Origin of the sequence: Agrobacterium tumefaciens (assembly GCF_009649785.1) — a bacterium.
Taxonomy (GTDB): Bacteria; Pseudomonadota; Alphaproteobacteria; order Rhizobiales; family Rhizobiaceae; genus Agrobacterium; species Agrobacterium tumefaciens.
The window spans coordinates 1-56,119 of sequence record NZ_WJOK01000023.1 but is presented as its reverse complement, the minus strand read 5'-3'; the positions used below and the strand labels follow the sequence as shown (position 1 = coordinate 56,119).

Annotated in this window: 55 protein-coding genes and 2 pseudogenes (1 of these 57 cut by a window edge); 23 read left to right on the top strand and 34 right to left on the bottom strand. The window is 58.3% G+C overall.

Features of this window, described 5'->3' with window-relative positions; translation table 11 throughout:
- The 3 genes in view from GH784_RS21365 to GH784_RS21355 are tightly spaced (at most 31 nt apart) and all read right to left on the bottom strand, a layout consistent with a single transcriptional unit that may run on beyond the window.
- Positions 1-250, bottom strand: partial view of an SDR family NAD(P)-dependent oxidoreductase gene (locus GH784_RS21365; RefSeq protein WP_194842984.1) — the 5' end (the start) only. Its footprint begins 452 nt before the window's first position; the window shows 250 of its 702 coding nt (coding positions 1-250); it begins with the start codon at positions 248-250; its stop codon lies beyond the left edge, outside the window.
- A 19-nt stretch (positions 251-269) separates the two neighbouring features.
- Positions 270-800 carry a lipocalin family protein gene (locus GH784_RS21360; protein ID WP_153793732.1) on the bottom strand — a complete coding sequence of 177 codons (531 nt, stop codon included), beginning with the start codon at positions 798-800 and terminating at the stop codon, positions 270-272.
- Between the two features lie 31 nt (positions 801-831).
- Entirely contained in the window at positions 832-1,395 is a 564-nt protein-coding gene (locus tag GH784_RS21355) for a hypothetical protein (protein WP_153793742.1), read from the bottom strand.
- Positions 1,396-1,640: 245 nt separating this feature from the next.
- On the opposite strand from GH784_RS21355, the gene GH784_RS21350 reads away from it, so the two are divergent.
- The 3 genes from GH784_RS21350 to GH784_RS21340 all read left to right on the top strand — a co-directional run bounded on the left by GH784_RS21350 (position 1,641) and on the right by GH784_RS21340 (position 3,124).
- Positions 1,641-2,078, top strand: coding sequence for a curlin (locus tag GH784_RS21350; protein WP_153793731.1), 438 nt, complete (start codon positions 1,641-1,643; stop codon positions 2,076-2,078).
- A 65-nt stretch (positions 2,079-2,143) separates the two neighbouring features.
- Entirely contained in the window at positions 2,144-2,542 is a 399-nt protein-coding gene (gene csgH, locus GH784_RS21345; protein ID WP_065661939.1) for a curli-like amyloid fiber formation chaperone CsgH, read from the top strand.
- A gap of 168 nt (positions 2,543-2,710) precedes the next feature.
- On the top strand, positions 2,711-3,124 hold the full coding sequence (locus tag GH784_RS21340) for a curlin (protein WP_162685982.1): 414 nt from the start codon (positions 2,711-2,713) through the stop codon (positions 3,122-3,124).
- A gap of 218 nt (positions 3,125-3,342) precedes the next feature.
- On the opposite strand, the gene phrB is transcribed toward GH784_RS21340, so the two are convergent.
- The 4 genes from phrB to GH784_RS21320 all read right to left on the bottom strand — a co-directional run bounded on the left by phrB (position 3,343) and on the right by GH784_RS21320 (position 8,045).
- Positions 3,343-4,866, bottom strand: coding sequence for a (6-4)DNA photolyase (gene phrB, locus GH784_RS21335; protein ID WP_323131486.1), 1,524 nt, complete (start codon positions 4,864-4,866; stop codon positions 3,343-3,345).
- Positions 4,867-4,910: 44 nt separating this feature from the next.
- On the bottom strand, positions 4,911-5,471 hold the full coding sequence (locus tag GH784_RS21330; protein WP_112682824.1) for a GNAT family N-acetyltransferase: 561 nt from the start codon (positions 5,469-5,471) through the stop codon (positions 4,911-4,913).
- 102 nt (positions 5,472-5,573) lie between these two features.
- A complete protein-coding gene (locus tag GH784_RS21325) occupies positions 5,574-6,569 on the bottom strand; it encodes a hypothetical protein (protein ID WP_153793729.1) in 996 nt (331 codons plus the stop codon).
- Positions 6,570-6,719: 150 nt separating this feature from the next.
- Positions 6,720-8,045, bottom strand: coding sequence for a putative bifunctional diguanylate cyclase/phosphodiesterase (locus GH784_RS21320; protein WP_149916255.1), 1,326 nt, complete (start codon positions 8,043-8,045; stop codon positions 6,720-6,722).
- A 148-nt stretch (positions 8,046-8,193) separates the two neighbouring features.
- On the opposite strand from GH784_RS21320, the gene GH784_RS27210 reads away from it, so the two are divergent.
- Positions 8,194-8,337, top strand: coding sequence for a hypothetical protein (locus tag GH784_RS27210; RefSeq protein ID WP_174061716.1), 144 nt, complete (start codon positions 8,194-8,196; stop codon positions 8,335-8,337).
- Here GH784_RS27210 and GH784_RS21315 read toward each other — a convergent pair.
- Both GH784_RS21315 and GH784_RS21310 read right to left on the bottom strand, forming a co-directional pair.
- Positions 8,334-9,359 (bottom strand): SAM-dependent methyltransferase, encoded by a 1,026-nt coding sequence (locus GH784_RS21315; RefSeq protein WP_153793728.1) that lies wholly within the window; start codon positions 9,357-9,359, stop codon positions 8,334-8,336. The two genes, GH784_RS27210 and GH784_RS21315, sit on opposite strands and share 4 nt — an antisense overlap.
- On the bottom strand, positions 9,356-10,144 hold the full coding sequence (locus tag GH784_RS21310) for a DUF1295 domain-containing protein (protein WP_153793727.1): 789 nt from the start codon (positions 10,142-10,144) through the stop codon (positions 9,356-9,358). Before GH784_RS21310 ends, GH784_RS21315 begins: the two co-directional genes overlap by 4 nt.
- Before the next feature lie 192 nt (positions 10,145-10,336).
- On the opposite strand from GH784_RS21310, the gene GH784_RS21305 reads away from it, so the two are divergent.
- The 7 genes from GH784_RS21305 to GH784_RS21275 all read left to right on the top strand — a co-directional run bounded on the left by GH784_RS21305 (position 10,337) and on the right by GH784_RS21275 (position 15,986).
- Positions 10,337-11,710: an NAD(P)/FAD-dependent oxidoreductase gene (locus GH784_RS21305; protein ID WP_153793726.1), complete on the top strand. Its 1,374-nt coding sequence runs from the start codon at positions 10,337-10,339 to the stop codon at positions 11,708-11,710.
- The gene (locus GH784_RS21300; RefSeq protein ID WP_013761037.1) at positions 11,707-12,525 is read left to right on the top strand and encodes a DUF1365 domain-containing protein; all 819 of its coding nucleotides are present in this window, start codon (positions 11,707-11,709) and stop codon (positions 12,523-12,525) included. The genes GH784_RS21305 and GH784_RS21300 overlap by 4 nt, the downstream gene beginning before the upstream one ends.
- Positions 12,512-13,744, top strand: coding sequence for an SAM-dependent methyltransferase (locus tag GH784_RS21295; RefSeq protein WP_065661930.1), 1,233 nt, complete (start codon positions 12,512-12,514; stop codon positions 13,742-13,744). The genes GH784_RS21300 and GH784_RS21295 overlap by 14 nt, the downstream gene beginning before the upstream one ends.
- 28 nt (positions 13,745-13,772) lie before the next feature.
- Entirely contained in the window at positions 13,773-14,150 is a 378-nt protein-coding gene (locus GH784_RS21290) for a DUF2147 domain-containing protein (protein ID WP_153793725.1), read from the top strand.
- 20 nt (positions 14,151-14,170) lie between these two features.
- Positions 14,171-14,602 (top strand): DUF2177 family protein, encoded by a 432-nt coding sequence (locus GH784_RS21285; protein WP_025594888.1) that lies wholly within the window; start codon positions 14,171-14,173, stop codon positions 14,600-14,602.
- A gap of 131 nt (positions 14,603-14,733) precedes the next feature.
- Positions 14,734-15,276, top strand: coding sequence for a sigma-70 family RNA polymerase sigma factor (locus GH784_RS21280; protein WP_004431393.1), 543 nt, complete (start codon positions 14,734-14,736; stop codon positions 15,274-15,276).
- A complete protein-coding gene (locus GH784_RS21275; protein ID WP_004431391.1) occupies positions 15,273-15,986 on the top strand; it encodes an anti-sigma factor in 714 nt (237 codons plus the stop codon). Before GH784_RS21280 ends, GH784_RS21275 begins: the two co-directional genes overlap by 4 nt.
- A gap of 45 nt (positions 15,987-16,031) precedes the next feature.
- Here GH784_RS21275 and GH784_RS21270 read toward each other — a convergent pair whose 3' ends face one another.
- The 3 genes from GH784_RS21270 to GH784_RS21260 form a co-directional block, all read right to left on the bottom strand.
- Positions 16,032-16,748: a DUF72 domain-containing protein gene (locus GH784_RS21270; RefSeq protein WP_173995278.1), complete on the bottom strand. Its 717-nt coding sequence runs from the start codon at positions 16,746-16,748 to the stop codon at positions 16,032-16,034.
- Positions 16,749-16,813: 65 nt separating this feature from the next.
- Positions 16,814-17,407 carry a general stress protein gene (locus GH784_RS21265; protein WP_013761044.1) on the bottom strand — a complete coding sequence of 198 codons (594 nt, stop codon included), beginning with the start codon at positions 17,405-17,407 and terminating at the stop codon, positions 16,814-16,816.
- 21 nt (positions 17,408-17,428) lie between these two features.
- A complete protein-coding gene (locus tag GH784_RS21260; protein WP_153793724.1) occupies positions 17,429-17,746 on the bottom strand; it encodes a PepSY domain-containing protein in 318 nt (105 codons plus the stop codon).
- Between the two features lie 289 nt (positions 17,747-18,035).
- Here GH784_RS21260 and GH784_RS21255 point away from each other — a divergent pair.
- The 3 genes and pseudogenes from GH784_RS21255 to GH784_RS21245 form a co-directional block, all read left to right on the top strand.
- Positions 18,036-18,137, top strand: a pseudogene (locus GH784_RS21255) (DUF892 family protein); the annotation flags it as partial.
- Positions 18,138-18,223: 86 nt separating this feature from the next.
- Positions 18,224-20,368, top strand: a complete 2,145-nt coding sequence (katE, locus tag GH784_RS21250; protein ID WP_153793723.1) for a catalase — start codon at positions 18,224-18,226, stop codon at positions 20,366-20,368.
- 117 nt (positions 20,369-20,485) lie between these two features.
- A complete protein-coding gene (locus GH784_RS21245; RefSeq protein WP_004431379.1) occupies positions 20,486-21,295 on the top strand; it encodes a transglutaminase-like domain-containing protein in 810 nt (269 codons plus the stop codon).
- Between the two features lie 37 nt (positions 21,296-21,332).
- On the opposite strand, the gene GH784_RS21240 is transcribed toward GH784_RS21245, so the two are convergent.
- From GH784_RS21240 to GH784_RS21220, 5 genes are all read right to left on the bottom strand, one after another.
- A complete protein-coding gene (locus tag GH784_RS21240) occupies positions 21,333-22,928 on the bottom strand; it encodes an EAL domain-containing protein (RefSeq protein WP_153793722.1) in 1,596 nt (531 codons plus the stop codon).
- A 208-nt stretch (positions 22,929-23,136) separates the two neighbouring features.
- On the bottom strand, positions 23,137-24,060 hold the full coding sequence (locus GH784_RS21235) for an SRPBCC family protein (protein ID WP_153793721.1): 924 nt from the start codon (positions 24,058-24,060) through the stop codon (positions 23,137-23,139).
- Positions 24,057-24,398, bottom strand: a complete 342-nt coding sequence (locus GH784_RS21230; RefSeq protein ID WP_025594895.1) for an ArsR/SmtB family transcription factor — start codon at positions 24,396-24,398, stop codon at positions 24,057-24,059. The genes GH784_RS21235 and GH784_RS21230 overlap by 4 nt, the downstream gene beginning before the upstream one ends.
- A 131-nt stretch (positions 24,399-24,529) precedes the next feature.
- A complete protein-coding gene (locus tag GH784_RS21225) occupies positions 24,530-26,320 on the bottom strand; it encodes an ABC transporter ATP-binding protein (protein ID WP_153793720.1) in 1,791 nt (596 codons plus the stop codon).
- Positions 26,321-26,771: 451 nt separating this feature from the next.
- Positions 26,772-27,761 carry a Bug family tripartite tricarboxylate transporter substrate binding protein gene (locus GH784_RS21220; RefSeq protein WP_025594897.1) on the bottom strand — a complete coding sequence of 330 codons (990 nt, stop codon included), beginning with the start codon at positions 27,759-27,761 and terminating at the stop codon, positions 26,772-26,774.
- 176 nt (positions 27,762-27,937) lie between these two features.
- On the opposite strand from GH784_RS21220, the gene GH784_RS21215 reads away from it, so the two are divergent.
- From GH784_RS21215 to GH784_RS21200, 4 genes are all read left to right on the top strand, one after another.
- Complete coding sequence (locus tag GH784_RS21215; RefSeq protein WP_153793719.1) at positions 27,938-29,416, top strand: PAS domain S-box protein; 1,479 nt, start codon at positions 27,938-27,940, stop codon at positions 29,414-29,416.
- 140 nt (positions 29,417-29,556) lie between these two features.
- On the top strand, positions 29,557-29,736 hold the full coding sequence (locus GH784_RS21210; RefSeq protein WP_004431371.1) for a CsbD family protein: 180 nt from the start codon (positions 29,557-29,559) through the stop codon (positions 29,734-29,736).
- Positions 29,737-29,743: 7 nt separating this feature from the next.
- Positions 29,744-30,091, top strand: a complete 348-nt coding sequence (locus GH784_RS21205) for a BON domain-containing protein (protein WP_019566731.1) — start codon at positions 29,744-29,746, stop codon at positions 30,089-30,091.
- Positions 30,088-30,594 carry a DUF992 domain-containing protein gene (locus GH784_RS21200; RefSeq protein WP_004431368.1) on the top strand — a complete coding sequence of 169 codons (507 nt, stop codon included), beginning with the start codon at positions 30,088-30,090 and terminating at the stop codon, positions 30,592-30,594. The genes GH784_RS21205 and GH784_RS21200 overlap by 4 nt, the downstream gene beginning before the upstream one ends.
- Before the next feature lie 82 nt (positions 30,595-30,676).
- On the opposite strand, the gene GH784_RS21195 is transcribed toward GH784_RS21200, so the two are convergent.
- Entirely contained in the window at positions 30,677-31,225 is a 549-nt protein-coding gene (locus GH784_RS21195; RefSeq protein WP_153793718.1) for a hypothetical protein, read from the bottom strand.
- Positions 31,226-31,360: 135 nt separating this feature from the next.
- Here GH784_RS21195 and GH784_RS21190 point away from each other — a divergent pair, with 135 nt between their 5' ends.
- The 3 genes from GH784_RS21190 (at position 31,361) to GH784_RS21180 (ending at position 34,001) form a co-directional block, all read left to right on the top strand.
- Positions 31,361-32,023: a response regulator transcription factor gene (locus tag GH784_RS21190; RefSeq protein ID WP_065705589.1), complete on the top strand. Its 663-nt coding sequence runs from the start codon at positions 31,361-31,363 to the stop codon at positions 32,021-32,023.
- Entirely contained in the window at positions 32,020-33,378 is a 1,359-nt protein-coding gene (locus GH784_RS21185) for a sensor histidine kinase (protein ID WP_153793717.1), read from the top strand. The genes GH784_RS21190 and GH784_RS21185 overlap by 4 nt, the downstream gene beginning before the upstream one ends.
- A gap of 170 nt (positions 33,379-33,548) precedes the next feature.
- Positions 33,549-34,001 (top strand): GNAT family N-acetyltransferase, encoded by a 453-nt coding sequence (locus GH784_RS21180; protein ID WP_153793716.1) that lies wholly within the window; start codon positions 33,549-33,551, stop codon positions 33,999-34,001.
- A 53-nt stretch (positions 34,002-34,054) separates the two neighbouring features.
- Here GH784_RS21180 and GH784_RS21175 read toward each other — a convergent pair whose 3' ends face one another.
- The 8 genes from GH784_RS21175 to GH784_RS21140 form a co-directional block, all read right to left on the bottom strand.
- Complete coding sequence (locus GH784_RS21175) at positions 34,055-35,707, bottom strand: OFA family MFS transporter (protein ID WP_153793715.1); 1,653 nt, start codon at positions 35,705-35,707, stop codon at positions 34,055-34,057.
- Between the two features lie 132 nt (positions 35,708-35,839).
- Positions 35,840-36,178 (bottom strand): formate dehydrogenase subunit delta, encoded by a 339-nt coding sequence (locus GH784_RS21170; RefSeq protein ID WP_004431362.1) that lies wholly within the window; start codon positions 36,176-36,178, stop codon positions 35,840-35,842.
- A 71-nt stretch (positions 36,179-36,249) separates the two neighbouring features.
- Complete coding sequence (fdhF, locus tag GH784_RS21165; protein ID WP_153793714.1) at positions 36,250-39,132, bottom strand: formate dehydrogenase subunit alpha; 2,883 nt, start codon at positions 39,130-39,132, stop codon at positions 36,250-36,252.
- Positions 39,133-39,136: 4 nt separating this feature from the next.
- Positions 39,137-40,693 (bottom strand): formate dehydrogenase beta subunit, encoded by a 1,557-nt coding sequence (locus tag GH784_RS21160; RefSeq protein ID WP_153793713.1) that lies wholly within the window; start codon positions 40,691-40,693, stop codon positions 39,137-39,139.
- Positions 40,690-41,169 carry a formate dehydrogenase subunit gamma gene (locus tag GH784_RS21155; RefSeq protein WP_065661920.1) on the bottom strand — a complete coding sequence of 160 codons (480 nt, stop codon included), beginning with the start codon at positions 41,167-41,169 and terminating at the stop codon, positions 40,690-40,692. The genes GH784_RS21160 and GH784_RS21155 overlap by 4 nt, the downstream gene beginning before the upstream one ends.
- Before the next feature lie 112 nt (positions 41,170-41,281).
- A complete protein-coding gene (locus GH784_RS21150) occupies positions 41,282-42,217 on the bottom strand; it encodes a LysR family transcriptional regulator (RefSeq protein ID WP_004431358.1) in 936 nt (311 codons plus the stop codon).
- Between the two features lie 115 nt (positions 42,218-42,332).
- Positions 42,333-43,049 carry an aspartate/glutamate racemase family protein gene (locus GH784_RS21145; protein WP_013761066.1) on the bottom strand — a complete coding sequence of 239 codons (717 nt, stop codon included), beginning with the start codon at positions 43,047-43,049 and terminating at the stop codon, positions 42,333-42,335.
- A 22-nt stretch (positions 43,050-43,071) separates the two neighbouring features.
- Positions 43,072-43,701 carry a flavin reductase family protein gene (locus GH784_RS21140; protein WP_013761067.1) on the bottom strand — a complete coding sequence of 210 codons (630 nt, stop codon included), beginning with the start codon at positions 43,699-43,701 and terminating at the stop codon, positions 43,072-43,074.
- Positions 43,702-43,830: 129 nt separating this feature from the next.
- Here GH784_RS21140 and GH784_RS21135 point away from each other — a divergent pair, with 129 nt between their 5' ends.
- Entirely contained in the window at positions 43,831-44,508 is a 678-nt protein-coding gene (locus tag GH784_RS21135; protein ID WP_004431355.1) for a GntR family transcriptional regulator, read from the top strand.
- 8 nt (positions 44,509-44,516) lie between these two features.
- On the opposite strand, the gene GH784_RS21130 is transcribed toward GH784_RS21135, so the two are convergent.
- From GH784_RS21130 to GH784_RS21100, 7 genes are all read right to left on the bottom strand, one after another.
- Complete coding sequence (locus GH784_RS21130) at positions 44,517-45,527, bottom strand: ABC transporter ATP-binding protein (protein ID WP_111803985.1); 1,011 nt, start codon at positions 45,525-45,527, stop codon at positions 44,517-44,519.
- Positions 45,524-46,507: an ABC transporter ATP-binding protein gene (locus GH784_RS21125; protein ID WP_004431353.1), complete on the bottom strand. Its 984-nt coding sequence runs from the start codon at positions 46,505-46,507 to the stop codon at positions 45,524-45,526. Before GH784_RS21125 ends, GH784_RS21130 begins: the two co-directional genes overlap by 4 nt.
- Positions 46,500-47,993, bottom strand: coding sequence for an amidohydrolase family protein (locus GH784_RS21120; protein ID WP_065660321.1), 1,494 nt, complete (start codon positions 47,991-47,993; stop codon positions 46,500-46,502). Before GH784_RS21120 ends, GH784_RS21125 begins: the two co-directional genes overlap by 8 nt.
- The gene (locus tag GH784_RS21115) at positions 47,993-49,186 is read right to left on the bottom strand and encodes an amidohydrolase family protein (RefSeq protein ID WP_065660320.1); all 1,194 of its coding nucleotides are present in this window, start codon (positions 49,184-49,186) and stop codon (positions 47,993-47,995) included. The genes GH784_RS21120 and GH784_RS21115 overlap by 1 nt, the downstream gene beginning before the upstream one ends.
- Positions 49,187-49,191: 5 nt before the next feature.
- The gene (locus GH784_RS21110) at positions 49,192-50,142 is read right to left on the bottom strand and encodes an ABC transporter permease (protein ID WP_025594911.1); all 951 of its coding nucleotides are present in this window, start codon (positions 50,140-50,142) and stop codon (positions 49,192-49,194) included.
- An 18-nt stretch (positions 50,143-50,160) separates the two neighbouring features.
- Positions 50,161-51,129 (bottom strand): ABC transporter permease, encoded by a 969-nt coding sequence (locus GH784_RS21105; protein WP_153793712.1) that lies wholly within the window; start codon positions 51,127-51,129, stop codon positions 50,161-50,163.
- 171 nt (positions 51,130-51,300) lie between these two features.
- Positions 51,301-52,866: an ABC transporter substrate-binding protein gene (locus GH784_RS21100; protein ID WP_153793711.1), complete on the bottom strand. Its 1,566-nt coding sequence runs from the start codon at positions 52,864-52,866 to the stop codon at positions 51,301-51,303.
- 168 nt (positions 52,867-53,034) lie between these two features.
- Here GH784_RS21100 and GH784_RS21095 point away from each other — a divergent pair, with 168 nt between their 5' ends.
- A complete protein-coding gene (locus tag GH784_RS21095) occupies positions 53,035-54,522 on the top strand; it encodes an amidohydrolase family protein (RefSeq protein ID WP_153793710.1) in 1,488 nt (495 codons plus the stop codon).
- 237 nt (positions 54,523-54,759) lie between these two features.
- Here GH784_RS21095 and GH784_RS21090 read toward each other — a convergent pair.
- Positions 54,760-55,914, bottom strand: a pseudogene (locus GH784_RS21090) (porin).
- Positions 55,915-56,119 lie beyond the last annotated feature (205 nt).

The following is a 56,119-nucleotide window of genomic DNA, read 5'->3' as shown; positions in this document are numbered from 1 at the left end:
CACCATCGACCGTCAAGGCACCGGTTGCATTGAATATCAGGTCGAAGGAGCCGCGCTGAGCCTCCAGACGGGCGGCAACTTCGCGCACTCTGGTTTCGTTCGTTATGTCGAGACCATCGACGCTTCGCGAGAGCGGCAAGGCGAACGCGCAACGAGGGTCGGCCTCGAAGTACGACAACAGGGCTCCACCAATGCCGCCGGATGCGCCCAAGACGATCGCCCTGTAGCCATTTTCAAGCGACTGCATCATCCATGCGCTCCATCAGCTGTTATTTCTGGACCGGAAACTCGAGCTTGCTGACGTCGTAGCCAAGCTCACGTGCTTTCATGATCATTTTATTGAGCTTCGTTTTGGACGGGATGTTGCGGGCGTAGATCCACACATCGCCGGTCGACGGGTTGGCGCTGATGAACCAGGACTTATCAGGCGATTTGTAGAAAACCCAATAATTGAATGTGATGAAAAGAGGGTAGCGAACGCGCATCTTCGCATTGGTTGATCCGAAATCCTCGATCTTGCCGACGCCGTTCACCGTCTTGAGGCGACCATTCGGATTTCCTGCTCGACAGCCATCTTCTATCAGCACTTCATCTGTCGATGCTCCCTGCCGATAGGTGGAATATCCTGCAACACATCCGTCTGTAAGCAACATGGGTGTACGGCCGATTTCAAGCCAGGTACCGCGGTAATGATCGAGACCCACGGCAACCGGTTTGGGGGCTGCGGAAACCGCAGAACCGGCAAACAGAAACAGCGAAAATGTCAGGGCGCCAATCACGCGGTTACATTGTCTAAGCATAAACTCCTCCTGTCGATGGCACGGCTCTTGTTCAGATTTCGGTTCGCCGTGAAATGCCGGCATATCTAAGGGCGATAAAGACCATGAGGCTGGCGGCAGAGAACGCATTCAGATTGAGAAGCGTTGCAAGATCATCTGCCGACCAGGATTGCAGCGGCGCGCCCAGAAACGTCCGCGAGAAAAAGAAAGCGATGAAGACGAGGATTGCCGTCGCATATTGCCAGAGCTTCTCGTCTGCGCGGAACGACATGGCTGCAAGCATGATGCAGGCTGCGAAGAAAAATTCGGTGCCAGAAGCATGGCCGAATATTTTGGTTTCAAACAGCGTGTCGATTGTTCCCACCAAAGGGAGAGCGAGGCGCGCGGCCAACGGGGATTTTTTCGCCAGGAATGGTATCGCGAGAAAGAATGGCACCGACAATAGGGTGACAAGCGATGCCATGGCTCCGTCATCGACCAGATACCACACGTAAAGCGGATAAAATGGCTTGTTGAGGATGATGACCCAGGCAACGGTTATGGTTGCTCGTGTCAGATCATCTCTTGCAGCAGACCCTGCATTTGCGGGCTGGCTAGCGCGGCTTTGAAGCTCCATCGGACCCAGATTCGTCTCCCTTTCCGCCTGAACATTGAAGGCGCAAGCCATGTACGAAAGGCGAGCCAATTTGGTTTCATCATGCCAAGAAAACTTTAGTCATCATGTTCGTCACCATTGTTGCGACGCTGGGACCATACCCCGCCAATGAACCACGACTGAATAATCTCTTCAGCTTCCGTTCCAACGGGACCGTCTACAACAAAGACGTTCAACCGCGGTCTTATCCGCCTGAGGAGACAGTCATGATCCGTACGTCTTTCGTTGCAATTGCACTCTCCGCTCTCGTTGGCTTCACCGCCACGGCCCCCGTCATGGCCAACGATGTGCGCATCGAACAATATGGCTGGTCGAACTCTGCCGGTGGTGCACAGGAAGGTTATGGCAACCGGATCCGCACCTACCAGAACGGCGGCTATAACCGGATCGTCGGCCATCAATATGGTCGTCACAACCTTTCGGCTGTCGGTCAGGAGGGGCATGACAATTACGGCTCCACCTATCAGAACGGCAGCCGCAACGTGGCGGGCATCGGCCAGTTCGGCTCCAACCACACCACCATCCTGACCCAGGACGGCAACGGCAACATCGCGGCTGGTGTTCAGGTTGGCCGTGGCTGCAGCGCCAATGTGAACCAGGGCGGTAATGACAATGTCGCGGCCTTCGTGCAGGCCTGCCCTTAAGCCGCCACAGGCCTTGACGTGCAACTGGTCGAGATCAAGTCAACAGATCATCAAGGAGACTAGCCATGCCCCATAGCGTCACACATCCACGCCGCCTGGCGGCTATCCTTGCCGTTGCACTGCTTCCCTTCGGCGCCATTGCAGCCATGTCGACCGCAAATGACCTGAGCGAAGGCAAGCTTTGCGAGATCAAGGCAACACCACAGGCGGGCATGGTCAGGCTGGAGGCCTTCGCAAAGGGCAACACCGGTGCTGGAGGTACCTATGCCTTTCACGTCGAAAATTCAGGAGGCAGCGGGAGTTCCGTCATCAACCAGGGCGGCGGCTTTGATGCCGCTGCCGGGCGTTCGCAACTTCTGAGTTCGGTAACGCTTGGCGCGAAGGGAGCGCAGTACAAGGCAGTGCTGGATCTCGAAATCGATGGCAGGCGCTTCAGCTGCACGAAGCAGGTTGGCGGCGACTAGGCTGACTTCAACTATACATTTCCACCAGAGAGGGCGCCAGTTGAGCGCCCTTTTCTTTGATCCTCGTGCAGCGACTGAACGACATGTGAATGGGCAATTCCGTTCGGGTTCAGTTGCAGGATGCGAGAGTGGATCATCGGCAAAGGCACTGACAGAATGGAGATCAGAATGACCCGCAACGTGTTGAAACTTCTCACCGTTACTCTGCTTGTCGGAGGCCTTGCGCCGCTCGGATTTACGGCTCCCGCCCATGCCGGTGGCCGCATTTCCTTTGACCTCGCGCCCGGCAATTCCGGGGATGGGGATCTGTTCTCAACCGGTCTGCGCGCCTACTCGCTTTATCGCGATCTGAAAGACGCAGACATCCGGCAATTGGGCCGGGGAAATGCGGCAGGCATCGCCCAGAACGGTCGCGGCAATCTCGGCTTTATCCGGCAGCGGGGCAACGGCCATTCCGCAACGCTGCAGCAAAACGGCAATAACAATGCCTATGGCATTTTCCAGTATGGGCGGAACACCGAAACCAACGTGGAGCAGAACGGAGACAACGGCAGCGGCCTGACATTCAGCTACGGCTGGTAACTGATAGTTTAAAGTAAGCTGAGAAACGCGGCAGGCTTCACGTCGTTTCCGATAGCTCGCCTTCGTCGCTCTTATCATTGGCACCATTGCGGCATGGATCGGCGGCGCTGTCGGCACCACGCGGAGCTGGGTTTACGAGCCGCGTCATGACTGAGACATTCGCAGGGACAGCTCTGATCGCGTATCCCGCCGTCGGCAAAAGCAGAGAAAGGGCCGCGTTAGCTCAGGCGGTTCAAAAACAGAGCCGCCTTTGCCCTGATATCATGGCGGACGTCTTCGCTCATCCGGTACCATGTGGCATAGGGCTGCGCCAGCCGATGGTTGGATTTCAGCCTTTCACGGTTGCGGGCCAGAAAATCCCAGTATAGCGCGTTGAATGGACAGGCCTTGTCACCGAGACGCTCCTTGGGATCATAGCGGCAACTACTGCAATAGTCCGACATGCGATTGATGTAGTTGCCACTTGCGGCATAGGGCTTTGTCCCGAGAAAGCCGCCATCGGCGAACTGGCTCATGCCGATCACATTCGGCAGCTCAACCCATTCATAGGCATCCGCATAGACCTCCAGATACCATTGATGAACGGCCTTCGGATCAATGCCGGCGAGAAGGGCAAAATTTCCCGTGATCATCAGGCGCTGGATATGGTGAGCATAGGCATTTTCGATGGTTTCCGTAATTACGGTCGCCATGCAGTTCATGTGGGTTTTGCCCGTCCAGTAAAAGCCCGGCAGCGGCCTGTCGTTTTGGAAGAAATTGCTGTCGACATAGTCCGGCCCCGCAAACCAGTAGATGCCACGCATATATTCCCGCCAGCCGATGATCTGGCGAATGAAACCCTCGACGGCATTGAGCGGTGCCGCGCCCTCGTAGTAGGCGCGCTCCGCCGCCCTGCAGACCTCCAGCGCGTCCAGCAGCCCGCAATTGATGTAAAAAGACAGAAGCGAGTGGTTGAGATACGGGTCATCCTGCAGCATGGCATCTTGCGTGGCGCCGAAATTCATCAGGAAATCGTTTATGAAGGCACTGAGCGCCCGCTCGGCATCGGCGCGGGTGACGGCGAAACCAAAGTTCTCAAGCTTGCCGAAATTGTCGGGAAACAGCCGCTCGACGGTGTCGATGACATCCCTTGTTATCCTGTCCGGTGCGAAGACAGGGTGTCTTGGCCTCAGCAGGTCCGGCTTGGCGGGGCTGCGGTTTTCCGAGTCAAAATTCCAGCGTCCACCGACCGGCTCTTCGCCATTCATCAACAGGCCAGTCTTGCGACGCATTTCCCGGTAGAAATATTCCATCGTCAGGCTTTTGCGCCCGGCCGCCCAGCGCTCGAACTCCTCGTGGGTGGCAAGAAAGCGCCGATCAGGGCGGATATCGACCTCGATGTTGAAGGCACTGGCGAAGCGCTCGATCTCTGACTTGACGCGCCATTCTCCAGCCTCGGTGACGCAAATCCTGGAAGGGGTCAGGTCGTTTAACGCCCGCTGCACCTCGCCGGAGAAGGAGCCCGCATTGTCGCGATCATCAATCCGCGTGTAGCGAACCCGGTATCCTTCGCCACGCAGTTCCTCGGCGAAGTGGCGCATGGCGGAAAAGATGAAGGCGATCTTCTTTTTGTGATGGCCGACATAGGTAGCCTCCGCCATTACCTCGCAAAGCAGGATCGTGTCGCGCGTCTTGTCGACACCATCCAGCGAAGATAGGGAGAAAGATAATTGATCGCCGAGGATCAAGACCAGTTGAGACACCGACAATTTCCTTCAAACCCGACATAATCATCACCTGCGCAAGATCATGGGCTAGACGCCCACTCCCTCTTCAGGGTGGCATAGATGAATTCATCCCCCCAGGTGCCGCCAAACCGGTCATTCTCGATCAAATGCGCTTCTTTCCGCAGGCCAAGGCGTTCAACAACACCGATCGATCCGTGGTTCAGGGCATCCAGCCGCGCGAAAATCCGGTGATATCCGAGCGTCTCGAAGCCGAGGCTTATCATGGCCCGGACGGCTTCCGTCGCATATCCCTTACCTGAGAAATCAGGATTGAAGACATAACCGACTTCCGCCTGCAAAGCTGCCTTGCTCGCAATTTTAAGCAGGACTTCGCCGATCAACGTGTCATCGTCACTGCGCGTAACGGCAAGTCGCAACGTATCGCCGTCCTCTTCGAACGGAGCCTCGAGCAGCGCTGCGAATTGCGTTTTCACCGCATCATCCGAAGGCGGTGCGGCATAGAGGAAACGGTAGACGTCATCGCGCGTGTGGTAATCGGCGTATGATGCGAGATCAGCGGCCTGGAATTTACGAAGGATCAGCCGGTCGGTCTTTATCGGTAGGTAGTTCTCAGGGTTCATTTATGCGCACTTTCAATAATGCGCGATATCTGGGGTCGCGGGCACCTGATCGCAAGAGAGACCTCCATCGAGGTCGTTCAGAGTATCTGGTCCACCAATGCGCTAGTCGGAAAGGGTGGCCAGAAGCTTTCCGCCTCTGTTCAGCACGCTTGACCGATGCGACACCGGTTCAGAACCGGTGGACGCAGGAGATGGTGTTATCAACCATGCACCGGGATAATCAGTCCGGAAGTGCCGGGGATTGAGGCGAATTCCACTGCCGGCTGCGAAGTGGAGCGCGCCCGCCGTTGCTTCCTTCGACAAAACCGCGCTTCGGATTTCATAGAGTTTTCTTTCGCCATCAAGGGCGAGCGTGACATCCTCAAGAGCGAAATCATCAATGCGGATAGCCTGGCCCGTGGGCGTGTCGAGAACCCACCTGTCGGAATCGATGAAACCGTCGGTATAGACATTGCCGGTGGAGGCACGCAGAAACGTGCCCTTCTGCAAGACAATGCCGTCGACGATATTCCCGTCGGCAAGGACACATCGGCTGAAAGCGGATACATCCCCGTCAGCCTTCAGGTCGAACTCAACCGGTTGTGCCGCATCGCAGCGCCAGCCGCTCTGCAGGGTCACGCCTGTGCCCGTCACCCGCATCGTCTCTGGAACAAAGCCGACGGTCTCATAATTTCCGTTGGTTTTTATCGCGATGTAGCGGGCGATCTCGACGGCATCGACATTCGCGACCCACACGGGATGGGGGAAGACCGCGCGGTTGAATGATTCCCTGGTATCGGCCACGGCCAGTTCAAGTTTCGTGCCTTTGGGCATGTCGATCTGGCCAAGGCGCACCGGCTCCCCAAGCTCCGGGCGATAGCTAGACGCCATTTCCCTGTCGTAGGCACGCATCTGGAGATAGAAATTACCGAACTGCCAAAGTGTAAAAATTGCAATGGCGGTCGCCAGACCATAGGGCAGCATCATCGGGCGCGCCCAGCGGCCTCCTGCGTATCGTGCAACCAACACCACTGTCCAGATACCCCAGACCAGTGTCGTGGCAAGAAGGAAGGCAAGCAAAAGCAGCGTTTCGACGGAGGGTAGTGCTACTGGGATCATGCGAACCAACGAAATGATGCGGATCGGTTGCGATCCTGACGGGCAAGATAGCTCTACCCGAAGAATGGTACATTGTTCAACGCCCGGATCTGCCGGCAGGCACGCCACTGAATTCGATCCGGATGCCTCAGCCTGTCGCAAAACGTCCGGTCAGGACGATGGACGGGCGGCATATTGCTCGAATTCGACGAGGCTCGTCGGCCTCGCAAAAAGATAGCCCTGAAACAATCGGCAGCCGTAGGACAGCATCATCCGCAGCTCCGCCTCGGTCTCCACGCCTTCGGCCAGAACTTCCAGCGAAAGGTCGTGCCCCATCTGGACGATGTTTCGCGTGATTGTCGCCATACGCCCGCTTTCGGTCACCCCCGTCACGAAGCTGCGATCAATCTTGATCTGTTTGAGCGGCAATTGCCGCAGGTAGCTTAGTGAAGAGTAGCCAGTGCCGAAATCGTCGAGTGAAATCGTGAAGCCGGAACGATCAAGGAGCTTCATTTTCGCGATCGCTGCTTCTATGTCGAATAGGAAAACGCTCTCGGTCAGCTCCAGCTTTAGAAGCTGTGGCTTGATGCCCTGAGACGAGGCGGCATCAAGAAGCTGCCCGGAAAATCCCGCGTCGACGAAATGATCGGCAGTGATGTTGATCGACAAGGTGAGATTCTGGGTTGCCGGGTTCTCCTGCCATCTCGCAAGTGTCTTGCAGGCTTCCGCAATGACCCAAGCGCCGATTGTCGGCATGAAACCGGTTTGCTGCGCAAGCGCGATGAAATCGGCTGGCGGGATGTATCCCCGTTTCGGGTGGTTCCACCGCAACAGCGCCTCTGCGCCAAGCAGCGTGCCATCCGCGCGAACCTGCGCTTGGTAGAAAAGTTCAAACTGGCCATTCGAAAGCGCGGAGCGAAGTTCCAGGGCTTTTTTCGTATGACTGCGAAACTGCGCCTGCATGGCGGCGACACCGCCACACAGCATCAACGCTGCGAAAACACTGTTGAACCAGGCGCTGATGCTGCGCACATCCTGCGGCATGGGAGTACTGAACGAAAACCGCGCGGCCGACGCGCAGAAATAAACAAAGGCCACGAGACTTGCCGCGATGACCAGAAACTGGGCGGCGGAACGCTGGCGTTGAAAATTCATGTAGCCGACGAAGATTATGACGAGCAGGTAGAGATGCGTCGTCCTCGGTACGGTATCGTCGGAGACATCGATAGCGACGGAATACCAGCAGACGAACAGGATACAGGCGCTCTGAGCCAGAATGAGTCCGAGGGAAAAGTGGCCCATCAGGCAAGTCAGCCAGCACGGCACGATCGCAACCCCTAGAATGAGTAGGCTGAGCGCAATGCCCCATCTTTCCGTGAGAATGAAAAACACGAACCAGCCAGTCGCCAGCGCCACGCCCATCCAGGCTGCAACTCGACACAGGAGAAGAAGATGCTGCGAATATTCCTCTCGGTCTTTTGTTTTCTGAAAAGGCATGCTGACCCTTGGCTTTGACTACGGGGCGAGCCCGCTCCTTGATGCAAAAGCCGAACGGAAGCTAGACGAGGTCGCCGAACTTCGCAGATTTCAAAAAACGGGGTTAAGCAAACAGGAATGAAATACACAAATTTTGCACGATCAAATCATGCACAATCAATCGCATATCCATTTTTCCCGCTTCGCCGGCCTCAGCGGCCTGCGCCAACCGACGACACACCTTCGCCGCATCGCGACGAAGGGCGAAGCGGCGCCGGATTGGGTTCGCATGCGCGTATTTGCAGCGATCTAGACGCGCGCCATGAGGTAGTGTCCAACGCCCCAGACCTTACCGTCTTCGTGCCCGAAAAGACCTGCCGTCGCGAGGAAGAACAGTCTCCAACGACGTTCCCACAAGCGCGCATCGTTGCCATAGACCCGCTGCAGAATCGGTCGGATACGGTCGATCTCCCGGTCGAAATTTCCAAGCCAGTCGAGGGCCGTTCGGCGATAATGCGATCCCGACCAGCGCCACTCCTGTTCCACGGTGAAAAGCGCCGGGAAACGGTGAGGAAGATCGAAGGCAGGCATGATGCCGCCGGTGAAGAAATGCTGCGCGATCCAGTCTGCCCGGTTGCCATGATCGAAACGATAGGATCGATCCCGGTGATTGAAGACGTGGAGGAAAAACTTGCCCTCGGGCGTCAGCCACGAGCGGACGCGCTCGAACAATGCCTGCCAGTTCGACATGTGCTCGAACATTTCCACCGATACGACACGGTCGAAACGCTCGTCAGTAGTGAAATCATTCATGTCGGCCGTCACCACCGAGAGGTTCGACAGCCCACGCTCATTTGCACGTTCGATTATATATTCGCGCTGCGAAGCCGAATTTGAAACGGACGTAATCCGCGCATTGGGAAACCGGCCGGCCATATAAAGGGAGAGCGAACCCCAGCCACAGCCGAGTTCGAGAATATTCATCCCGTCCTGCAATCGGGCATGGGAAACAGTCTCTTCCAGCGCCAATGTTTCAGCCTCATCCAGCGTTGTCTGAGCATTGGGATAAAAGCAGCAGGAATATTTTCTTTGCGCGCCAAGGGCGATTGCAAAGAATTCAGCCGGCACCTCGTAGTGCTGCCTGTTCGCCTCGTCGGTGTGTGTGGCGACGGGAAATTTCGCCATATCAGTCACAAAAGCGTTTTCTTCCGCCGCCGGAACGCCGGCAAGTCGCCGTTTAGTGCGTGCGCAGAGCATGTCGATGCCGGCAAGCGTCATATTGTCACTCAGCGGTGCGCGTTCGGCAGCATTGATGGCGAATGCGAGCATGTTCATGGCGTGTCCTCATTCTTGCGTGGCCCCGGAAAGAAGGCGTTGACGCGGTTTTGCAGGGCGCGGAATTTCTCTCCGCGTGATTTCAGCATGTGTTCTTCGAGCGGGGGAATGCCGGAGACGTGGACGAGGAGCCAGTACATCATGGCTGGCGCAGCAAGCGACAGCCATGACCACGGCTGCGCATGGATGGCCAACAACGGAAAGCCGCACCAGAAAAGCCACTCGAAAAAGTAGTTGGGATGACGCGAGTAACGCCACAGACCAGTCTCGCAGACGCCGGTTTTGGCCTCCGGGGTTTTTCTGAACTGTGAAAGCTGTGCATCGGAGGTCGCTTCTCCGACAAGCGCACCAGCCGCGATGATCAACGCTATCATATCGATAATGCTTGGAAATGGCAGAGGATTGCTGGCGGCAAGATAGACGGCGAGAACAAGCACAAAGGCGGCAACGGCCTGAATCTGGAGAAAGGCGAAAAGCCGCAACGAGGCATTGCTGCCCCATTCTTCTATAAGCTTCGCGTAACGTGGATCTTCGCCACCTCCCCTCGTCCGCATGCCGATGTGTCCCGCGAGCCGAAGCGACCACACCAGTACAAGAAATAGAACCGCTCCCCGGCGCCAGAGATCTCCATCGGAAAACAAGACGGCAACCACGCCGCCGAGCCCGACACTCGCAGACCAGACGGTGTCGATCCAGCCACTCGATCCTGTGTAACGCTGCAACGCCCAGGCTGCCGCCATCAGAAGCGACATCAGCACGGCAAGGGCCACCACAACAGACATCATCACCATTCCGCTCACTGTATTCGAAGGACTTCAGACCAAGTTTTCAGTGTCAACTACGGGCGAGACGGCAAAAGAGTTTCAAGCGCCTGACAAAATTCTGAAAAATTTGCGCGCCGCTGAAACTTATCGATCCGCTCCTTCGTATCTGTCGCAGGCCGTAAAACTGAATTGTGAATGCAATAGCGAGGAACCATGTTCGATACCGAAGCCAAAAGAAAAGACAGCCGGCGAAACATCGCCGTGATCGGAACAGGCATTTCCGGTCTGTCTGCGGCCTGGCTTTTGTCGAAACGGCATGATGTCACGGTTTTCGAGGCTGCGGACCGCGTCGGCGGCCACAGCAACACCGTGACGTTCAAAACTGAACAGGAGGCGGTGTCTGTCGATACGGGTTTCATCGTCTATAATGAGGTGACGTATCCCAATCTGACGGCACTTTTCAAAACGCTGGGAGTGACGACCGCAGCCTCCAACATGTCCTTTGCCGTTTCGCTGGATGATGGCGGTTTCGAATATTCCGGCGGCTCGGGCTTTGGCCTTTTGGCGCAGAAGAGAAATGCCGTCAGACCGCGCTTCTGGGCAATGCTTGCCGACCTCTTGCGCTTTTATCGCAATGCCCCACGCGATCTGCCGATGATGGGCGATATGTCGCTCGATGAGTATCTTTCGCAAAACAACTATGGCGACGCCTTTCGCAACGATCATCTTTACCCGATGGCAGCAGCCATATGGTCTACCCCGGCCATGGAAGTCGGCCGTTACCCGGCAGCTCATTTCGTGAAGTTCTGCAGCAATCATGGCCTGCTGTTGCTGCGCAACCGGCCCGTCTGGCGCACCGTTGTCGGCGGCAGTCGGGAGTATGTGAAACGCCTCACTGCGCCATTCGTCGATCGCATTCGGCTCTCGACACCCGTGACACGCATCCACCGCCTGGCGGACGGGGTCGAGATCGCCAACACTAACGGCGAATTCGAACGTTTCGACGATGTGGTGATTGCCACACACGCAGATCAGGCGCTGGAGATGCTGACGGACGCGACGCAAGCCGAACGGCGCATTCTCGGCGCGTTTGGCTATACGAAAAACAGGGCGGTACTGCACACGGACAGCAGTTTCATGCCCCGCAGGCGCGCCGCCTGGTCAAGCTGGAACTATGTGGCCGATACACGCATTGAAACGGGGCAGCCGAGCATCACCTACTGGATGAACAAGCTTCAGCCTCTGGGCGAAATCCCTGACACCTTCGTAACGCTGAACCCGACGCGCGAACCGGAAAAGGGAAAAATCATCACCGAGGAAACCTACCACCATCCTGTTTTCGATGCCGGCACCGAGCAGATGAGGCAGGAACTTTGGGCCTTGCAGGGTTTGAGAAACACCTGGTTCTGCGGCGCCTATTTTGGCTCGGGTTTTCATGAAGACGGCATTCAGGCAGGGCTTGCCGTCGCTGAGGATCTGGGCGGCCTGTCGAGGCCCTGGAAGGTTACCGATGATAGCGGCCGGATCGTCCGTCTGAATTTGGCTTCGCGGAAAAGAACGATCAAACTCGTTGAGGCGATCCCATGACGTCTCATTTCTCCTCCGCCCTTTTTCCCGGACATGTCATGCATGCGCGCTTCAAGCCGAAAGCGCACCGGCTCGCCTATCGCATTTACTCGCTGCTTCTCGACCTTGATGAACTTGATGCGCTTGACCGTAAGCTGCGGCTGTTCTCCGTGGATCGTTTCAACCTGTTTTCCTTTCACCGCCGGGACCGCGGCGACGGGAGCAAGATGGAATTGCGCAACCAGATCGAAAACGCCATGACGGCCGCAGGCATGACCGTCGATGGTGGTCCGATCCGTCTGCTCACCATGCCGCGCATCCTTGGCTGGGCCTTCAATCCACTCAGCGTGTTTTTCTGCCACGGCCGGAACGGGTCTCTCAAAGCCATTCTCTGGGAAGTCGACAACACGTTCGGCGAGCGGCATTCCTACCTTATCCCGGTGGAGACCGAAGGTGCGGCCGAGATCGTCCAGCGCTGCGACAAGGCCTTCTATGTCTCGCCCTTCATGGACATGGATCTCCGTTATGTATTCCGGGTCATTCCACCCGGCGACAAGCTGAAGATCGTTATCGATACATTTGACGACGAGGGGCCAGTCCTGACTGCAAGGCATCTGGCGCGGCGCGTCGAGCTGACCGATGGCGCGCTGCTGAAGGCGTTTGTCACCATCCCCTTTCTTACCCTCAAGGTTGTTGCCGGCATCCATTGGGAAGCACTTAAAATATGGCTCAAGGGTGTGCGGTTGAGAAAACGACCGCGTCCACCGTCTGCCCCTGTCTCCTTCATTCACCCATCACCATCGCAAATCGAGGCCAAACTTCATGACCCCGTTTGACAATCTCAACGAACTATCGCTGGAAAACACGCAGATGCGGCAACGCACCGGTCCCGAAGGCTGGCTCATGGCCAAGCTCTTGAACAACGTCTCCAAAGGCAGACTGCGCGTCATGCTTCCCGGTGGCGGCGTGATTGAGAAATCCGGGGAACATGAGGGCACCGAGGCGACGCTTGTTCTCCATCGCTGGCGCGCGCTACGTCGGCTCATCCTCAATGGCGACATCGGTTTTGCCGAGGGTTACATCGAAGACGACTGGTCCACACCGGATCTGACCGCCCTGATCCGTTTTGCGGCACAGAACAACGACGCTTTCGGGGGATCGACGCGCGGTAGCCTGCCCATGCGCCTCATCAATCGCCTTGGCCACCGGCTGAACGCCAATACAAAGCGCGGCAGCCGCCGTAACATCGAGGCCCATTACGATCTCGGCAACGAATTCTACCGGCAATGGCTCGATTCCTCGATGCTCTATTCGTCGGCGATTTTCGACGATACGACGCCAACGCTTGAGGCGGCCCAACTCAAAAAACTCAACCGCATCGTCGACAAACTGCAATTGAACGGCGGTGAGAGCGTATTGGAGATTGGCTGCGGCTGGGGCGCGCTTGCAATCCACCTCGCGACCCAGGCGGATGCCAACGTTACCGGCCTCACCCTTTCGCCATCTCAGTTGAATTGGGCAAAGGCGGCAGCGGAGAAAACCGACAAGGCTGAGCATATCGATCTCAGGCTCGAGGACTACCGCGATGTCGAAGGCAAGTTCGACCGCATCGTTTCCGTGGAGATGTTCGAAGCGGTCGGTGAGGCCTATTGGCCGAGCTATTTCGAAACACTGAAACGCTGCCTGAAACCCGGCGGGCGCGCGGTGCTGCAAATCATCTCCATTGAACCTGCCCGGTTCGATAATTACCGGCGAAACGCTGACTTCATCCAGAAATACATCTTTCCGGGCGGCTTCCTGCCATCTGACGAAGCCCTTGAAAGAGCAATCGGCAGAGCCGGCCTCAGCCTCACCGATACCGAGCTTTTCGGCCAATCCTATGCCCGCACGCTGGCGGAATGGCGGCAGCGTTTCCATGCGCGCTGGCAGACAATCTCGCTGCTGGGTTTCGATGACCGCTTCAGGCGGCTCTGGGATTATTACCTTTGCTACTGCGAAGCCGGCTTTACCGAGGGCACCATCAATGTTGGCTTCTACACGATCGAGCACAAATAAGGCGGGGCAACAACTGCGGAGAAAGACGATGAAAATCAATCCCTTGATAATCGCATCTGTCCTGGGTCCGATGCTTGCGGCCTCTGGTGCCGGAGCAGCCGACATCGACGGAAACTGGGCGCGCGGCGACGGCAACGCGAAAGTGCTGATCGCACCCTGCGGCGACAATATATGCGCCACCAATACCTGGATCAAACCGGGCACGCCCAAGGAAAAGACCGGTGACCGGCTGATCATGACCATAAAGCCAGATGAAACAGGCGTCTATTCGGGCACCGCCTTCGATCCGCAACGCGACAAATCCTACAAGATAACAGTCACGGTTGATGGCAACAGCATGACCACCAAGGGCTGCATCGTCGCTGGTCTCCTGTGCAAGGGCATTACCTGGGCCCGCATCAACTAGACTCTGGAAAGGACAAACCGATGAAGACCTATATCTCAGCCTACTTCTTCACCCTCATCGCCTTTCTGGTGATCGACTTCATCTGGCTAAGCACCATGGCGTCGCGGCTTTATCGCCCGGCGATCGGCGATCTTCTGGCTGAGAACTTCCGGCTGGCCCCGGCGATCATCTTTTATCTCATCTACGCGGCAGGACTGACCTTTCTTGCGGTTCGTCCGGCCCTCATATCAGGCCAGTGGACGACCGCGTTGGTTTATGGTGCAGCCGTCGGCTTCATGGCCTATGCCACATATGATCTCACCAATCAGGCAACGTTGAAAAGCTGGTCCACGACATTGACCATCGCAGATCTTCTGTGGGGCACTTTCGTGTCCGCAGCCGCTGCCATCATCGGTTACCTCGTCACCGTACGGCTGGTCGGTCCACTGCAAAATCCGGCAGGTGTGTTATGACAGCGACCATCCCTGCCGCCTGCTTCCACCCGGCCAATTTTTGGCCGGGAAGACGTGAACTTCATTTCGCGCATGCCTTGCCTTCCCACAAAGGACAACCCTATATAGGAGGCGCAAGAAGGGATGTTCGAATGCAGGGTACAGAGATAGCAACGCTCATAAACCGCGTCGGCATGGGCGATCGCTCGGCATTCGTTTCCCTCTATCAAGCCACCAGCCCGAAGCTTTATGCCATCTGCCTGAAAATCCTGCGTGACAGGACCGAAGCCGAAGAAGCGCTTCAGGAAGTCTATATCAAGATCTGGCAACGAGCCCTCACATTTGCAGCAAGCGCCGGCACACCGTCTACGTGGCTCGCCGCAATCGCCCGCAACCATGCGATCGATACGATCAGGGCGCGCAAACCCGTGGGCGACGACATTGACGAAGCCTATGACCTTGCCGATGACAGCATCCGCAATCCGGAGCAGCAGGTCGTTCTGGCCGATGAGGGTCGCAGGATCGACAATTGCATGCAGGAACTTGAAACCGTTCATGCCCAGGCGGTGCGTCGGGCCTATATCGAAGGGCTGAGCTATATCGAACTCGCCAAGGAATTGCGGGTGCCACTCAACACGGTCAGAACCTGGTTGCGGCGAAGCCTTCTCAAACTCAGAGAGTGCATGCAGCGATGACAACGAGCGAAAACAGCGAGGGCATGCATTCGCGCGACGAAATCCTCGCTGGCGAATATGTGCTCGGCGTGCTGCCGTTTGAAAAGCGTCGTGAGGTCGAGCGGCGCATGCAGGACGACAGGGTCTTCGCGCAGCTGGTCCACCGTTGGGAAAGCGAATTTTCAGACTTCAACGTGGATTACGAAGAACAGGCGCCGAGTGCGGCCATTCTCGCCCGCATTGAAGAACGCCTGTTCGGCAGCAAGACCAGCAACGCCAATGGCAGCCTGTGGAGTTCCGCATCCTTCTGGCGATGGATATCTGTCGCCACGAGCGCGGCTGCCGTGGCAGCGATCGTTTACGCCGCATTTCCCGAAAAATGGCAGGGCACAGCTCCGCTGGTAGCAGAACTTTCGACAACGGACAGTCAGGTCAACCTGCTTGCATCCTATGATGCAGAGACCGGCAGGATGCACATTATACCGGTTGCGACCGGCAAGGCCGATGAGAAATCACTGGAACTGTGGCTTGTGATGGATGGCGGCAAGACCCGCTCGCTCGGTGTCTTCCAGCCCGGAACGAATGGCGATCTCATTATCCCGGCGGATATGCGTAACAACATTTCGGAAGGCACGACCTTCGCGATCAGCGTCGAACCCTTCGGTGGATCACCAACTGGTCAGGCAACCGGCCCTGTTATCGCGATCGGCACCGCACGAAGGCAACTTTAAGGCGTCACGCCTTCATGCGCTTTTGCCAACTGCTGAAACATGATTTCAGTCTGCGCACCGTTTAGTGGTTGCGCAATCGTCGAGCATTGCCAGCGCGTTCTTTATTGCGGCACCGGAGGCGGTATTGTCGAAAACGCACCAGGATTCGGCGGAAAGGCTTTTTCTAAACGAGAGGATTTCGGCGGCGCTGTATTCGGAATAATAAATCCGGGGAGCGCCGTGCAGCCGGACATATTTGGGCGGCTCGGAGAAATCACTGGCCGGCCAGACCGGTGCAGGATCGGCCAGCACACGATCAATGGCATAGCGTTGCAAAACCTCTTGCGCTGAATGCGTAGCCCAACTTGTGTGACGCGGTTCGAGTACGAGCATGCCGGGAAAGGTCTGACGCATAGTATCAAACGCGGCCTCCGCGTCGGAGACATCAAATGCGAGATTGGGTGGCAACTGGCACAATAAGGGTCCAAGCTTGCCATCCAGCGCCGCAAGTTCTCCAACAAATGCCTTGAAGACTTGTCCGATTTCCCGCAACCGGCGCTCATGCGTAATCTCGCGCGGCAGCTTCACGGCGAAGCGGAAATTATCGGGCACCGAGTTTGTCCAACGCTCGAACGTCGTCGGCCGGTGGTGCCGATAAAAGGTGGAGTTGATCTCGACGCCGTTGAATACGGCAGCATATCGGCTAAGCCCACTTCCCGTTTCGGGAAAACGGTGCGCCACGGTCTTGGGGATCGACCATCCAGCTGTTGCAATGACCGGCACTTTCACCTGCCCCGAGGCTATCAAAGAGAAGGCCGGCACATGCCGACCTTCCCTGTTTCCAACGCTTAGCGTCTGTAACGCAGACGTTCCTGTTCGATTTCAGTGGGCTCATAAGGATCGAGCGTGTCGTCAAACCGTGACCAACCGTCTTCGGCATAGGCCGCGCGCCGCTTGTCCGGATCAACCCAGTTGGATTGGCGCAGGACTTCTTCGGCGTCCGTGTAAAGGCTGTCCTCGACCTTCGCGGTCACGAGCGTACCACCCCGGCGAACGCCTTCTGCGTAAACATGGGCGTGGTCTTCGGAAACGCCTGCGTCCGTCAGCGCGCCGATAAGGCCGCCGGCGGCACCGCCTGCAACGGCACCGGCAACAGCGCCTGCCGCCGTCGCGGCAAGCCAGCCTGCCGCAACCACCGGTCCGACGCCGGGAATTGCCATGATGCCAAGGCCTGTCAACAGGCCACCGACACCACCGACGGCAGCGCCGATGCCGGCACCCGTGCCTGCGCCTTCAGCAGCTTTTGTGTCATTGCCATGGCGTTCGTCTGCATTGTTGGAAACAATGCTGATATCTTTAGATGGCACGCCACGCTGTTCCAGCGCAGTAACGGCGGCGCTGGCATCGGAGTAGTCGTCGAAAAGTCCGGTAACGGTCTTCATAGGATTCTCCCAAAGATTGAATTAGTTGGCGACAATATTGCCCTGATAGTCGAGCGCCACGTTTACAGACTTGCCGTCCTTCGAGGCCTTGGCCTGCCACACGCCCTTGTCGTCGAGCGTAAGACCGGTCACTTCGGCATATCCGGCGTCCATAAGGCGTTTATTCACCTGTTCCTCGGTAAAGCTGTTTGCGCCTTCCACAGGCGCAGTCGCATTCTTGGTGTCTGGCGTAGCGACGGCAGGCTTGCTGCCATCGGTGGCTGGAGCGGTGGACGTCTGAGCGAAGGCGCCAAGGGTCGACGCGCCGAGAAGCGCGGCGGCTAAAAGAAGCTTTTTCATGATTTTTCCTCGTTGTAGCCTTCAGTGCAGGCTCGACAGGGAAACAACATGTCGGGCCTCATGGTTCCGCCAATCTGAAAATAGAATTTGCAGGCCTTGCCGTTCCATCATCGTCGAAACGCCACAGAACTATCTCTGCCGGATGAGGAACGTCCGCCTATTCAACCGGTTACTGGCATCGCTGTGATGCCACCGCGGACCGGAATGTGAATTCTTTTCCGGGAGCAGGAACATCGTCTCCACTCAGGGGTTGTCCAAGTACATCATTCAAAGTTGATCGGATTCCCACATGCCTGCGGAAACTACATTGCATGACCTGTTCCTCGATACGCTCAAGGACATCTGTCTCGCCGAACAACAAGTGCTGAAGGCTCTGCCAAAGACCGTGCGGGGACCCTTCCAAGCTCAGGCCGCCTTTTAGGGCGGCTTTTTCATTTCCGGGTCGAATAGGCCCCTTCAAATTTCAGGAGCCACACCATGGCCAAGACCACCTCCACATCACCAAGCGACAAGACCGAAACCGTAACGATCCATGACCAGAAGCTGGAGCGCGGTGCTGGCGGCGAGCTGCATCAGACGGCGGAAAACGACGCGCCGGTGCTGACGACCGCTCAAGGGGGGCCGGTCGCGGACGACCAGAATTCTCTAAGGGTCGGGCCGCGCGGTCCGCTCGTCGTTGATGATTTCCATTTCCGCGAAAAGATCTTCCATTTCGACCATGAGCGCATTCCCGAGCGCGTCGTGCATGCTCGCGGTTACGGCGCGCATGGCTTCTTCGAGACCTACGAGTCCTTCTCCGCATACACAAAGGCGGATTTCCTGCAGCGCGCCGGCGAAAAGACACCAGCCTTCGTCCGTTTCTCGACGGTTGCGGGCAACAAGGGCTCAGCCGACCTTGCGCGCGACGTGCGCGGTTTCGCAGTGAAGCTCTATACACAGGAAGGCAACTGGGATCTCGTCGGCAATAATATTCCTGTCTTCTTCATTCAGGACGCCATCAAGTTTCCCGACCTGATCCACGCCGCCAAGCAGGAACCTGACCGGGCTTTCCCGCAGGCGCAGACGGCCCATGACAATTTCTGGGACTTCATCAGCCTGACGCCGGAAAGCATGCACATGGTCATGTGGGCCATGTCGGATCGTACGATACCGCGGTCTTTCCGCTTCATGGAGGGTTTCGGCGTTCATACCTTCCGTCTTGTGAACGCAAAGGATCAATCGACCTTCGTCAAGTTCCACTGGAAGCCGAAGCTCGGGCTTCAATCGGTCGCCTGGAACGAGGCGGTCAAGATCAATGGCGCCGATCCCGATTTCCATCGCCGCGATCTGTGGCAAGCGATCCAGTCCGGCAATTTCCCGGAATGGGAATTGCAGGTGCAGCTCTTCGATCAGGAGTTTGCCGACAGCTTCGATTTCGACGTGCTCGATCCGACAAAGATCATCCCCGAGGAAATCCTGAAGCCGCAGCCGGTCGGACGACTGGTGCTCGACCGTATGCCTGACAACTTCTTTGCCGAGACCGAGCAGGTTGCGTTCATGACGCAGAACGTGCCGCCGGGTATCGACTTCAGCAATGATCCGCTGTTGCAGGGTCGCAACTTTTCCTATCTCGACACCCAGCTGAAACGCCTTGGCGGGCCAAACTTCACCCACCTGCCGATCAATGCACCGAAGTGTCCCTTCGCGCATTTCCAGCAGGATGGCCACATGGCCATGCGCAATCCTGTTGGCAGGGTGAATTACCAGCCGAACTCGTTCGGTGAAGGCCCGAGAGAGTCGCCGAGCCGGGGGTATCGTCATTTTCCGGCAGAAGAACAGGGGATCAAGGCGCGGCTGCGCCCCGAGAGCTTTGCCGACCACTACAGCCAGGCACGGCAATTCTACATCAGCCAGACCCCGCCAGAACAGCGTCACATCGCGGCAGCCCTGACATTTGAACTGAGCAAGGTGGAAACAGCCGTGATCCGCGAACGCATGGTGTCGCATCTCATGAACATCGACGAGACGCTGGCAAACACCGTCGCGCAGAAGCTAGGTTTCAAGTCCATGCCGAAGCCGGCGGATGCCGCCATGCCGACACGTCAGGATCTGGAACCCTCGCCGGCGCTCAGCATCGTCGAGCGTGGTCCGAAACGCTTCGAAGGCCGCAAGCTTGGTATACTCGTCACCGATGGTGTCGACGCCAAATTGCTGAACGGCCTGATGTCGGCGATTACCAAGGAAAAAGCCGTCTGCGAATTGATAGCCCCGAAGGTCGGTGGCGTCACCGCCTCAGACGGGAGCTGGATTGCGGCCCATCACATGATCGACGGCGGGCCATCGGTTCTCTTCGATGCGGTTGCACTGTTGACTTCTGCCGAGGGGATAGACGATCTGGTCAACGAGGCGACGGCGCGTGACTTCGTGGCCGATGCTTTCCAGCACTGCAAGTTCATAGGTTACGACCAGTCGGCGCTGCCATTGCTGGAAAAGGCCGGTATCGCAGGCGATCTTGACGAGGGCACGATTATCCTCCCAGGTGAGGAAGGCCTCGCTGGCTTCGTGTCGAACCTTGGCAATCTGCGTGTCTGGGGACGGGAACCTTCCGTAAAACTCGGCAAGGCTTCACCGCCAGTAAAGTGAAATCACAGGCGGGCGCGGCTACAATGCCGCGCCTTGATGACGCACGATCGCCCGCCCGAGGGCGTGAAAGCGTTTCAGCGTGAACAACATCAAGATGGCTCATAAAGGATGTACTGAATGAAGATTCGCGCCGGGTTCGATATTGCTTATGAATGCGAGAATGAGACGGCAATGCTGCTTGTTCTCAATCTCCACCCCAGCCGGCGCGCGGATCTGCTCACCGAACAGGTGCTGACCTTCGACAGGCCGATCGAGGCCTGGGGTTATATGGATATCTTCGGAAACGCCTGCAGCCGCATAACCGCACCGCCAGGCGTGACGACGATCTCGACGCGGTTTGACATATACGACGGCGGCCTGCCAGATCCGGTTCCTGAAAACGCTTTCCAGCACGATATCAAGGATTTACCAGACGATGTTCTAGTGTTCCTGCTAGGCAGCCGTTACTGCGATACCGACCGCCTGGCGGACTTCGCCTGGAAAAACTTCTCGGCAACACCGCTCGGCTGGCCCCGTGTGCAGGCGATCCTTGATTTTGTGCATTCCCATATTGTCTTCAACTACGAGAAAGCCGATCCGCTCAGGACCGCATATGGCGGCTTCATCGACCGGACCGGGGTTTGCCGCGATTTCGCACATCTTGCGATCACCCTCTGCCGTTGCATGAATATCCCCGCTCGCTATTGCACCGGCTATCTCGGTGATATCGGCGTGCCGAAGGACCCCAATCCGATGGATTTCAGCGCCTGGTTCGAAGTCTATCTCAGCGGCCGCTGGTATACGGTCGATGCCCGTCACAACAGGCCCCGCATCGGACGCATCTTGATGGCGACAGGACGAGATGCGACGGACGTCGCCCTGTCCACCGCCTTCGGGCCGGCTATCCTGAAGCGGTTCGAAGTCATTACGGAAGAACTGGCCGGATAGCGACGGGCAGCGTCAAGACGCTCAGGTCTCGCTCAACCTAGACCGACGCGACCTGAATGACCTCGGGAGCGGAGCCGTATGTCGACTTGTTCCGACGGTGAAAGGCGATGAATTCCTCGGCTGGAAGCGGCTTGGAAAACAGCCAGCCCTGACCAAAATCCACACCATGTTCCCGCAGATAGGCCGCCTGCTCCGGCCTCTCGATACCTTCCGCAACCGAAAACAGTCCAAGCTCACGCGCCATCTCGATAATATGGAGTGTCACGGTGCTGGTTGCCGTGTTCCTGCCGATCGTATCAACGAAGGACTTGTCGATTTTCAGGGCGTCCAACGGCAGTCCCTGCAAATACTGAAGGCTGGAATAGCCGGTTCCGAAATCGTCAATTGCCACGGAATGCCCGGCCTTGCGTGCTCTGTCCAGCGTCACGCGCGCCGCGTCAATGTCGATTAAACCGCGCTCGGTCGCTTCAAGCCATATCTGCTCCTTGCGTATATCCGCGCGGACAAGGCGTTGATCGATGAAGTCTAGTATCCGGCCTGATTTTACATCTTCGGCGCAGAGATTGATGGCGATATGTGCGCTGCGATCCCCAACGAGCATGGTACCAAGATCTGCAATAATGGCTTCAACGACCTGATCGGTGATGGGCTCTATCACCCCTGTTTCTTCCGCCAGCGGAATGAAGAGGTCTGGCCTCACCAGCGTGCCATCAGGCCGCCGCCAGCGGACAAGCGCTTCGGCGCCCACGCATATATTGGTCTTGAGTTCGATGATCGGTTGATAGTGGACGATGAATTCACGGTTCTGGACTGCGATTTCCAGTTCCGTTTCCGGCGACAACCGCTTGCGCGACATCCAGATGACGATGCCGACGATAAAGAGCGCAATGAATGCGCCGATGGGCAAAAGGATAGTCAACTCCCGCACCAGCCTTGTTCGCAACGCCGCCCTTGGCTCGAGAACCACCGCCGTCAGCGCGTTCTCCTTCACCACCGAATAAAGCCATGCGTCCGTCGTGCCCTGCCCCTCTTTTGTCGGCAACGTGGCCAGAACCCCTGTATCGGGAAGGTTCTGCGTGCTGATGACCGCAGCTTTATCGTTGAGGATCGCGAGAGACATCCCGTCCCGCAGCACAATATCAGCAAATCTCGAAGGTGCGACGAGCGCGTTGTGGTGGCCGAGATGCAGGCTCGTCATCTGGTCGCCGTGGCTGATGCCGGGTTGGATACGCAACGTCACTTCAAGACCGTCCGGTGTGACGTAGTCGACATGGGATTTGGCTACGTCGCCAGCGGCGCGGCCCCAGGAAGTGCATTTGATGAAGCCGTTTTCGAAATAGCCAATCTCCTCGATTGAGGGGACGTTGATCGTCACCATCCGCATTTGTGCAATATGCTGATCCGAACATGCGGGAGGGTGCGCGGTTTCAATTGCTTCCAATGCCCCTTGCGCTTGCCTGAATGTATTTCCGGCACGAACAAGCGATCTTTCGGCGACGAGGTCGAGAATGAAGAGTTCTTTTTGAATGGCGACACGCCAGGACGTCCAGGCCATGGCGGCAATGGGCAGCGCGGCGCCAACTATGGCCAGAAATATCCCCGCGGCTATCACACGCCAACGTCGTGACTGCATCATCACTCTCCAAAAGGTAGTCGAGACATCAGTGTCGCAATCTCCTTAATTTTTGCTGTGTGCGGAACGGTGAAAATCGGGTGATGCAAATTATGATTTCTGCCGTCAACGCAATCTGAAAATCACCGTGACGGCAGGAACGCGGGGCCGATAATCCAGTTACCCCGAGAGGGCATCACGCTCCTGTTGAAGTTCATTCCCGGTGCGATTACGATGCGAAAACAAGGCGTTCCAGTTTGCCGAGCGTCTGCTGACCCAGTTCGATAGCCCCAAAACCCTTCGCGTCCTGGAACTCGGCTTCCGTGCTGAACACCATGCCGAGCACGACCTTCGTCGCGCCGTCCTGATCCTCGAACGAAGCCCAGGCGTCGGCATGTTTCGGCCCGTTTTCGCCCCAGAGCAGCGTGTAGCCGATCCTCTCCTCAGGCCTGACCTCGATATATCGATGATGGTTCGGGAAGACAGTGCCGTCAGGTGCGATCATGTCGAACACCCACTCGCCGCCGGTTCGCAGATCGATCCTCTTCGTGCGACACGAAAACCCTTCCGGTCCCCACCATTGCGGCAGCGTCTCGGAATTCATCCAGGCCTTCCAGACGATGTTGCGCGGCGCCCTTATCGTTCGCTCCAGCACCATTGTTCGTCTGGCCACCTCGGTCAGATTGTTAAGACCGGCACCGAAGCCCTGCCGGTAACCCGCCTGCATATCCGCAGCCAATGAGGAAAGCTGCACGGTTACGACAACGCGACTGCCCTGCTCCGTCGCCGAAAAATCAGCGATCACCAGCGCCGCAGACTGCGTCACGTCGCCGGACGACACCACCTCGTAATTGACGCTGCGCAAGGCTGGCTGCAATTCCAGCCACCCGCATTCGCAGCGAATATCAGGCTGCCCATCGACCTTGCAGAGCGAAACTTCGCGTCCGCCAACTCTGGTATCGGCTTCCAGAAACTCCACGGTCACGGCGGGCGTGGGCGCTGCCCAGACAGCCCGCGCGGCAGGCGACGTCCACACTTGCCAGAGGACCGACAATGGAACAGCGACCACCCTTTCGAAGCTCAGTGTTGCAAAGCGGCCATCGCCAAGATGGGGTTCAGCACGGGTGCCGTCCTGATTGAGTTTCGACATCATTCCGTGCGCTCCTTCGCAGCCTGCATTGCAAATGCCTCCAACCGGTCGAGCCGGCTCTCCCAAATGGCCCGCTGTTCATCAAGCCATGTCCGCACCGGCTCCAGAGCCTCGGGCACGATAGCGCAGGTGCGCACCCGCCCATCCTTTGAGGTGCGGATAAGCCCCGCCTCCTCCAGTACCGACAGATGCCGCATCACGGTCGGCAAGCGCAGCCCCGTGGGAGCGGACAATTCCATGACGCGGGCAGGCCCTTGCGCGAGCTTCGTTAGAATAGACCTGCGTGTCGGATCGGCCAGAGCCTGAAAGATCAGCGATAGTTCGGGCGAATGCTTAGTCATATTGCTAACTATCATGTAGTACGGCTCTAACGCAAGGGAAACTTCGTCGATTAGCTAAGTGTTCGACCGTGAGCATTTGTTGGGAGGCCGCGTAAAAGAAAACGCCGGAGCATTGCCCCGGCGTTTCATTTTTAAGCCACCAGACCCTTGGTCAGTTCCAGCGCCTGCCGCTCGAACAGCCGGCGATAGATGCCGTCGTTCAGACGGATCAGCGCCTGGTGGTCGCCCTCTTCGACAATCTTGCCCTTGTCGAACACCAGCAGACGGTCAAGCGCCCGCACGGTGGAAAGCCGGTGCGCAATGACCAGCGTGGTGCGGCCATCCATCAGGCGCTCCATGGCCTCCTGGATCTGCACTTCGCTTTCGCTGTCGAGGCTCGATGTCGCCTCGTCCAGAATCAGCACCGGTGCATCCGCGAGGAAGGCACGGGCAATGGCGACACGCTGCCGCTCCCCGCCAGACAATTTAACGCCGCGCTCACCCACCATCGTCTCATAGCCCTTGGGAAGGGACATGATGAAGTCATGGGCGCTTGCCTGCCTCGCCGCCTGCTCGATCTCACGCCGCGAGGCGCTCGGCCGGCCATAGGCGATGTTTTCCGCCAGCGTGCGGTGGAACAGGATGGGTTCCTGCTGCACGATGGCGATCTGGCTGCGCAGGTCTGCCTGCTTTGCCTTGGCTATGTCCTGGCCGTCAATGCGGATCGAGCCGGAATTCACGTCGTAAAGCCGCTGGATAAGCTTGACGAATGTCGTCTTTCCCGACCCCGAATGCCCGACCAGCCCCACACGCTCACCCGACCTGATGGTGACTGAAAAGTCCTGATAGAGCGGGCTGGGATGCGCGCCGTATTGAAAAGTGACGTTGTCAAAAACGATTTCGCCCTTCTCTATCCTGATCGGCCTGGCATCCGGCCTGTCTTCGACACCCAAAGGCATCTTGTCGAGCAACACCAACTCTTCCATGTCGTTGACGGCACGTTGCAGATTACGGATGTGTTGACCGACATCACGCAGATAGCCCTGCAGGACGAAGAACATCGCCAGCACGAAGGTGATGTCGCCCGGCGTCGCCAGTCCCTGCTGCCACATGACAAGGCCTGTTCCCAGAATACCGGCCTGCATGGACACCATCATGAAGCCCTGGATCGTGCCGTTCAGCGTGCCGCGTTTCCATGTCCTTCGCGTACGGTTGCCCCATTTGGCCAGCACATGGCGCAACCGCGCCTCTTCGCGGGTCTCGGCGCCAAAAGCCTTGACCACCGAATTGCAGCTGACGGCATCTGCCAGCGCGCCACCAAGCTTGGTATCCCAGGCGTTTGCAAGTCTTGCCGCCGGCGATACGAAGCCCATGGAGAGCAACACGGTGACGCCGACATAGATCAGCGACCCCGTGCCCACGATCAAGCCCATGATCGGCCAGTAACTACCCAGCACGACGGTGGCGCCCACCAGCATGACGATGGAGGGCAACAGGGCGATAAGAAGCACGTCATTGAGTGAATCAAGCGCCCACATGCCACGCGTGATCTTGCGAACCGTGGAACCGGCAAAGCTGTTGGCGTGCCAGTCGGTTGAGAACCGCTGCACCCGGTAGAAACCGTTATTCGCCACATCCGCCATGGTTTTCAGCGTCAGCCTGATGATGCCGTTAAACACGAACCAGCGCAGGACTACGCTGGTCAAGCCCAGCGCCACGACGACGACAAAGGCGCGCAGCGCCCGGTCAGCCCCGTTGCCCCCGGCAATGGCATCGACGATCTGGCCGGAGAAAACCGGCACCATGACTTCGGCCAGCGTGCTGGCAATCACCAGCACAACAATAAAGCCCACCAATGCCCGCCGGTGGGTCCAATGGTGGAAAACAAAGCCGAGCACATGGCGATAGGCATCGGCGCGGAAATCGAGCTTCTTGCGAGACATTTTAACCAGCACGGCGCCATGCGTTCGGCAACCGGTCCTCAAAAACGGAAGTTGGATGGCACAGCCCGGGCGGAAAACAAAAAATGATCCCGTCAGATCAATCGGGCTATGAAGGAAAACAAAACCGCATGTGGGGCGCGCTCGGGGCGGGCCACGAATGGAAATGACCTAGTGTCGGTTCATTCCACGCGGGAGGAACTTGATGAATGATGATGTCATGCAACGCCTCCCTATGTTCGATCTGACGCGGTGAGAAATTTGTACCTGAGCTGTTCGCCGTTGCCAACCGGGTAATTGCAACCTTATGGCAAGTGATGCGAAAACGACACATCAGCTGGTGTGACGGAAACGAACGTGGCCGATGCCAATGAAAGCTTCGGCCACGTTTTTTTTTGCGTGGTGGCGCTTCCCGCCGCACCCAGGCTCCGGTGCGCGGCGAGAACATATCTGGTCAATCCATCTGGACGTTTGCGTTCTTGACGACCGGTTCCCATTTGGCGATTTCGGCCGCAACGTGGCTTTTCAGCTCATCGGGCGAAGAACCGACGATCTTGGCGCTGAATTCGGCCATGCGGGCCGCCACACCAGGATCGGCAAGCGCTTTCTTGGCCGCCGCATTCAGTGTGTCCACCACATCGGCCGGTGTGCCGGCAGGCGCAAACAGCGCGTTCCACGTGTAGGTTTCATAACCGGGTACGGTTTCGGCAATGGTCGGCAGATCCGGGAATGATGACGCCCGCTCGGCAGTCGTTACGCCAAGCGCCCGCAATGTGCCGGATTTGATGTGGCCGGACGACGACGGCAGATTGTCGAACATGATCGAAATCTGGTTGCCGAGAAGATCGTTGAGCGCGGGGCCGGCACCTTTATAGGGAACGTGCTGCATGCTCACACCGGTCATGCTCTTGAACAATTCCCCTGAAAGATGCAGCGGCGTGCCATTGCCGGAAGAGGCATAGGCATATTTGTCGGGTTCGGCTTTCAGAAGCGCGATCAATTCCGCGACGCTGTTGACGTTCAGCTTCGGATTGACAACAAGCACATTGGGAACCACGACCAGAAGCGAGACCGGGGCAAAATCCTTTTGCGGATCGTAAGGTTTTGTCTTGAGAATGAGCGGGTTCAAGGCATGGGTCGCAACGGTGCCCATGAGGATCGTGTAACCGTCAGGCTCTGCGCGTGCGACACGGTCGGCACCGAGATTACCGCCAGCACCGGCAACATTTTCAACGACGATCTGGTGACCAAGCTCATCACCCATTTTCTGTGCGATGACGCGCGCAACCACGTCGGTTGAGCCACCTGCCGCGAAGGGAACGACCAGCGTAATCGTTCGATCAGGAAAACCCTGCGCGCTCGCCGTCAGTCCCATCATGCAAAAAGAAGCAGCCGTAGCCGCAAGTTTCAACACCATACGCCGTTTCAAAGACCGGTAATTCATGAACCCTCCTGTAGAATGGCCTCCCCGCCATCAGCGCATAGTAGCTCAAATGGACCTGAGAGCAAGCAACCGGCATCGCAAACCATGCGCGAAGGCCATGCGACACGCCTGCCCTGCAACGCTTGGCGGAACCGCGCGTTATAGCGGGCACAAAGCATTGAAATACCGGGGGCAACATGGACGACAGCGTAAACATTCCCAAGATCAACCGGCTCGTGTTGCAAAACCTCATAGCTGGCCTCAGCGACGGGTTGATCCTGCTCGAAAACGACGGAACGATAGCCTGGGCCAACAAGGCCGCCCTTCAGATGCACCGTATAGAAGCGATGCCTGAGCTTGGGGAGGATGCCGCTGCCTATCGGCGAAATTTCACGCTTCGATACCGCAACAACCACCTGCTCGACGAGGGACAATATCCGCTTGAACGGCTTCTGGCGGGCGAGACCTTCGAAGATGTGACGGTAGAGATATCGCCAAGCGGCGATGAAGCGGAGTGCTGGGTCCACACGGTGCGTGGCCTCGTTCTTGAAGATGCTGGCGCAAAACCCGATGTTCTGGTCCTGATCATCCGGGACGAAACGCCGCGTTTTGAGGCGGAGGCGCGCTTCGAGAGCGCCTTCAATGCAAATCCGGCGCCGGGACTGATATGCCGGCTGGAGGACAAGCGTTTCATCCGCGTCAATCAGGGTTTCCTTGAGATGACCGGGTTCAGCCGTGAAGAGATCATCGGCATCAGTGTCGAGGAACTCGGACTGTTTTCCGAGTGCGATACAGGCGAGGACGCCCTGAAAAAGCTGGAGGATGGCCGGCTCATCCGTCAGCGCGAGGCGCTCATTCCCATCCCCGGCGGCGACAGGCTGGTCATCGTGGCCGGCGAAACGATCGCCGTTGCCGAAGAACCGTGCATGCTGTTCACCTTCGCCGATCTGGACGGCCGCCGCAAAGCCCAGAACGCTCTGCGACAGAGCGAGGAGCGCTTCTTCAAATCCTTTCGCCTGTCGCCTGTCCCGGCAGCGATTTCGAGGCTGAACGACTTCGTTCTGATGGAAGTCAATGACGCGTTTCTGGTCCTGTGCGGACGCAACGAGGCCGAAGTCGTGGGCAAGACGGCCAGCGAATTGCGGCTGTGGGAGGACGCGGGCGCGCGCCGCGATCTCGAAAGGCGGCTGAAGGACAACATTCCCATCCGCGATGAGAACATGCGCATGAATCTTTCCGGTGGCGGTTTGGCAGAATGCATCGTTTCCGCCGAACGCGCCGAGATCAACGATCAGCTCTGCGTCATCTGGGCGATACAGGACGTGACTGAGCGGCGTAGAACCGAGAACGAACTGATTGAAGCGATCGAAAGCGTCATGACCGATACATCCTGGTTCAGCCGGACGGTTGTCGAGCGGCTGGCGGGGCTGCGTCAGAACTCCCGCGGCACAACGTCTTCAGCCTCCCTCAAGGATCTCACAGAGCGCGAGGAGCAAATCCTGTCACTGATCTGCGATGGATGCAGCGACAAGGAAATGAGCGACAGGCTGAACCTGTCCAAGCATACGATCCGCAACCATATCGCCTCACTCTACGGCAAGATCGGCGTCAACCGCCGCACCGCCGCCGTGATCTGGGCACGCGAGCGCGGTTTTACCGGCCATAGGGAAAAATAACCGCAGCCGAACGCGAAAATAGGTCAGTTTGTACCAGTTCAACTAGTAGCTATTGCTCTGCAAACTGTGATTTTCCCGAACTACCTTACCATCATGCCGTTACCAACAGCGGCACCCTCTAACGATGGAAGGAGTTCGTCATGGACAATAACCGTATCGAAGGTATCGCCCGTCAAGCCAAGGGCACAATCAAGGAAGCAGCCGGCAAGATCACTGGCAACGACAAGCTTCAGGCAGAAGGCAAGGCCGAGAAACTGGCTGGCCAGGCGCAGGAGAAGCTCGGACAGGCAAAGGACGCCGTCAACAAAGTTCTCAAGTGAACCATCTATGTTCAAGGCAGGAGGTTTCACGATGATGCTCTCGTGCGATGCAAACCAGGTGTCAAGCTGCGATCCCCAGGAGATCAGCCTGTGCGCCGCGTTGCAAGCCGTGATCGCCTATGCGGACGGGCAGGAAAAAAGCTCGATCTCCGTCACCTCCGTGGAGGGCCGTATTGTGCTCTCCGGAGAGGTGGAAACACTCTCTGCCTTCGAACATGCGGTCATCATCGCAGAATGTTTCGCGTCGCGGCCCATCATCGCCGACCTGGCGATACGGCAGCGGCCTTGCACCTATCTGGAGACGCCGTCCCGGCGCATCCATCTAGCGAATAACAACAGGAGTGAAAAACAATGAAGACATTCGTTCTCGCAACCGCGATTGCAACCCTGGCCCTTGCCCCGATTGCTTCAGCCGAAACGAAGCACAATGCAAAGCGCCCCATGGAAACCGCGCAGAAGGAACGCGTCGGCACCCTGTCGTGCGAAATTGCCGGCGGCGTCGGCCTTGTGGTCGGCTCCAGCAAGAGCGTGGCCTGCGAGTTTCGCCAGCGCTCCGGCAAGACCGAGCGTTATACCGGCACGATCGGCAAGCTCGGTCTCGACATCGGCGTAACCGGCAAGACCTATATGAGCTGGATCGTGCTGAACACCGCAGCCAGCCGCGTGGGTGACGGTGCGTTGAGCGGCAACTATGTTGGTGCCTCCGCTGCCGCATCGGTCGGCGTGGGCTTGGGCGCCAATGCACTGATCGGCGGCAATGCCAAGAACTTCGCGCTTCAGCCGCTCAGCGCCGAAGTCGGCACCGGCGTTAACATCGCTGCGGGTGTCTCGCGTCTGCAGTTGAAGCGTGCGGGCTAAACCTTAAAAAAACCGGCGGCGCGGGCTCGGGACGGTTATCGTCTTCGAGCCCGCGCCGTCTGGCGCAGATCAGGCCCCAATATCAGGGTTTGGGGTGAGGCATCATCTCGCCCATCGGGCCGTCGCCTTTTGGCCCGCGCATCATATCCTCTTTAGGACCATGATGCGGCGGACGGCCTGCCGGTCCAAGTGCCTCGATAGTGCCATCCTGACGGACGACATAGCTTGCCCGCAGGACACCCCTGTCGAAACGGCCCTGAACGCTGACCGCTTCATCGACAGTCACGACCTTCCCATTATCGCCCTCGGGGCCGGTATCGATGAGTGCGCGGCCGCTATCATCCTGAACGATGAACTTGTTGCCGAAAATCTCGGCGACCTTGCCCTTCAGGGTCACGAGATTTCCTTCCTTGACGGTGGAAATGGCAACGGGTGTCATCGGCGCCATCTCGGGTGTCGGGCGTGTCAGCTTCACCGCACCGGCTCCGGCAGCGGCTCCAACGGCCAGCATGGCGACGGCCGCAAAGGCGAACGCGGCGGTTTTACGGCGATGTTTCCGGTGCGGCGGCACGGGAGTGTCAGAAGTGGCCTTCGGTGCTGCGATTTCGTTAATCTCTTCAGAGTGGGACATGATGGTCTCCTGTTTGATTGACAGGGCCTTTTTACCTGCCAGGCACCACCAGCAGCCTGAACCTTGTGGTTCAGGTTGAGTTAAGCCTTCCGGGCCTAGTTAAAACACCGCCCACGAAACCGAAACGGCAGGACCATGCGCATACTTCTCGTTGAAGACGATACCGATCTTTCCCGGCGCATCGCAGCCAGCCTGCGGGCGGAAAATTTTGTCGTCGACATCGCGCAGAATGGCGAGGATGCCGAACATGCCGGGCTTACCGAACTTTACGACGTGGCCGTTCTCGATCTGGGATTACCGAAAATCGATGGCGTATCGGTTCTGAAATCATGGCGGTCGGCGCAGCGGAACCTGCCCGTACTCGTTTTGACCGCGCGTGACGGATGGCCGGACAAGGTGGCGAGTTTCAAAGCTGGAGCAGACGATTTTCTCACCAAGCCGTTCAAGGTAGAAGAACTGGTGCTGCGGCTGCGTGCACTCGTTCGCCGCGCCACCGGCCACGCCGCCTCCGCCATCACCTGCGGTTCGCTCATCTTCGATGCGCAGCTCGGAACCTTCGAACAGGACGGCTTGCCGTTGAAGCTGACCGCGCTGGAGTGGCGGGTCCTCTCCTGCCTCATCCTGCGCAAGGAAGTGGTGGTCGACCGCCGCGAACTCATCGAACGGGTCTATGAGGGCGATGCGGAAGTGGATTCCAATTCCATCGAAGTGATCATTGCCCGCCTGCGGCGCAAGATCGGTGCCGGGCATATAGAGACCGTTCGCGGGCGCGGTTACATGCTGAAGGCAGAGCCATGAGGGAATTTTCGGCCATTCCGGGTTCGTCGATCTCGCGCCGCCTCACGGTTTTTTCCGTAGTTTTCGTCACCGCGACCGTGATCGTCGCCTCCATCATACTCTATCTCATCGTTGCCGCCGTGGTGCGTGAACAGATCGACCAACGGCTCGACACGCAGATAGAGGGATTGCGGAGCGCGCTCTCCGGCAGCGCAAGCGGCGGCGTGACACTTAACGCCGCGCTGGACGGCCCGCCATTCGACAGGCGCGGCTCCGGCTGGTACTGGCAGATCACCGGCGAGGGTGTAGCGATCGTCTCTCGGTCGCTCGCGGGGCAAACCATAACCAACCCGCCCTCCCCGTTCGAATGGCGCAAAATGATGGGCCACGGCCCTCGTCCCGGCGCGAATGCCGATTTTCACGGCGAGGAGATCTATCTCAGATCCATTCAAACCATGGTTGGACAGCGCCTCGTCGAAATCACTGTCACTGCGCCGCAATTCGCGCTGGTTGCACCCGCCCGCAGCGCGCTTCTGTGGTTGATACCTGCCATGACCCTCTTGGGCGCGAGCCTCGTCGGCGGTATTTTCCTGCAGGTCAGATATGGTCTGCGACCACTGCGGCAACTCACCGCCGATATTTCCTCGATTTCGGCAGGCACACTCGACAGGTTGCCGGAGGCGGATGTCGAGGAACTGCGTCCAGCCTCGGGCGAAATCAACCGTCTCGTGGAGCAGAATAGCGAGAGGCTTGCGGAAACACGTCTGCACTTTGCAAATCTCGCCCATGGTCTGAAAACCCCGGTGACAAGCCTCTACCTTGCCCTCAACGAAACCAACGACCCGGATCGCGAAATGCGTGCGCTTGTGGACAGGATCGACCAGCGCATCCGCCACCATCTGGCAAGAGCCCGCAAGACCGCAGCAGGCGGCACGGCCACGGTGACCGCGCTCAAACCGAGGATCAACGATATCGTTGATATCATGTCGCGTATTCATGCCGACCGGGGGATTGTCGCAACGGTCGATGTGGACCCCGAGTTGCTATTGCAGATCACACCTGAGGATCTGGACGAGATCGTTGGCAATATCATCGACAACGCATTCAAATGGGCAAAAAGCGCGGTTCGTATTTCCGCGAAAAAGACCGGACGCGACGTCTGGATCGTGATCTCGGACAATGGACCTGGCATCGAGGATGCCCGCATTTCCGAGGCTTTCCAGCCGGGCAGACGCATGGACGAGACCGTTCCGGGTGACGGCTTCGGTCTTACCATCGTCAAGGAACTTGTCGAGCTTCATGGCGGCAGCATCAGGCTGGAGCGCGGCGAAAATGGCGGACTTACCTGTTCGCTGACCCTGCCGGCAGGATCTTGAGGAAAGCCCGCCTTTCCCTTTGTTGACCCTGCTGCGCAGCAGCGGTAAATACAGGTTTCGAAGCAGGGAGATTTATGCACAGAGGTTGAAAATCTGACCGCCCATCGCGGTTTCAGCCGGCTCGGAAAACGGAGCTGACCCTTTGGCATGTCTAATTCTGCGGAATTTCCATGAATATCAAATCTATCGACATCCGGCCGTTTGACGCGGCAGCGGAAACGCAAATCCTGTCACGCATCTGGCTTGATGCCTCGCTGCTGGCACATCCCTTTATCGGCACGCAGCGTTTGCGCGAGCAGCAAAGACTGATCGAAGATACCTATCTGCCGCTATCGGAGACTTTCGTCGCGGCGCAGGCCGGTGACCCTGTCGGCTTCATCAGCCTGCTCGACAGTTTCATCGGAGGCCTGTTCGTCGCACCGGCACAACAGGGCAAGGGTATCGGGCGCAGGCTCATCGCCCACGCGCTTGATCTCAAGGGTGAATTGTCGCTTGAGGTCTATACCGCCAATGAGCAGGCGATGCGGTTTTACCGTTCGCTCGGCTTCCTTGAAGTCTCGCGCAGGTCGACTGACGATGACGGCCTGCCCTTCGAGAATGCCCGCCTGTCACTCAAGGCCTGAAAACAAATCCGGGCAGCCACAGGGCTGCCCGGACGATCTGATGCTTGTCGCAATCAGCCAAACAGCACAAGGCTGCTTTTGACCGTGACCCACACGCCCCAGAGAAGTGGTATGCCGACGGCTGCCCAGGCCAGTGCAGCCTTGGCGTCCAAACCACCCCTGCCGATACCGAAGGAACCGGTGGGCCCTGCATTGGCGGCGGCGGTCTTGGCCTGAAGTGTCGCAACCTCCGCATCCGACATGAACCATTTCTCCGGCAACGGCCGGACAAACGCGTTGGCGATGAGGCCGATCGCGAGCATCCCCGCCAGGATGTACATGGTGCTGGTATAGAGTGCGGGACCCGGCGCGACACCGGCCGCAATCTGCGCTTCGCGGATGTAGTTGACGACAACAGGCCCGGCGATACCGGCCGTTGCCCATGCCGTCAGCAGACGGCCATGGATCGCGCCGACGAACTGCGTGCCGAAGATGTCGGCAAGATAGGCGGGAATGGTTGCAAAGCCGCCGCCGTACATCGACAGGATGATGCCGAGGGCAAGAACGAAGAACGCCTTGGAACCCACCGTTGCCAGCGTCGGGGCCAGCGCATAAAGAATGATGCCAAGCACGAAGAAGCAGAAGTAAGTGTTCTTGCGGCCGATTTTGTCGGACATGGAAGCCCAGAAGAAGCGGCCACCGATGTTAAACAGCGACAGCAGGCCCGTGAACCCGGCCGCGATGGCGGCGATCGATGCTTTCTGCTCGATATTGAGGTCCGCAAAACCAACGCCGGGCAGACCGATCAACGAACCCGCGAAAATCTCCTGCAACATTGGCGATGCCATGCCGATCACGCCGATACCCGCTGACACGTTGAGGCACAGAACCGCCCAGATGAGCCAGAACTGCTTCGTCTTGTGCGCATCACGCAGATGAACGTGACGATTGGTGATCATGGCACTTTTGGCCGCCGGGGCCGTCCAGCCTTCCGGACGCCAGCCCGCCGGTGGAATGCGGTAACCGAAGGCACCCGCCATCATGAAGACGAAATAGATCAATGCCATGACGACGAACGTTTGCCAGACACCGACTGAAGTATCCGTCTTGAAGGTATTCATGAGCAGATTGGCAAGCGGTGCGCCGATCATAGCACCGCCGCCGAAGCCCATGATGGCCATGCCGGTTGCCATGCCGCGCCGGTCCGGAAACCATTTGATCAATGTCGAGACCGGCGAGATGTAACCGAGACCAAGACCAACGCCGCCGATGACACCTGCCCCGACCCACATCAGCCAGAGCTGGTGCGTCATCACGCCAAGCGCTGCAACCAGAATGCCGCCGCACCAGCAGCAGGCGGAAACGAAGCCGGCCTTGCGCGGCCCGACCCTTTCCAACCAACCGCCCCAGATCGCCGCCGAGCATCCGAGCAAGACGAAGAAGAGCGTATAGATCCAGCCAAGATCGGCCACACGCCAGTTGCACTCGGTGGTGAACAGCGCCCCGACAAGGGTGAGGCTGGAGCAACTGGGGTCCGTTGCCGGCAATGCCTTCGACAGCGGCAGCCAGAAGACGCTGAAGCCGTAGGCCATGCCGATACACAAGTGAATGGCCAGAGCCGCCGGCGGCACCAGCCAGCGGTTGAAGCCCGGTTTTGCTATGATCCGTTCGCGGTCTAGAACCCCGGCTTGCGCCGGCCCTCCCGCAGATACGCCTGCTACTGCCATCGACACTACCTCCCTCGTGAATGTCTGGACAACCATGATACGCCCGCATTGGCCGCATCGACCGGGCGTTACCGAGATCGCCGGATGTCCCCCATCCGGCAATACCTGTTTGCGGCGTGTTACCGCCTGGCTTTACGTGGTTTCGGGAATGCTCGGTTCGGACAAGGACTCGCCCGCAGCAACGCCCTTGCCCTCCGGCGTTCCCGTGGCATCGTTGCCAAGCCCGACCGCATCGGCGGCGGACACCCCGGGCCTCTTGATCTTGAGCGCTGCTGCGAGCACCAGCGGCAAAAACTCCCCGGCACCGGCATCAACAATCTCGAAAAACCGTTTGCGCATACGGGGTTCCCAGAATTTGTTAATGTGCGTGGCGACCCCCTCAACGCGGATATCCTCCGGCTGGGAAAGGAAAAAAGTCGCGATCTGGTTCGCCATTCTCACCAGTTTTTCGTCGGTGTGATTAAGCAACATGGCTGTTTTCCCCGCGCCGCCTGACGGACGACGTTCACGTTTTCAAAAGGCCGGGATTGCCCCGGCCCCGATTATTCGGCCGCCTCGAGCTTGCCTGCGATCCGCCGCGAACGGCGGCTGAGCGCGTCATATCCTTCCTGCCATTCGGTCGGCCCGTTCGAGGGCGAGACCTGAACCGCAGTGACCTTGTATTCCGGACAGTTCGTCGCCCAGTCGGAGTAGTCGGTGGTAATGACGTTTGCCTGCGTGCCCGGATGGTGGAAGGTGGTATAGACCACCCCCGGCGCAACGCGATCGGTGATTAGCGCCCGTAGCGTCGTATCGCCCGAACGGCTGGCAAGCTTGATCCAGTCACCATCCTTGACGCCACGCTGTTCGGCATCATGCGGATGGATTTCGAGACGATCCTCCTCATGCCAGACGACGTTTTCGGTGCGCCGTGTCTGCGCGCCGACATTGTACTGCGACAGGATACGGCCGGTGGTGAGCAGCAGCGGAAAGCGCGGGCCGGTACGCTCGTCCGTCGCCACATATTCGGTGCGGATGAACTTGCCCTTGCCGCGCACGAACCCGTCCACATGCATGATCGGCGAGCCTTCCGGGAATTTTTCGTTACACGGCCACTGCACCGAGCCTCTGCTCTCCAGATAGTCATAGGAAACGCCGGCAAAGCTCGGCGTCGTCGCCGCGATTTCATCCATGATCTGCGACGGGTGCGTATAGCTCCAGTTCAGCCCCATGGCCTGAGCCAGCTTCTGGGTGACCTCCCAATCCGAATAGCCGTTTTTCGGCGACATGACCTTGCGCACACGATTGATGCGGCGTTCGGCATTAGTGAACGTGCCATCCTTTTCGAGGAAGGTGGAACCCGGCAGAAAGACATGCGCGTAGTTCGCCGTCTCGTTCAGGAACAGGTCGTGCACGACAACACATTCCATCGCGGCAAGACCGGCTGAAACATGCTTGGTGTCCGGGTCCGACTGGAGGATGTCTTCGCCCTGAATGTAGATGCCCTTGAAACTGCCATCGACGGCTGCATCCAGCATGTTGGGGATGCGCAGCCCCGGCTCGTTGTTGAGGGTAACGCCCCAGAGCTTTTCGAATATTTCCCGGGTGGCATCGTCGGATATATGGCGATAGCCGGGGAGCTCATGCGGGAAGGAACCCATGTCGCAGGAACCCTGCACATTGTTCTGGCCACGCAACGGATTGACGCCGACACCAGGGCGACCAATGTTGCCGGTCGCCATGGCAAGATTGGCAATCGCCATGACGGTCGTGGAACCCTGGCTGTGTTCGGTAACGCCAAGCCCGTAATAGATTGCGCCATTGCCGCCCTTGGCAAACAGCCTGGCGGCACCGCGCAGCTCCTCGGCGGGAACGCCGGTAAAGCTTTCTGTTTCCTCCGGGCCATGCTGCGGTTCGGCCACGAACGCGGCCCAGTCCTCAAATTCCGACCAGTCGCAACGCTCGCGGATGAAGGCCTCGTCGAACAATCCTTCTGTAACGATGACATGGGCAAGGGCTGTCAGCACGGCGACGTTCGTTCCAGGCTTCAGCGGCAAATGGAACGACGCCTCCACATGCGGCGTGCGAACGAGATCGATGCGGCGCGGATCGATGACGATCAGCTTTGCGCCCTGGCGCAGCCGCTTCTTCAGGCGTGAGCCGAACACCGGGTGCCCGTCTGTCGGGTTGGCGCCGATGACGAGGACAACATCCGAATGTTCGACGGAATCGAAATTCTGCGTTCCGGCAGAGGTGCCGAACGCCTGCCCCAACCCGTACCCCGTCGGCGAATGACAGACGCGGGCGCAGGTATCGACATTGTTGTTGCCGAAACCGGCGCGGATGAGCTTCTGGACCAGAAAGGTCTCTTCATTGGTGCAGCGGGAAGAGGTGATGCCGCCGATGGATTCGCGGCCATAGGCTCCCTGAATGCGCTGGAATTCGGAGGCGACATGGGCAAATGCCTCGTCCCAGGTCACTTCGCGCCACGGGTCGCTGATCTTTTCACGGACCATCGGGTTGAGAATGCGGTCGCGGTGGCTGGCATACCCATAAGCAAAGCGACCCTTGACGCAGGAATGGCCACGGTTTGCCTGACCGTCCTTCCACGGCACCATGCGAACCAGCTCCTCTCCGCGCATCTCCGCCTTGAACGAACAGCCGACGCCGCAATAAGCGCAGGTGGTGACCAGCGAATGTTCCGGCTGGCCAATGGCGATCACCGATTTTTCAGTCAGCGTCGCCGTCGGACAGGCCTGCACGCAGGCGCCGCAGGAAACGCATTCGGAATCAAGAAATGCCTCGTGCGCGCCGGGCGAAACGCGGCTTTCGAAGCCGCGCCCTTCGATCGTCAACGCGAACGTTCCCTGCACTTCCTCACAGGCGCGCACGCAGCGGGAACAGACGATGCACTTCGACGGATCGTAGGTGAAATACGGGTTGCTCTCGTCCTTGGGCATCCAGTTGGCGTTGAGGTCGCCATCGCCGGCACGGGCCTTCACATGGTTGTCGCCATCATAGCCGTAACGCACGTCACGCAGGCCGACGGCGCCGGCCATATCCTGCAATTCACAGTCGCCATTTGCGGCGCAGGTGAGACAGTCGAGCGGGTGGTCGGAGATATAAAGCTCCATCACACCCTTGCGGATCTGCTTCAGGCGTTCCGTCTGGGTGTGGACGACAAGACCGGCCGCCACTGGCGTGGTGCAGGAGGCGGGGGTGCCATTGCGGCCCTCCACCTCGATGAGACAGAGGCGACAGGAACCGAAGGCATCGACCATATCGGTGGCGCAGAGTTTGGGAACATCGATGCCCGCTTCTCTCGAAGCACGCATGATTGACGTTCCCGCCGGCACGGTGATCTCGCGGCCGTCTATCGTTAGCGTGACCATCTCTGTCGAGGTGGATTTTGGTGTTCCGTAGTCGATTTCAGATATAAGGGCCATGGTCTTACTCCGCCGCTTCGACACGTGGGATGGGTGCAAAATCCTGCGGGAAGTGCCTGAGCGCGCTCATCACGGGATAAGGCGTGAAACCGCCTAGCGCGCAGAGCGAACCGAACTTCATGGTTTCGCAGAGATCCTCAAGCAGCGCCGTATTTCGCTCTGCTTCTATTCCAAGGGAAATCTTGTCCACCGTCTCGACACCGCGTGTCGAACCGATCCGGCATGGCGTACACTTTCCGCAACTTTCGACGGCACAGAATTCCAGGGCAAAACGCGCCTGGCGCAGCATATCGGCGGTGTCGTCAAAGACGACAATGCCGGCATGACCGATCAGGCCGCCAGCGGCGGTAAATGCCTCGTAGTCGAACAGCGTATCAAACAGCGACACCGGGAAATAAGCGCCCAATGGGCCGCCGACCTGAACCGCCTTGACCGGCCGGCCAGTAATGGTGCCGCCACCGATTTCGTTGACCAATTGCCCGAGCGGCAGACCGAAAGCGGTCTCGTAAAGTCCGCCATGTCTGATGTTTCCGGCAAGCTGGATCGGGATTGTGCCGTGCGAACGACCAATGCCGAAATCCCGGTAGAACGCCGCGCCGCGATCCATGATCACAGGGATCGAAGCGAGAGAAATGACATTGTTGACTACCGTCGGTTTGCCGAACAGCCCCTGCAGGGCGGGAAGCGGCGGCTTGGCGCGCACCGTGCCGCGCTTGCCTTCGAGACTGTTGAGCAGCGAGGTTTCCTCACCGCATACATAGGCTCCGGCGCCCATGCGCACCTCGAGATCGAACGCGCGACCCGAACCGAGCACAGACGCGCCGATCACCCCTTCTCGCCGGGCAATGTCGATGGCTTTTTCCATTGTCCTAACGGCATGGGGATATTCGGAGCGGGTGTAGATGTAGCCCTTCGTTGCACCAACCGCGAGGCCGGCAATGGCCATGCCCTCGATAAGGACAAAGGGATCGCCTTCCATGATCATGCGGTCGGCAAAGGTGCCGCTGTCGCCCTCATCCGCATTGCAGACGATGTATTTCTGATCGGCGGTGGCATCCGCCACGGTTTTCCACTTGATACCGGTCGGAAAGCCGGCGCCACCCCGTCCGCGAAGGCCGCTATCGGTGACCTGTTTGACGATCTCCGCGGGGGTGAGTGCGACGGCTCTCTCCAGCCCCTTCATGCCCTTGTTGGCACGGTAGTCTTCCAGCGAAAGCGGATCGGTCACGCCGCAGCGCGCAAACGTCAGGCGCGTCTGATTCTTCAGAAAAGGGATTTCTTCGGTCAGCCCAAGACAGAGCGCATGATCGCCGCCATGAAGAAAATCTGCATCGAACAGCCCGGAAACATCAGAAGCTTTGACCGGACCATAAGCAACGCGGCCATGATGGGTGTCGACCTCTACCAGCACTTCAAGCCAGAGCAGGCCGCGCGAACCGTTGCGGACAAGGCGAATGTCAAGATTGCGGGCCGCGGCCTCACCTTGGATTGCTTCGGCAACGCGGTCGGCACCAACGGCGAGTGCTGCGGAATCGCAAGGCACGAAAACGGTCACGCTCATCGACGCACCTCCGCCAGAATGTCGCCAAGACAGTGCTCATCCACTCTGGCATGAACCTCGCCATCCAGCATCAGCGCGGGTGCCTGGGCGCAGAGCCCGAGACAGAAGACCGGCTCGAGTGTGACCGAGCCATCCTTTGCCGTCTGGTGCCAGTCGAGACCAAGTCTCCCCTTGATGGTGTCGGCAAGAGACTCGCAGCCCATCGACTGGCAAGCCTCGGCCCGACAGAGCTTCAGCACATGGCGCCCGCCGGGATGGTCGCGGAAATCGGGATAGAAGCTCACAACACCATGCACTTCGGCACGCGATACGTTGAGGGCCAGGGCGATCACCTGTTTGACGCTATCAGGCACATAGCCGAATTCTTCCTGCACCCTGTGCAGGATGGGCAGCATTGGCCCTTCCATATGCAGACAGTCGTCAATGATAGCCTGCACACGCGTCGCCTCATCTGCGGCGACAGCACGAATATTCATGAGCCAGTCCTCCCAAACCGACAGGTGGCGGGCGTTTGAACCGGAGGACCTCCACATCCTTATCCGGCGCGCCGCGCTGCCTGATGGCGAAAGAATGGCGAGCGGAGCAAGATCAGGTCAATATCGTCTTTCCGTCAGTCGATAGGAAATTTCTATCAAAAGCGGAGGCCGCGACGCGCAATCGCGCCTCATGCAGCAGTGCGGAAACAAGTGGCGTATGGGGTTCACGATAGGTGGCGATGAGGCCGACAAGATGCTCGGCATCGGGCTCGACAATCGGGATCATTCGAATCTGTTTTGGAAAACCAAACGATTCCGCGATGTTACGCGGCATAATTGAAGCCCATTGTCCGGTTCGGATATGGGAAAACAGTACAATCATCGAATTGGACTCGAGCGTGGGTTTCGCTTCAACACCCGCTTCGGCCATGTGCTTGTTGATAATGCGGCGGTTTTGCATGTCGGAAGTCAATAGGCAAAGCCGAAGACCCGAAACCTGCTTCCAGGTCACGCTCTCTTGATCGGCAAGGGGCGTGCCTGCAGCCGCAATCAGGTGATATCGCTCCGAGTAAAGCGGAACCGTCGTCACCCGGCCCAGAGGTTCGTTGTCGAGATAGGTGATTCCCGCGTCGATTTCGAGATTTTCGATCTGGCTGAGAACCTGCAACGACGTGCGGGAGGTGACGGAAAACGTGACTGCCGGGTGACGCGCCTGAAAGGGTTCGGTGAGCCTGGGCACCATGGCGAGAGCGGTGGGGATGACGGCCAGCCGGATATGGCCGGCGAGACCTTTACGCGCAGCGCGCATTTCCTCCCGCATCGTGCGTGTATCGGCAACGATGCGCCTTGCCCATTCGAGCACCCGCTGTCCCTCCGGCGTCAGGCCCTGATATCGGGCCGCGCGCACTACGAGCACGACACCGAGCTGATCTTCCAGTTGCCGGATGGCCGCAGACAGCGTCGGCTGCGAGATGCCGCACTCCTCCGCGGCCCGCCCGAAATGCTCCGCGCGCGCAAGTGCAATGAAAAACTCCAGCTTGTCGATCATCCTGCCTCCCATCCCGCGCGACCATTCTGCGGACCGGCGCGAAAGCAGACACTAGAGCGAGGCGAGCTTTGTCGCAAACGCCGTGGAGGCGCTTTGCCGCACCCGCGTTTCCCGGTCAGGCGACGAGCTTGGTTTCCTTCACCCGCGGATAATCATAGGCATTGACCTTGGATGTCACGTAACCCGCGCCCACCAGGGCTTCGGCCAGCTTGACGGCGGCCGTGACACCATCGATGACAGGGACGCCGGTTGCCTCGCGCAGCCTGTCGCACAGTGCGGACATGCCGGCGCAACCGAGGATGATGGCTTCTGCCGCATCTTCTTTCTTGGCCGCTTCGATTTCGCGGATCAACATCGCCTCGGCTGCAAGCGGATCCTCTTCAAGACCCAGCACCGGCAGATTGATGGCACGAACCCTACGGCAATGCCGCTGTGCACCGTAGCTATCGACGAGATCTTCGATAATGGGGATGGAGCGCGGCAGCGTTGTGATGATGGAAAAGCGGCGGCTGATCGTCATCGCCACCTGAATGCCGGCCTGGCAGATGCCGATCACGGGACCACGCGCGACTTCGCGCGCCGCATGCAGGCCCGGATCATCAAAGCAGGCAATGACATAGGCATCGACGCCCAGCCGCTCGCCCTTGCGGATTTCCTCCAGCATGCCGGGAACAGCCAGCGCCTCATCGGCCCCGCCTTCGATACTGACCGGCGTATCGACAGGGTTTGCAGCGGAAATCTTCGTATCCGCCTGCCTGACGCGCAAGGCGCTCTCGAGCGCCTGCGCCGTCATCGAGGCGGTTGAGTTCGGGTTGATCAGACGAATATGCATTCAGGTCAGCCTTTCGGGACTGTCACTTGCCATCTGGCTTGATGAAGTCGGTAATGGGGGGCGCCTTCAAGACGAACTGGCGATCCGAGGTAATGTAATTGTCGGCATGGAGGCGTGCGATCGGCTGGTATCGGTCCGGATCGACATAATGCCCCTCCTTGTCGAGGCAGTCCCTGTGGACATGCATGTGCACGACCTCCCCCAGCACCAGCGTCCGCCGCGGATAATCGATCAGACGCTCCACCCGGCACTCGAAGGCGCAGGGCGATTCCGCTGCAAAGCTTGCATCGATCTTGTTGCAGGGCGCCGGCGTCAGCTGCGCCATGGAAAGTTCATCGACCTCGCTGTCGAAACCGAGGCCGCAGACAAGCATATGTTCGGATATAGTCATATCGACCATGTTGACGACAAACTCGCCGGTGCGGCGAATATTGGCCATCGTGTCCTTCTCCTCGCCATTCAGACGCGGCTGGATTCCGAGAACAACGATGGGCGGATCATGGGAAAAGACGTTGAAAAAGCTCATCGGCGCTGCATTGTTGTGGCCCGCTTCCGAGCGGGTCGTGACAAGCGCTATCGGCCGTGGACCAATAAAATTCGTCAGCAACCGATAGCGGCTCTGTGGCTCAAGCGTGGTGAAGTCGAATTCCATGACGTTGTCCCGTTTATAGTATACAATATTGTTTCATATTGTTGACAATTGTGCAACCAAAACCCTGTTGAAACAGTTGACTTTTTCGGCGGCATCACGCTTTTCTAACCCTAATGGAGAGCGAACAAAATGACCGAGCAGAACGGCCAGTCCACACAGCAAATTGTCGAGAAAGTCTGGCTATCCATCGCTGAGCGGCGGCTGCGTCCCGGCGTGCAGCTGAAGGAAGAACAACTGGCGACAATTTTCAGTGTCAGCCGTGCACGTATCCGTCAGGCCCTGTCCGTTCTGGAGCGCGACGGTCTCGTCACCATCGTTCCCAATCGCGGCGCCTTCGTTTCGAAACCATCGGTCGAAGAAGCCAGAGACGTGTTTTTCGTGCGTCGCACCGTGGAGCAATGTGTCGTTGAACGTCTGTGCAAATCGGCCACCAAGGCCGATCTGAAACGGCTTCGCGACCATGTCGCCAAGGAGCGCGTGGCCAATGCTCACAACATCACCACAGATATCATCAAGCTCTCCGGCGGGTTCCATCTGCTGCTTGCGGAAACGGCCGGTTCCGATTTCCTGTTCACCACCATGCGCGACCTCATTTCGCGTTCCTCTCTCATCACCGCCGTTTACCGCAACACCGACCGCTTCAATTGCGGACCGGACGAGCATGCGGAAATCGTCGATGCGATTGCCAATAACGACCCGGCGAAAGCCACGCATCTGATGACCCACCATCTGGAACACGTGGAAGCGGAACTCGATCTCAGCGAAATCCGCGACCTTTCCCACGATCTGCGCGCCGCACTCGCCTGACCCGACGGTCAGACGAGTTCTCTTTCCTTCACAACCAGCTCTTCTTCGTCCGACACCAGATGGCAGGCGACACGTGTGCCGCCGACAAGCGTGCGCACCTTTGGCACCTCCGCCGAACAGCGCGCCGTTGCAAGCGGGCAACGCGGATGAAACGTGCATCCCGATGGCGGTTTGAGCGGGCTTGGAACTTCACCGGCAACCAGTTCCCGGTCACGGCGCGGCGCGTCGATATTGGGAATGGTCTGCAGCAGAAGCTGGGTATAGGGGTGACGCGGGCGGGCGAACAGCTCCTCCGTGTCGCCCTCCTCCACGATGCGGCCAAGATACATGACCGCGATGCGATCCGACATGTGGCGAACCACGCTCATGTCATGACTGATGAACAGATAGGTCAGCCCCAACTCGTCCTGGAGGCGTCGCATCAGGTTCAGCACCTGCGCCTGCACCGATACATCGAGTGCCGATGTAGGCTCGTCACAGACCAGAAACTCGGGCTCACTTGCCAAAGCGCGGGCAATGGAGATGCGCTGACGCTGGCCGCCTGAAAATTCATGCGGAAACTTTTCGCCGTCCGAAGCAGACAGACCAACCGTCAGCAACAGTTCCTCCACCCGTTCCATGGTCTGGGCCCGGGTCGCACGAAGTTTCAGTTCGCGGATGGGTTCGGCAATGATATTCTTCACCCGCCAGCGCGGATTGAGCGAGGCATAGGGATCCTGAAAGATCATCTGCGCCGAAAGCGGTGTATCCTTGCGACCCTTGGCGAAGTGGAAATCACCCGCGCTTGGCCGGAACAGCCCGGTCACCAGACGGGCAACCGTGGACTTGCCGCAGCCGCTTTCCCCTACGATGCTGAGACAGCCGCCCGCCGGAACCGTAAAATCGATGTCGTTTACGGCCTGGACGAATTGCCGGGGCTTGCGCTCAATGATCCGGTTGAGCCATGGGGCAGAGACATCGAAGGTCTTGGTGAGGCCCTTGACCGTCAATGCGGGTGTTCTTTGAACCGGCGTGTTCATGCTGTACCTCCTGCATTCATCCAGCAAGCGCTGGCGCCATCACCCACCGCTTCCAGTTCCGGCCGCTCGCGAAGACAGCGCGGTCCTGAGAACCCGCAGCGCGGATTGAAGGCGCATCCGGGCGGGATGGCGTCGAGACGCGGCATGGCACCGTCGATCTGGTTGAGCCGTTCCACTCGCGCGCCGAGCGAAGGAATGGAGGCCATCAGGCCCTGCGTATAGGGGTGCCTCGGCGCATGGAGAACCTGTTCGACCGGCCCCACCTCTATCAACCTGCCAGCATAAAGCACGGCAACGCGATCGGCTGCCTCGGCGATGACGCCCATATCATGGGTGACCAGCATGACAGCCGTCTGCTTTTCCTTGCAGAGCTTGCGCAGCAGCGAGATGATCTGCGCCTGGATCGACACGTCAAGCGCCGTCGTCGGTTCATCGGCGATGATCAGTTTCGGCGACGCCGCAAGTGCGAGCGCTATGACGACGCGCTGGCGCATACCACCGGAGAATTGATGCGGATGGTGATCGACGCGCTCTTCCGGAGATGGAATACCGACATCACGCAAAAGCTGGACTGCGCGTGCCTTTGCATCCCTTTTCGAAAGCGGCAGATGTTGGCGGATTGTCTCCACAAGCTGCGCGCCAACCGTGAACAGCGGATTGAGCGAGGTGAGCGGATCCTGAAAAATCGCGCCGATTTCCCGGCCACGGATGCTTTCCATCGCCCTGTCATCGAGTTGATCGATACGACGCGACCCAAGCCATATTTCGCCATCCGCGATGCGACCCGGTTTTTCGAGCAGGCCCTGTATCGCAAGGCCGGTCATGGATTTTCCGGCACCGGACTCCCCGACCACACCGAGGATTTCGCCAGGGCGGATGGAAAGGCTGATATCCGAAAGTGCCGTCACCGTTCCCCGGCGGCCAGGGAACTCGACTTTCAAATTGCGGACATCGATAACCGACTGGTTCATGTCATCCATTGGTATTCACCTCCACCGGGTAGCTCGGGGGGAAGATTTCCGAAACGGGCGGATTGGCCCAGCTTCGCTCGGGATATTTCGCGATCAGCCCATCGAACTGTGCCTGCGCCTGAATGCGGGCGCTCGCCATGTCGATGTTCGCGACCTGTCTTTCCCGCATGGAGAGACGACCATCGACAAACACGGCGCGCGTGATTTTGCCTGAACCGCCGGTGACAATTGTTGTGATCGGATCGAGGCTCGGCGCCATGACCGTGTCATCCAGATCGAAGACCGCGATATCGGCGCGCGCACCCTTGGAAAGATGTCCGAGATCGGAGCGACCCAGCGCCCGAGCGCCGCCGAGTGTGGCGGCGTCGAACAGATCGGCTGAGCGGACCTTATCTGGAGCACCGTCATTGATGCGGCAGGTTATGAGACCGACAAGCAGGTTCATCAGCATGTCGGCGGGCGCCGTATCGGTGCCCATCGCAATGTTTATTCCAAGCTGGCGGCACGCGGAGAAGGACGACAGCGTACTGCCGCTTCTGGCCGACACCAGCGGACAGTGGACGATCGACACGCCGTTTTCCGCATAGAGCGCCAGATCTTCCTGCGTCGCATTGGTGGCATGCGGCGCGATAAGGCGGTCGCTCAGCAGGCCTGCTTTTGCGAGCCATACCGGCGCGGTTGAGCTATGCAGCTTGCGAACCGTGTCAACTTCCATGGTGCCCTGCGCCATATGCAGCCGGAATTTGCAGCCGAGATCACGGGCGGCCGCATCGGTTCTTTCCAGCAGGGTGAGCGTCGATGTTTCAACCCTATCAGGTGCCAGAAGGCCGCGGACGAGGTCGCCGTGTCTTCCGGTCTGCCGTTCGATGAACGACACTGCTTCCTTCAGCCCCTGAAGACCGCGCTCCTCATCGAACACGGGCACCATGCGTCCCGGCTCTTCCAGCACCATGCCGCCGGAGCGGAAGGCGGGGCTGAGATAGACCCGGAGACCAAGTTCGCCGGCAGCATCGGCCGCAGCCTCGAATTCAGCGACCGTTTCTCCCCATTCACGATAAAACAGCGAGGCAATGGGTGCCGCCGTGGTGATGCCGTTGAGGAGAAGCTGGCCAAAGGCGAAACGTTTCTGGAAGGCAAGCTCCTCCTCGGAATACATCTCGTAAGGACCGGCCTCGACATAAGAGCGCGGCCAGACACGGCCCTTCGCCCAGCCGGGATGATTGTCGATCCCCAAAATAGTCGTATCGAAATCGGAAAGCGCATCGAGGTCGATCAGGCCGGGGCTGATCAGGGCATTGCCGAAATCGACGCGGCGCGCGACCTCGCCTGGAAAGCCATGGCCGACAAAAAGGATTTCGCCGTTCTCGAAAACCACTTCGCCGTTTTTCAACAGCCGGTGAGACCCGTCCTTATGACCGACCACCCAGCTTGCGGTGAGCAGCGTGCGACCGGAGGGGCGTTCACCGAGAGCGATAGACTGTAGCGGATTGCTCATCATGGCGCCTCCACCACCGCCTTGCCGCCTCTGGCGGTCACGCGTCCGCCCTTTACGACCATGGGCCGCGGCGCGACATCGACAACGGCATGGGCCAATGTTTCGCCGGTCAGCAGCGTAAAATCGGCGGAGCAGCCAACCTCAAGACCGTAATCCTTGAGGCCCATGACATCGGCACCGCCCTGCGAGACGACATGCAGGACATGCGCAAGCTCGATATCCGAGCGCAAGCCGTTCTTCATGCCGATGATCTTGGCCCGGTCGAGCATATCCGGCTGGCCCCAAGGTCCCCAGGTATCGCGAATGCCATCACAACCGCCGCCAACGCGAACGCCGGCTTCCTTCAACCGCATGATCGACGGCACGGTTGCCGAGGGCGCGCCCGTCGTCAGGATCGCCACATCGAGCCGGGCGATTTCATCGATCAGCTTGCCGACCCTGATGTAATCATTCATGCCCAGCGCAAAGGCGTGGCTGATTGCGACCTTGCCTTCCATGCCATTGGCACGAATACGCTCGAAGATCAGCTCCATCGTGAAGGCGCCGAGATCGGCAGCCTCATGCAGATGAATGTCGATCGGCACGCCGTGCCTGACCGCGAGTTGAAAGAGGATATCGAGCTGGCCTTTGGGATCGCGATCGATGCCGCAGGGATCGATGCCGCCAAGGACTTCGCAACCCTGTTTCAAGGCCTCGTCCAGCAGCTCCACCGTGCCGGGCATGACCATGACGCCGGACTGCGGGAAGGCAACGACCTCTATGTCGATGATGCCTTTCAGCTTCTCACGTGTTTCCCATATGCCTTCAACAAGCTTCAGGCCGTGGGTCGGATCGATATCCACATGGCTGCGGATATGCGTGCCGCCGTTTGCAGCAAGGCCGATGGCGTGGCGCATGGACTGGCGGTGCGGATCGATACCGATCTGGGTGCGGTTCTCGCGCTCGAAATCGATCCGTCCGCGCAGGATGGCGGCACGGTTGTTCTCATGCCAGGGCATGCCCCATGTCGTCTTGTCGAGATGGGTGTGTGCATCGATGAGACCGGGCGCGACGATTGCGCCGTTGCCATCCTCGACCGCCATGCCGGGTTCGGCTTCGAATTTTCCAAAACCGGCAATCTTTCCCTGTCTTACCAGAATATCGCAGGTGTCGCCCGCCATGGGCCTGACGTTGCGGAGCAGAAGATCGTACATGGAACTCACCTCAGTTTCGGATTGAGCGCATCGCGCAGCCAGTCACCCAGAAGGTTGACGGTGACGACGAGCAGGCAGAGCTGGAAAACGGGAAACAACACGATCCACCAGGAACCGGAAAACAGGAACTGGTTGCCGATGCGGATCAGCGTTCCGAGCGACGGCTGGCTGGGTGGCATGCCGATGCCGAGGAAAGACAACGTCGCTTCGGTCAGGATCGCCATGCCGAAGTTCAGCGTGGCGGCAACCATGATCGGCGTCAGCGTATTGGGCAGAATATGGTTTGCCATGATGCGGCGCGCGGGAACGCCGATCAGCTTCGCCGCCTGCACATAGTCCTTGCCGGTTTCGACAATCGCCTGGGCACGCACGGTGCGCGCATATTGCACCCAGGCGGAAAGCGCGATGGCGAGAATGAGCACGGCAGACGCGCCGACCTCGCGAAGATTGTCCGGAAGCATCTGTCTGACGACCGTGGAGACGAGAATTGCCACCAGAATTGTCGGAATGGAGAGCGTGATATCGCCGATGCGCATCAGGAGATTATCGGCAAAACCGCCAAAATAACCGGCCACAAGCCCGGCAGTCATGCCGATGACCAGGGAAAGCGCCACCGAGGCGACACCAATGACGATCGATATGCGCGTGCCGTAGAGGATAGCGGAGAGCATATCGCGCCCTTGCGTATCCGTGCCGAGCAGAAAGGGCCATTCGCCGCCCTCCTGCCACACCGGCGGCAGTTCGGCCTTCCACATGTCGAGCGAAGCGCCGTCATAAGGGTTCTGCGGTGCGATCAGGGGCGCGAAAACGGCGGCGAGGATGAGGACTGCAAGGATCAGCGCGCTGATCTTGGCCGATCTGCTGTGGCTGAACGACCAGTAGAGATCGCTGTTGCGTATGCGCTTGATGAGCGACGGGCGGGCAGGTTTTGCCGTTTGCGGAAGGTCTGTGGCCATGAAACCGGCTCCCTTCGGTTAGCGCGCAGTGCGCAGACGCGGATCGATCACCGCATATGCAATGTCGACGAACGTGTTGAGGACAACAAAGATGAAGGAAATGATGCAGAGATAGGCCGCCATGACGGGGATATCGAGAAACGTCACCGCCTGTATGAACAGCATGCCCATGCCCGGCCACTGAAACACTGTCTCCGTGATGAGCGCAAAAGCGATGAGCGAACCGACGTTCATCGTCGTCAGCGTCACAACAGGCATAAGACAGTTGCGCAGCGCATGGCGGAAATAAATGCGCCAGCGGGGAATGCCGCGTGCACGGGCGAACTTCACGAAATCGGACCGCAGCACCTCCAGCATCTCGGCGCGGACCAGACGCATGACGAGCGTGATCTGGTAAAGCGAGAGCGCGATGGCAGGCAGAATGAGTGCGGCACGCCCCGATGAGGTGAGCAGGCCGGTGGACCACCAGCCGAGCTGCACGACATCACCGCGCCCAAAGGCCGGCGCCCAGCCGAGGCTGACCGAAAAGACGAGAATAAGCAGAATGCCGACAACGAAGCTTGGCAGCGAGACGCCGACAATCGACAGGAATTGCAGGCCCTCCGTATACCACTTTCCGCGCCTGATCGCCGTCAGCACCCCGAGCGGCAGGCCGACGACAAGTGATATGATCGTGGCCACCAGAACCAGTTCCAGCGTGGCTGGAAACCGCTCCGCGATCAGCGGCAGCACCTGCTGGCCGTTGCGATAGGAAACGCCGAAATTGCCCTTGGCGGCATCTTTGACAAACCGCAGATATTGCGTTGGCAGACTGTCGTTAAGACCAAGACGCTCACGCAACGCGGCGCGATCTTCCTGCGATGTCTGCTCCCCCACCATCAGCTCGACGGGGTCTCCGGCAAGCCTGAAAATGAGAAATGCAATAAGCGCGACGGAAAGCATGACCAGAATGGCATTTCCCATACGCTTGATGATGAAAACCAGCATTGTAACCTCTCGGATGCAAACCCGTGGCCAAAAGGCAGGCAGGTTTGCCCATTTTTGCAAGAGACGGGGTACGGGCCGCATGCGCCCGAAACATTGTCAACAATTGCACCGGCAGCGGAGCATTCAGGGAGGCGTTCAGCGAAATGCCCAATGCCTCCCTGATATTCCGGATTACTTGCCGACCTGCGTCAGCCAGTGGCGCGGCTTGTTGTCGGCGCGGAAATCAACGCTCTTGACCTTTCCGAGCATGGCCCAGGCGATGGGCTGCTGGTGCAGCGGAACAAGCATCGTCTCGTCCTTGGCGATTTTCAATGCAGCTTCTTCAAGCGCGAGACGCTTGGTATTGTCCTGCTCGTGTGCTGCCTGATCCACCAGCTTGTCGATCTCGGGGTTAGACCAGCCGCCATAGTTGGATACGCCCATCGCGCCCTTGCGGGTCGACAGGATCTGCGACAGGAACGAGAAGGCATCGAGCGTGGGCTCGTTCGCCCAGCTGAGGTTGAAGACATCGGCCTTGCCACCATTGCGCTTGGGAGACTGTACCGAACGCGGGGCGATGTCGACTGTCGGCTGGAACCCGCCGCGCTTGAGCATGTTGGCAACGCCGGAGCAGATGTCTTCCTCGTTGATGCTTTCGTCATTCATGCAGGTATAGGTGAATGCAAGGTTCTTCATACCTGCATCGGCAAGCAGCTTCTGCGCCTTTGCTGGATCGGCAGGCTGGTAGGTATCAAGCGACTTGGCGTAACCCGCAATCTCAGGCGCAATAAGCGAGCCGGACGGTCTTGCAAGATCGCGCATGACCTTCTTGTTGATGAGATCACGATCGATCGACGCCTCGAATGCCTGGCGAACGCGAAGATCGTTGAACGGGTTAGGCTTGCCGTCTTCCAGCTTTTCGCGGCGATTGAAGCCGATGAACAGCGTGCGCAGCTCGGTGCGCTTCTTCACCGTGATGTTGGGCGAGGATTCCAGACGCGGCAGATCTTGGATCGGCGCGGAATCGATCAGGTCGATTTCGCCGGAGAGCAAAGCTGCAACGCGGGTTGCGGCCGAGGCAATCGGCACGAATTCGATGCGATCGAGATTGTGTTTTTTCTGATCCCACCAGGCATCGTTGGCGACAAGAACCGTTTTGCTATCGGGAACGCGGCTCTCAAGCTTGAACGGGCCGGTGCCGTTGGTGTGCATCGTCGTGTAGCCATCGACCTTGGAAGCGAAGTCGGTCGGCTTTTCGCTGTTGTTATCTTTCAACCACCTGGCGTTGAAGATGAAGATATTGGTGATGTCGTTGAGGAAAAGCGAGGTGGGCGCGGTGACGTTCAGATCGACGGTGTAGTCATCGACCTTCTTCACGCCGGCGAAAACCGGAATATTGCCGCGCAATGGCGAGGTGGCATCCGAAGCGCGCGTGAAAGATGCAACGACATCGTCAGCGGTAAACTCAGCACCGTCGTGGAACTTCACACCTTTGCGCAGGGTGAAACGCCATGTTTTTTCATCAACAAGTTTCCACTCCGTCGCAAGCGCCGGCTCAATCTTGAAGTCCGGCCCGTAACGCACCAACCCTTCATAGATATGATTTAGGAAGGCAAGGTTGGAGGTGGAAGGCACCGAATACGGATCAAGCGAGTAAAGATCCGCGCGGCCGCCCCAACGCAAGGTTTCTGCGTTTGCGGGAACGGCAATGGCGGCGGCGGCCATGGCGGCCAGAACGAAACTTCTAATTCGGGACATTTGATCCCCCCTTTTTATAAATCATTGGATAGCCGGCAGACCTACCGGCCGGACAAGGCGGAGTATTGTTTCGCACAGGCGTATTGTCAATAATATTGTTGACAATTATCGTATCCAAAATCGCGAGGTTCTGGATACAAGCTGCACTTCAATGAGGGAGAGGACGAAATGGGGAATTTTCTGCTGCTGCACGGCACGATGGTGACGGTGGATCGTGAAAGACGCATCATCGAGGATTGTGGCCTTGCCATTCAGGGCGACCGTATTGTCGACATCGGTACAGCAGCGGAGCTGGCGCCACGTCACAGCGACAAGCAGATCATAGATTGCCGGGGAAAACTCATCATCCCCGGCCTCATTGACGCCCATGGCCATGCAGGGCACGCGCTGATCCGCAGCATTGCGGCCGACACCAACGCCATGTGGATGAAGGTCGTGACGCCGACCTACTATCACTACGTCACACGCGATTACTGGTATGCGGACGGCCTAGTCTCCGGCATCGAGCGGCTTCGCGCCGGCGTGACGACAGGTGCCAGCATCATCACCTCGATGCCACGCGCCGACGACCCCGTCTTTGCCATCAACCACGCCCGCGCTTATGACGAGATCGGGCTTCGTGAAATCATCTGCGTTGGACCTTCCGGCCTGCCCTGGCCGCACCCGGTGACCCGATGGGAAAGCGGTTCTCCGGAGCGCCGAAATGTAAGCTTCGAGGAAATGATCGAAGGCAGCGAAGCCACGATCGACGCCCTGAACGGAACGGCAGACGGACGCATCAGTGTTTTTCTGACACCCTTTACCATCGTTCCCTCGGTGGAACCCTCCAACGCTTCAAGCCCCGACCAGGCGGTGAAACTGACGGAAAACGACCGCATGCAGGCACGCAGAATACGCGAGACGGCCCGGAAAATGGGCGTCAGGCTACATTCGGATGCATTTGCGGGACAAATCCGCATGGCGTTTCAGGATAAGGAAAATGCGCTTCTCGGCCCGGATATCCACCTCCAGCACTGCTGGGGCATCTCGCATGAAGAGATCGACATTCTGGCGGAAACCGGCACGCGCGTGACCCACGCCCCGCCGGGCCGCTCAACGCCGATCATGGAAATGATGTCCAAGGGGATTCGAGTCGCCATCACCACCGATGGCGCAGCACCCAGCCGTCACTTCGATATGCTCCAGACCGCCCGACTTGCGCAGTTCACGCAACACCTGCTGCACAATCACGATCGCTACCTGTTGCCGCCGGGCAAGATATTCGAAATGATCACCATCGACGCCGCCCACGCCATCGGCATGGAAGATGAAATCGGTTCGCTCGAAATTGGCAAGAAGGCCGATGTCGTCATCATCGATATGCGCAAGCCACATCTGATGCCGATGTGGATGCCGGTGCACCGTCTTGTGCATCAGGTTCTGGGAAGCGATGTCGACACCGTTTTCGTCGATGGCAAGATGCTGATGGAAAACAGCCGGGTTCTGACGACCGACGTCGATGCGTCTCTCTCCTTTGGACAGGAAGAGGCACTGGCACTTGCCGCCCGCGCGGGTCTTGAAGCGCATATGCATGATCCGGGCTGGGGCCGTTTGCTGCGAACCTTCGAAGAGCCAGTGCACCCTCCCCAGCTACCCGCCGCGGTGCTTGGCCGGTAGTACGGAAATGCGGCCTAGAAGCTGGTCGACGCGTCACGCGCTTTCAATTGCCAGCAATGACATTGTTGACAAAAAGTCGTTCGGTCTTTCGTCAAAACAAAAACTCCCCGGCCTGGAGGGTTCCGGGGAGCAAACCTGACTTTCATGTCAGGAACTTTGACTGGATTTAGTTACTCACCCGCTAGAGAGCGGGGTGGATCTGAGTTATCTAACCCGGTTTAGGCTTTTTTTGATTTATTAGAAGCCGCGCTGAAGTCGAACGAGACCTGTCCATTGTTCAGCGACGAAATCGCGGTCAACATAAGTTGCTCCCACCTTCGCAGAGAAGCCGTCCGTGATCTTGTAGTCTACAGTCACGCCAGCGCGCAACTCGTCAGCATTGCCCCACGAATTCGTAACCTTGTAGGACTCATTCAAATCGCCACCCGACACGTCTGTGCTATAACCTGTCAGAGCGGTGCCCGTTCTAGCCATGTTGCCGGAATATTGAATGCTTGGCGTAATTGTAAGTTTCTCAGAGGCTGCAATAGCATATTCCGCCGCTACTGCCCATTCAGACTCAGCGTAGTATGCATTCGCGCCGGAAGCCCAAACGCCTGCAAGACCCAGTTTACCAGGACCGATATCAGCAGTTGCGATCAGACGAAGAGCACCTTCTTCGAGTTTGGTATCTTAGCCGCCTATGAGTTGAAGCGTCGCGGCTCCAAATTTCGCGCCCAGACCTCCAGCAATACCGAAGTTATTGTCGCTCTCCCTCGCTCTTACACTGTAGACCTTACCGGTTATCCCGCTTGTTACCCTTCCTCCTGTGAGACGGCCGAACTGGGTTCTTGTACCTTCCAGTTCATCTACGGAAACGCCGGCCCAGAAAGAGCCTGCATCATATATGTAACGAGCGGAATTAAATTTCGCATTTGTGGAGAGCACGTCTGTCTCACCAGAAAGACCGTCATCCCACCAACTAGTGAACTTACCGACTTTGATACCAGCAAGCTCAATGAACGCTTGATCTACGAAAACTGACGAACCATCAGTCGACGAGACCGAGTTAGCGCCCCTATCGGCGTTACCTTGGAAACCAATATATCCACGCAAAGCGCCGAGTTCGGTGTCGGTGCGAGTATCAATATTGAACTGGGCGCGCGTGAAGGTGTCCCAATCAGATCGACCGGACTTGTCGCGACCGAAGTCGGTCTGAAAACGGACATAACCGTCGAACTTCAGGCAAGTTTCGGTGCCGGGGATGTAGAAGAAGCCGGTACCGAAGGCGTCGCAGACGCGAACATATTCCATGGGCTCGGGTTCGGCAGCGACGATAGCGTCAGCGGCCTGTGCGCCGGATACTGCTGCGAGAGCGGCAGCGGAGCCGATGAGGAGGCTCTTGATGTTCATTTTTAATCTCCAGTCAAAAATTTTTCAACGAATGCGCAAAACCGAGGACTGGTCTTTTCCCTGCCGCCCGCTTCTCTGCGCTGATCCAGCAAATGGCAGAAACTTCGGGAGATTCGCAATTTAAATCTAAAAAATCCAAATAAACTCAAAGCATACAATCAAATCACGTAGTAAAATTACAACAAATTAATAGTTTAATATACAA

What these genes read in the sequence shown, in the direction of transcription:
- GH784_RS21360 (WP_153793732.1), bottom strand. Translation starts at nt 800, where the DNA reads ATGCTTAGACAATGTAACCGCGTGATTGGCGCCCTGACATTTTCGCTG.
- GH784_RS21355 (WP_153793742.1), bottom strand. Translation starts at nt 1,395, where the DNA reads ATGGAGCTTCAAAGCCGCGCTAGCCAGCCCGCAAATGCAGGGTCTGCT.
- GH784_RS21350 (WP_153793731.1), top strand. Translation starts at nt 1,641, where the DNA reads ATGATCCGTACGTCTTTCGTTGCAATTGCACTCTCCGCTCTCGTTGGC.
- csgH (WP_065661939.1), top strand. Translation starts at nt 2,144, where the DNA reads ATGCCCCATAGCGTCACACATCCACGCCGCCTGGCGGCTATCCTTGCC.
- GH784_RS21340 (WP_162685982.1), top strand. Translation starts at nt 2,711, where the DNA reads ATGACCCGCAACGTGTTGAAACTTCTCACCGTTACTCTGCTTGTCGGA.
- GH784_RS21330 (WP_112682824.1), bottom strand. Translation starts at nt 5,471, where the DNA reads ATGAACCCTGAGAACTACCTACCGATAAAGACCGACCGGCTGATCCTT.
- GH784_RS21325 (WP_153793729.1), bottom strand. Translation starts at nt 6,569, where the DNA reads ATGATCCCAGTAGCACTACCCTCCGTCGAAACGCTGCTTTTGCTTGCC.
- GH784_RS21320 (WP_149916255.1), bottom strand. Translation starts at nt 8,045, where the DNA reads ATGCCTTTTCAGAAAACAAAAGACCGAGAGGAATATTCGCAGCATCTT.
- GH784_RS27210 (WP_174061716.1), top strand. Translation starts at nt 8,194, where the DNA reads ATGCACAATCAATCGCATATCCATTTTTCCCGCTTCGCCGGCCTCAGC.
- GH784_RS21315 (WP_153793728.1), bottom strand. Translation starts at nt 9,359, where the DNA reads ATGAACATGCTCGCATTCGCCATCAATGCTGCCGAACGCGCACCGCTG.
- GH784_RS21310 (WP_153793727.1), bottom strand. Translation starts at nt 10,144, where the DNA reads ATGATGTCTGTTGTGGTGGCCCTTGCCGTGCTGATGTCGCTTCTGATG.
- GH784_RS21305 (WP_153793726.1), top strand. Translation starts at nt 10,337, where the DNA reads ATGTTCGATACCGAAGCCAAAAGAAAAGACAGCCGGCGAAACATCGCC.
- GH784_RS21300 (WP_013761037.1), top strand. Translation starts at nt 11,707, where the DNA reads ATGACGTCTCATTTCTCCTCCGCCCTTTTTCCCGGACATGTCATGCAT.
- GH784_RS21295 (WP_065661930.1), top strand. Translation starts at nt 12,512, where the DNA reads ATGACCCCGTTTGACAATCTCAACGAACTATCGCTGGAAAACACGCAG.
- GH784_RS21290 (WP_153793725.1), top strand. Translation starts at nt 13,773, where the DNA reads ATGAAAATCAATCCCTTGATAATCGCATCTGTCCTGGGTCCGATGCTT.
- GH784_RS21285 (WP_025594888.1), top strand. Translation starts at nt 14,171, where the DNA reads ATGAAGACCTATATCTCAGCCTACTTCTTCACCCTCATCGCCTTTCTG.
- GH784_RS21280 (WP_004431393.1), top strand. Translation starts at nt 14,734, where the DNA reads ATGCAGGGTACAGAGATAGCAACGCTCATAAACCGCGTCGGCATGGGC.
- GH784_RS21275 (WP_004431391.1), top strand. Translation starts at nt 15,273, where the DNA reads ATGACAACGAGCGAAAACAGCGAGGGCATGCATTCGCGCGACGAAATC.
- GH784_RS21265 (WP_013761044.1), bottom strand. Translation starts at nt 17,407, where the DNA reads ATGAAGACCGTTACCGGACTTTTCGACGACTACTCCGATGCCAGCGCC.
- GH784_RS21260 (WP_153793724.1), bottom strand. Translation starts at nt 17,746, where the DNA reads ATGAAAAAGCTTCTTTTAGCCGCCGCGCTTCTCGGCGCGTCGACCCTT.
- katE (WP_153793723.1), top strand. Translation starts at nt 18,224, where the DNA reads ATGGCCAAGACCACCTCCACATCACCAAGCGACAAGACCGAAACCGTA.
- GH784_RS21245 (WP_004431379.1), top strand. Translation starts at nt 20,486, where the DNA reads ATGAAGATTCGCGCCGGGTTCGATATTGCTTATGAATGCGAGAATGAG.
- GH784_RS21240 (WP_153793722.1), bottom strand. Translation starts at nt 22,928, where the DNA reads ATGCAGTCACGACGTTGGCGTGTGATAGCCGCGGGGATATTTCTGGCC.
- GH784_RS21235 (WP_153793721.1), bottom strand. Translation starts at nt 24,060, where the DNA reads ATGATGTCGAAACTCAATCAGGACGGCACCCGTGCTGAACCCCATCTT.
- GH784_RS21230 (WP_025594895.1), bottom strand. Translation starts at nt 24,398, where the DNA reads ATGACTAAGCATTCGCCCGAACTATCGCTGATCTTTCAGGCTCTGGCC.
- GH784_RS21225 (WP_153793720.1), bottom strand. Translation starts at nt 26,320, where the DNA reads ATGTCTCGCAAGAAGCTCGATTTCCGCGCCGATGCCTATCGCCATGTG.
- GH784_RS21220 (WP_025594897.1), bottom strand. Translation starts at nt 27,761, where the DNA reads ATGAATTACCGGTCTTTGAAACGGCGTATGGTGTTGAAACTTGCGGCT.
- GH784_RS21215 (WP_153793719.1), top strand. Translation starts at nt 27,938, where the DNA reads ATGGACGACAGCGTAAACATTCCCAAGATCAACCGGCTCGTGTTGCAA.
- GH784_RS21210 (WP_004431371.1), top strand. Translation starts at nt 29,557, where the DNA reads ATGGACAATAACCGTATCGAAGGTATCGCCCGTCAAGCCAAGGGCACA.
- GH784_RS21205 (WP_019566731.1), top strand. Translation starts at nt 29,744, where the DNA reads ATGTTCAAGGCAGGAGGTTTCACGATGATGCTCTCGTGCGATGCAAAC.
- GH784_RS21200 (WP_004431368.1), top strand. Translation starts at nt 30,088, where the DNA reads ATGAAGACATTCGTTCTCGCAACCGCGATTGCAACCCTGGCCCTTGCC.
- GH784_RS21195 (WP_153793718.1), bottom strand. Translation starts at nt 31,225, where the DNA reads ATGTCCCACTCTGAAGAGATTAACGAAATCGCAGCACCGAAGGCCACT.
- GH784_RS21190 (WP_065705589.1), top strand. Translation starts at nt 31,361, where the DNA reads ATGCGCATACTTCTCGTTGAAGACGATACCGATCTTTCCCGGCGCATC.
- GH784_RS21185 (WP_153793717.1), top strand. Translation starts at nt 32,020, where the DNA reads ATGAGGGAATTTTCGGCCATTCCGGGTTCGTCGATCTCGCGCCGCCTC.
- GH784_RS21180 (WP_153793716.1), top strand. Translation starts at nt 33,549, where the DNA reads ATGAATATCAAATCTATCGACATCCGGCCGTTTGACGCGGCAGCGGAA.
- GH784_RS21175 (WP_153793715.1), bottom strand. Translation starts at nt 35,707, where the DNA reads ATGGCAGTAGCAGGCGTATCTGCGGGAGGGCCGGCGCAAGCCGGGGTT.
- GH784_RS21170 (WP_004431362.1), bottom strand. Translation starts at nt 36,178, where the DNA reads ATGTTGCTTAATCACACCGACGAAAAACTGGTGAGAATGGCGAACCAG.
- fdhF (WP_153793714.1), bottom strand. Translation starts at nt 39,132, where the DNA reads ATGGCCCTTATATCTGAAATCGACTACGGAACACCAAAATCCACCTCG.
- GH784_RS21160 (WP_153793713.1), bottom strand. Translation starts at nt 40,693, where the DNA reads ATGAGCGTGACCGTTTTCGTGCCTTGCGATTCCGCAGCACTCGCCGTT.
- GH784_RS21155 (WP_065661920.1), bottom strand. Translation starts at nt 41,169, where the DNA reads ATGAATATTCGTGCTGTCGCCGCAGATGAGGCGACGCGTGTGCAGGCT.
- GH784_RS21150 (WP_004431358.1), bottom strand. Translation starts at nt 42,217, where the DNA reads ATGATCGACAAGCTGGAGTTTTTCATTGCACTTGCGCGCGCGGAGCAT.
- GH784_RS21145 (WP_013761066.1), bottom strand. Translation starts at nt 43,049, where the DNA reads ATGCATATTCGTCTGATCAACCCGAACTCAACCGCCTCGATGACGGCG.
- GH784_RS21140 (WP_013761067.1), bottom strand. Translation starts at nt 43,701, where the DNA reads ATGGAATTCGACTTCACCACGCTTGAGCCACAGAGCCGCTATCGGTTG.
- GH784_RS21135 (WP_004431355.1), top strand. Translation starts at nt 43,831, where the DNA reads ATGACCGAGCAGAACGGCCAGTCCACACAGCAAATTGTCGAGAAAGTC.
- GH784_RS21130 (WP_111803985.1), bottom strand. Translation starts at nt 45,527, where the DNA reads ATGAACACGCCGGTTCAAAGAACACCCGCATTGACGGTCAAGGGCCTC.
- GH784_RS21125 (WP_004431353.1), bottom strand. Translation starts at nt 46,507, where the DNA reads ATGGATGACATGAACCAGTCGGTTATCGATGTCCGCAATTTGAAAGTC.
- GH784_RS21120 (WP_065660321.1), bottom strand. Translation starts at nt 47,993, where the DNA reads ATGAGCAATCCGCTACAGTCTATCGCTCTCGGTGAACGCCCCTCCGGT.
- GH784_RS21115 (WP_065660320.1), bottom strand. Translation starts at nt 49,186, where the DNA reads ATGTACGATCTTCTGCTCCGCAACGTCAGGCCCATGGCGGGCGACACC.
- GH784_RS21110 (WP_025594911.1), bottom strand. Translation starts at nt 50,142, where the DNA reads ATGGCCACAGACCTTCCGCAAACGGCAAAACCTGCCCGCCCGTCGCTC.
- GH784_RS21105 (WP_153793712.1), bottom strand. Translation starts at nt 51,129, where the DNA reads ATGCTGGTTTTCATCATCAAGCGTATGGGAAATGCCATTCTGGTCATG.
- GH784_RS21100 (WP_153793711.1), bottom strand. Translation starts at nt 52,866, where the DNA reads ATGTCCCGAATTAGAAGTTTCGTTCTGGCCGCCATGGCCGCCGCCGCC.
- GH784_RS21095 (WP_153793710.1), top strand. Translation starts at nt 53,035, where the DNA reads ATGGGGAATTTTCTGCTGCTGCACGGCACGATGGTGACGGTGGATCGT.